Source organism: Mesorhizobium sp. B2-3-13 (genome assembly GCF_006442195.1).
GTDB classification, from domain to species: Bacteria; Pseudomonadota; Alphaproteobacteria; order Rhizobiales; family Rhizobiaceae; genus Mesorhizobium; species Mesorhizobium salmacidum.
In genome coordinates this window covers 1-57,671 of the sequence record NZ_VFVQ01000012.1, presented here as the reverse complement: position 1 = coordinate 57,671, position 57,671 = coordinate 1, and the positions used below count along the sequence as shown (strand labels likewise).

The 57,671-nt window shown below is 64.6% G+C and carries 46 protein-coding genes and 3 pseudogenes (1 of these 49 running past the window's edge); 28 read left to right on the top strand and 21 right to left on the bottom strand.

Going from position 1 to position 57,671, the window contains the following annotated elements; translation table 11 throughout:
- A protein-coding gene (locus FJ941_RS15915; RefSeq protein ID WP_140506972.1) for a glycosyltransferase crosses the window boundary here: on the bottom strand, nt 1-475 show its 5' portion. It extends 518 nt beyond the left edge of the window; 475 of the gene's 993 nt are visible here — the first part of the coding sequence; its start codon is at nt 473-475; its stop codon lies beyond the left edge, outside the window.
- Nucleotides 476-597: 122 nt separating this feature from the next.
- Here FJ941_RS15915 and FJ941_RS15910 point away from each other — a divergent pair, with 122 nt between their 5' ends.
- The gene (locus tag FJ941_RS15910; RefSeq protein ID WP_246673846.1) at nt 598-2,433 is read left to right on the top strand and encodes a GtrA family protein; all 1,836 of its coding nucleotides are present in this window, start codon (nt 598-600) and stop codon (nt 2,431-2,433) included.
- A 15-nt stretch (nt 2,434-2,448) separates the two neighbouring features.
- On the opposite strand, the pseudogene FJ941_RS15905 reads toward FJ941_RS15910, so the two are convergent.
- Nucleotides 2,449-2,773: pseudogene (locus FJ941_RS15905) on the bottom strand (Atu4866 domain-containing protein).
- Between FJ941_RS15905 and FJ941_RS15900 the strand changes: the two are divergent.
- The 7 genes and pseudogenes from FJ941_RS15900 to FJ941_RS15870 form a co-directional block, all read left to right on the top strand.
- Nucleotides 2,714-2,842 (top strand): annotated as a pseudogene (locus FJ941_RS15900) (LysR family transcriptional regulator); the annotation flags it as partial. The pseudogenes FJ941_RS15905 and FJ941_RS15900 sit on opposite strands and share 60 nt — an antisense overlap.
- Nucleotides 2,843-2,961: 119 nt before the next feature.
- Complete coding sequence (locus tag FJ941_RS15895; RefSeq protein ID WP_140506971.1) at nt 2,962-4,311, top strand: EAL domain-containing protein; 1,350 nt, start codon at nt 2,962-2,964, stop codon at nt 4,309-4,311.
- A 166-nt stretch (nt 4,312-4,477) separates the two neighbouring features.
- Nucleotides 4,478-5,245 carry an SDR family oxidoreductase gene (locus tag FJ941_RS15890; protein ID WP_140506969.1) on the top strand — a complete coding sequence of 256 codons (768 nt, stop codon included), beginning with the start codon at nt 4,478-4,480 and terminating at the stop codon, nt 5,243-5,245.
- Nucleotides 5,242-6,201, top strand: coding sequence for a 2-dehydro-3-deoxygalactonokinase (locus FJ941_RS15885; protein ID WP_140506967.1), 960 nt, complete (start codon nt 5,242-5,244; stop codon nt 6,199-6,201). The genes FJ941_RS15890 and FJ941_RS15885 overlap by 4 nt, the downstream gene beginning before the upstream one ends.
- Nucleotides 6,198-6,836, top strand: a complete 639-nt coding sequence (locus FJ941_RS15880; RefSeq protein ID WP_140506965.1) for a 2-dehydro-3-deoxy-6-phosphogalactonate aldolase — start codon at nt 6,198-6,200, stop codon at nt 6,834-6,836. The genes FJ941_RS15885 and FJ941_RS15880 overlap by 4 nt, the downstream gene beginning before the upstream one ends.
- Nucleotides 6,836-7,711 (top strand): SMP-30/gluconolactonase/LRE family protein, encoded by an 876-nt coding sequence (locus FJ941_RS15875; RefSeq protein ID WP_140506963.1) that lies wholly within the window; start codon nt 6,836-6,838, stop codon nt 7,709-7,711. The genes FJ941_RS15880 and FJ941_RS15875 overlap by 1 nt, the downstream gene beginning before the upstream one ends.
- Nucleotides 7,712-7,847: 136 nt before the next feature.
- The gene (locus FJ941_RS15870; RefSeq protein WP_140506962.1) at nt 7,848-8,906 is read left to right on the top strand and encodes a D-alanine:D-lactate ligase-like protein; all 1,059 of its coding nucleotides are present in this window, start codon (nt 7,848-7,850) and stop codon (nt 8,904-8,906) included.
- Here the strand turns inward: FJ941_RS15870 and FJ941_RS15865 are convergent.
- The 6 genes from FJ941_RS15865 to dnaK form a co-directional block, all read right to left on the bottom strand.
- Nucleotides 8,903-9,190, bottom strand: coding sequence for a DUF1330 domain-containing protein (locus FJ941_RS15865; protein ID WP_140506960.1), 288 nt, complete (start codon nt 9,188-9,190; stop codon nt 8,903-8,905). The two genes, FJ941_RS15870 and FJ941_RS15865, sit on opposite strands and share 4 nt — an antisense overlap.
- An 18-nt stretch (nt 9,191-9,208) precedes the next feature.
- Nucleotides 9,209-9,922 carry an orotidine-5'-phosphate decarboxylase gene (pyrF, locus tag FJ941_RS15860; RefSeq protein WP_181165994.1) on the bottom strand — a complete coding sequence of 238 codons (714 nt, stop codon included), beginning with the start codon at nt 9,920-9,922 and terminating at the stop codon, nt 9,209-9,211.
- Between the two features lie 11 nt (nt 9,923-9,933).
- Nucleotides 9,934-10,530, bottom strand: coding sequence for an NADPH-dependent FMN reductase (locus FJ941_RS15855; protein ID WP_140506957.1), 597 nt, complete (start codon nt 10,528-10,530; stop codon nt 9,934-9,936).
- Between the two features lie 234 nt (nt 10,531-10,764).
- Nucleotides 10,765-11,370 carry a phospholipid N-methyltransferase PmtA gene (gene pmtA / locus FJ941_RS15850; protein ID WP_140506955.1) on the bottom strand — a complete coding sequence of 202 codons (606 nt, stop codon included), beginning with the start codon at nt 11,368-11,370 and terminating at the stop codon, nt 10,765-10,767.
- A 105-nt stretch (nt 11,371-11,475) separates the two neighbouring features.
- Nucleotides 11,476-12,603: a molecular chaperone DnaJ gene (dnaJ, locus tag FJ941_RS15845; RefSeq protein WP_140507208.1), complete on the bottom strand. Its 1,128-nt coding sequence runs from the start codon at nt 12,601-12,603 to the stop codon at nt 11,476-11,478.
- A gap of 221 nt (nt 12,604-12,824) precedes the next feature.
- The gene (gene dnaK / locus FJ941_RS15840; protein ID WP_140506953.1) at nt 12,825-14,741 is read right to left on the bottom strand and encodes a molecular chaperone DnaK; all 1,917 of its coding nucleotides are present in this window, start codon (nt 14,739-14,741) and stop codon (nt 12,825-12,827) included.
- A 489-nt stretch (nt 14,742-15,230) separates the two neighbouring features.
- Between dnaK and FJ941_RS15835 the strand changes: the two genes are divergently transcribed.
- The 5 genes from FJ941_RS15835 to FJ941_RS15815 all read left to right on the top strand — a co-directional run bounded on the left by FJ941_RS15835 (nt 15,231) and on the right by FJ941_RS15815 (nt 24,815).
- Nucleotides 15,231-17,198, top strand: coding sequence for a hypothetical protein (locus FJ941_RS15835; RefSeq protein WP_140506951.1), 1,968 nt, complete (start codon nt 15,231-15,233; stop codon nt 17,196-17,198).
- A gap of 10 nt (nt 17,199-17,208) precedes the next feature.
- Complete coding sequence (locus FJ941_RS15830; protein WP_140506950.1) at nt 17,209-21,069, top strand: hypothetical protein; 3,861 nt, start codon at nt 17,209-17,211, stop codon at nt 21,067-21,069.
- A 223-nt stretch (nt 21,070-21,292) separates the two neighbouring features.
- A complete protein-coding gene (rpe, locus tag FJ941_RS15825; protein ID WP_140506948.1) occupies nt 21,293-21,970 on the top strand; it encodes a ribulose-phosphate 3-epimerase in 678 nt (225 codons plus the stop codon).
- A 389-nt stretch (nt 21,971-22,359) separates the two neighbouring features.
- Nucleotides 22,360-23,106: a GntR family transcriptional regulator gene (locus FJ941_RS15820; protein ID WP_140506946.1), complete on the top strand. Its 747-nt coding sequence runs from the start codon at nt 22,360-22,362 to the stop codon at nt 23,104-23,106.
- Nucleotides 23,107-23,288: 182 nt separating this feature from the next.
- On the top strand, nt 23,289-24,815 hold the full coding sequence (locus FJ941_RS15815) for a malonyl-CoA synthase (RefSeq protein WP_140506945.1): 1,527 nt from the start codon (nt 23,289-23,291) through the stop codon (nt 24,813-24,815).
- A gap of 37 nt (nt 24,816-24,852) precedes the next feature.
- Here the strand turns inward: FJ941_RS15815 and FJ941_RS15810 are convergent.
- The 5 genes and pseudogenes from FJ941_RS15810 to FJ941_RS15790 form a co-directional block, all read right to left on the bottom strand.
- Nucleotides 24,853-25,965: pseudogene (locus FJ941_RS15810) on the bottom strand (NAD(P)/FAD-dependent oxidoreductase).
- A gap of 10 nt (nt 25,966-25,975) precedes the next feature.
- Nucleotides 25,976-27,148, bottom strand: a complete 1,173-nt coding sequence (nagA, locus tag FJ941_RS15805) for an N-acetylglucosamine-6-phosphate deacetylase (RefSeq protein ID WP_140506943.1) — start codon at nt 27,146-27,148, stop codon at nt 25,976-25,978.
- Nucleotides 27,145-28,179, bottom strand: coding sequence for an SIS domain-containing protein (locus FJ941_RS15800; RefSeq protein ID WP_140506941.1), 1,035 nt, complete (start codon nt 28,177-28,179; stop codon nt 27,145-27,147). The genes nagA and FJ941_RS15800 overlap by 4 nt, the downstream gene beginning before the upstream one ends.
- A complete protein-coding gene (locus tag FJ941_RS15795; RefSeq protein WP_027142499.1) occupies nt 28,176-28,958 on the bottom strand; it encodes a GntR family transcriptional regulator in 783 nt (260 codons plus the stop codon). The genes FJ941_RS15800 and FJ941_RS15795 overlap by 4 nt, the downstream gene beginning before the upstream one ends.
- A complete protein-coding gene (locus FJ941_RS15790; RefSeq protein ID WP_140506939.1) occupies nt 28,955-29,833 on the bottom strand; it encodes an N-acetylglucosamine kinase in 879 nt (292 codons plus the stop codon). The genes FJ941_RS15795 and FJ941_RS15790 overlap by 4 nt, the downstream gene beginning before the upstream one ends.
- A 198-nt stretch (nt 29,834-30,031) precedes the next feature.
- Here FJ941_RS15790 and FJ941_RS15785 point away from each other — a divergent pair, with 198 nt between their 5' ends.
- The 6 genes from FJ941_RS15785 (at nt 30,032) to FJ941_RS15755 (ending at nt 36,583) form a co-directional block, all read left to right on the top strand.
- Nucleotides 30,032-30,946, top strand: a complete 915-nt coding sequence (locus tag FJ941_RS15785) for an N-acetylmuramic acid 6-phosphate etherase (RefSeq protein ID WP_140506937.1) — start codon at nt 30,032-30,034, stop codon at nt 30,944-30,946.
- A gap of 47 nt (nt 30,947-30,993) precedes the next feature.
- Nucleotides 30,994-32,253 (top strand): ABC transporter substrate-binding protein, encoded by a 1,260-nt coding sequence (locus FJ941_RS15780; protein ID WP_140506935.1) that lies wholly within the window; start codon nt 30,994-30,996, stop codon nt 32,251-32,253.
- Between the two features lie 255 nt (nt 32,254-32,508).
- Nucleotides 32,509-33,438 (top strand): sugar ABC transporter permease, encoded by a 930-nt coding sequence (locus tag FJ941_RS15775; protein ID WP_140506933.1) that lies wholly within the window; start codon nt 32,509-32,511, stop codon nt 33,436-33,438.
- Between the two features lie 10 nt (nt 33,439-33,448).
- Nucleotides 33,449-34,288, top strand: coding sequence for a carbohydrate ABC transporter permease (locus tag FJ941_RS15770; RefSeq protein WP_027142496.1), 840 nt, complete (start codon nt 33,449-33,451; stop codon nt 34,286-34,288).
- Nucleotides 34,285-35,364: a Gfo/Idh/MocA family oxidoreductase gene (locus tag FJ941_RS15765; protein WP_281405571.1), complete on the top strand. Its 1,080-nt coding sequence runs from the start codon at nt 34,285-34,287 to the stop codon at nt 35,362-35,364. Before FJ941_RS15770 ends, FJ941_RS15765 begins: the two co-directional genes overlap by 4 nt.
- A gap of 220 nt (nt 35,365-35,584) precedes the next feature.
- Nucleotides 35,585-36,583, top strand: coding sequence for an ABC transporter ATP-binding protein (locus FJ941_RS15755; protein WP_140506929.1), 999 nt, complete (start codon nt 35,585-35,587; stop codon nt 36,581-36,583).
- 59 nt (nt 36,584-36,642) lie between these two features.
- Here the strand turns inward: FJ941_RS15755 and FJ941_RS15750 are convergent, their stop codons facing one another.
- The 5 genes from FJ941_RS15750 to FJ941_RS15730 form a co-directional block, all read right to left on the bottom strand.
- On the bottom strand, nt 36,643-37,488 hold the full coding sequence (locus FJ941_RS15750) for a fumarylacetoacetate hydrolase family protein (RefSeq protein ID WP_140506928.1): 846 nt from the start codon (nt 37,486-37,488) through the stop codon (nt 36,643-36,645).
- A 211-nt stretch (nt 37,489-37,699) separates the two neighbouring features.
- The gene (locus tag FJ941_RS15745; protein WP_140506926.1) at nt 37,700-38,431 is read right to left on the bottom strand and encodes an SDR family oxidoreductase; all 732 of its coding nucleotides are present in this window, start codon (nt 38,429-38,431) and stop codon (nt 37,700-37,702) included.
- A gap of 173 nt (nt 38,432-38,604) precedes the next feature.
- Complete coding sequence (locus FJ941_RS15740; RefSeq protein ID WP_140506924.1) at nt 38,605-40,977, bottom strand: aldehyde dehydrogenase family protein; 2,373 nt, start codon at nt 40,975-40,977, stop codon at nt 38,605-38,607.
- 66 nt (nt 40,978-41,043) lie between these two features.
- Nucleotides 41,044-42,090, bottom strand: coding sequence for a deoxyribose-phosphate aldolase (gene deoC, locus FJ941_RS15735; RefSeq protein WP_140506923.1), 1,047 nt, complete (start codon nt 42,088-42,090; stop codon nt 41,044-41,046).
- Between the two features lie 203 nt (nt 42,091-42,293).
- A complete protein-coding gene (locus tag FJ941_RS15730) occupies nt 42,294-43,121 on the bottom strand; it encodes a ferredoxin--NADP reductase (protein WP_140506921.1) in 828 nt (275 codons plus the stop codon).
- A gap of 219 nt (nt 43,122-43,340) precedes the next feature.
- Here FJ941_RS15730 and FJ941_RS15725 point away from each other — a divergent pair, with 219 nt between their 5' ends.
- On the top strand, nt 43,341-45,425 hold the full coding sequence (locus tag FJ941_RS15725; protein ID WP_140506919.1) for a hydantoinase/oxoprolinase family protein: 2,085 nt from the start codon (nt 43,341-43,343) through the stop codon (nt 45,423-45,425).
- 1 nt (nt 45,426) lies between these two features.
- A complete protein-coding gene (locus FJ941_RS15720; protein ID WP_140506918.1) occupies nt 45,427-47,160 on the top strand; it encodes a hydantoinase B/oxoprolinase family protein in 1,734 nt (577 codons plus the stop codon).
- A 477-nt stretch (nt 47,161-47,637) separates the two neighbouring features.
- Here FJ941_RS15720 and FJ941_RS15710 read toward each other — a convergent pair whose 3' ends face one another.
- The 3 genes from FJ941_RS15710 to FJ941_RS15700 all read right to left on the bottom strand — a co-directional run bounded on the left by FJ941_RS15710 (nt 47,638) and on the right by FJ941_RS15700 (nt 50,296).
- Nucleotides 47,638-48,294 (bottom strand): methionine ABC transporter permease, encoded by a 657-nt coding sequence (locus FJ941_RS15710; RefSeq protein ID WP_140506916.1) that lies wholly within the window; start codon nt 48,292-48,294, stop codon nt 47,638-47,640.
- On the bottom strand, nt 48,275-49,357 hold the full coding sequence (locus tag FJ941_RS15705) for a methionine ABC transporter ATP-binding protein (RefSeq protein WP_140506914.1): 1,083 nt from the start codon (nt 49,355-49,357) through the stop codon (nt 48,275-48,277). The genes FJ941_RS15710 and FJ941_RS15705 overlap by 20 nt, the downstream gene beginning before the upstream one ends.
- Nucleotides 49,358-49,441: 84 nt before the next feature.
- Nucleotides 49,442-50,296, bottom strand: a complete 855-nt coding sequence (locus FJ941_RS15700; RefSeq protein ID WP_140506913.1) for a MetQ/NlpA family lipoprotein — start codon at nt 50,294-50,296, stop codon at nt 49,442-49,444.
- A gap of 350 nt (nt 50,297-50,646) precedes the next feature.
- Here FJ941_RS15700 and FJ941_RS15695 point away from each other — a divergent pair, with 350 nt between their 5' ends.
- The 7 genes from FJ941_RS15695 (at nt 50,647) to FJ941_RS15665 (ending at nt 57,477) form a co-directional block, all read left to right on the top strand.
- The gene (locus tag FJ941_RS15695) at nt 50,647-51,129 is read left to right on the top strand and encodes a hypothetical protein (protein WP_140506911.1); all 483 of its coding nucleotides are present in this window, start codon (nt 50,647-50,649) and stop codon (nt 51,127-51,129) included.
- 197 nt (nt 51,130-51,326) lie between these two features.
- Entirely contained in the window at nt 51,327-52,421 is a 1,095-nt protein-coding gene (locus FJ941_RS15690; RefSeq protein ID WP_140506909.1) for a transporter substrate-binding protein, read from the top strand.
- Nucleotides 52,418-53,047 (top strand): ANTAR domain-containing protein, encoded by a 630-nt coding sequence (locus FJ941_RS15685; protein ID WP_140506907.1) that lies wholly within the window; start codon nt 52,418-52,420, stop codon nt 53,045-53,047. Before FJ941_RS15690 ends, FJ941_RS15685 begins: the two co-directional genes overlap by 4 nt.
- A complete protein-coding gene (locus FJ941_RS15680; protein WP_140506905.1) occupies nt 53,025-53,930 on the top strand; it encodes an ABC transporter permease in 906 nt (301 codons plus the stop codon). The genes FJ941_RS15685 and FJ941_RS15680 overlap by 23 nt, the downstream gene beginning before the upstream one ends.
- Entirely contained in the window at nt 53,927-54,847 is a 921-nt protein-coding gene (locus tag FJ941_RS15675; RefSeq protein WP_140506903.1) for an ABC transporter permease, read from the top strand. The genes FJ941_RS15680 and FJ941_RS15675 overlap by 4 nt, the downstream gene beginning before the upstream one ends.
- A gap of 52 nt (nt 54,848-54,899) precedes the next feature.
- Entirely contained in the window at nt 54,900-56,543 is a 1,644-nt protein-coding gene (locus tag FJ941_RS15670; protein ID WP_140506901.1) for an ABC transporter substrate-binding protein, read from the top strand.
- Nucleotides 56,533-57,477: an acetamidase/formamidase family protein gene (locus tag FJ941_RS15665; RefSeq protein ID WP_140506899.1), complete on the top strand. Its 945-nt coding sequence runs from the start codon at nt 56,533-56,535 to the stop codon at nt 57,475-57,477. Before FJ941_RS15670 ends, FJ941_RS15665 begins: the two co-directional genes overlap by 11 nt.
- Nucleotides 57,478-57,671: the final 194 nt, after the last annotated feature.

The following is a 57,671-nucleotide window of genomic DNA, read 5'->3' as shown; positions in this document are numbered from 1 at the left end:
CGCGGTAGCCTGAGAAGATGTCGGTGAAATCGTCGCCGAACAGCCATTTGTAGAGGCTGTTGAAGACACGGTTGCCAAAGGCATGGCCGGCGCGGCCGGCATCGTCGTTGACGCCGCGCCTGGTGCCCACCACCATGTCGCAACGTTCGGTCAAGAGCGTGTTGATCAGTTGCGGCGCGTCTTCGGGCGCGTAGGTGCCGTCGCCATCGGCCATCAGATAGATGTCGGCGTCGATGTCGGCGAACATGCGCCGCACCACATTGCCCTTGCCCTGGCGCGGCTCGCGAACCACGATGGCGCCGGCCGCGCGGGCGCGCAGGGCGGTCAGATCCTTCGAATTGTTGTCGTAGACATAGATGGTTGCCGCAGGCAGCGTCTCGCGGAACCGCCGTACCACCTCGGCGATGGTCAGCTCCTCATTGTAGCAAGGCAGGAGCACGGCGATGGTGGGTTCACGGCTGATGTCTTGCGGCATTTTCGTCTCCGAATGCCTTGTCGACCATGCGGCCGCGCTCCGGAAACCGGCCGCGTTCAGGCGGTTTTACTATTTATTGAAGCCGTTAAGGCTAGGTTTAAGACCGACTTCACGAGTGTCGATTGGCCTGGAAAGGCCCGGCATTCACGCCAAGGGCGATCGGGATGGGCACGGCAAGGGGAACTTCCACCTGGAAGTCCGATATCGCATTTGCGTTGTTTGCAGCCTTGCTGCTGCTGGCGCTCGAGGCCCAGCAGGGATTCCCGCAACTGGCCAATCCGGCGGGCGACAATGACAGCCTGCTGCAATTGATCGAAGTCCGCGACCTGCTGGCGGGCCAGGGCTGGTTCGACCTGCACCAGTACAGGATGGGTCTCGAAGGCGGCTTCGTCATGCACTGGTCGCGGCTGCTCGACGCGCCGCTGGCACTGAGCATCCTTGCCGTTTCGGCCCTGACGGGCAGCACCGCCTTGGCCGAACAAATCGTGCAAATACTTTGGCCCGCGCTGCAGTTCTGGCTCGCGATATTCTTCATCGTCCGCGCCGCGCGCGCTTTCGCCGGCCCGCACGCGGTGCTGCCCGCCGCCGTCGTCGGCGGGGCGGCCTTGTATTACATCGGGATTTTTGCTCCCGGCGCGCTCGATCATCACAATGTCCAACTGATGCTGACGCTGGCGAGCCTCGCCTTGCTGCTCGAGGCGCCAACGCATCGGCCGGCTGCTCTCGTCGCGGGCCTCTGCGCCACGCTGACCTTGGCCATCGGCATGGAAAGCGCGCCCTATGCCGGATCCCTCGGCGCCGTCGTCGCGCTGCTGTTTCTCGGCAATCGGGAGGGTGAAAGGCTGATCGCCAGGGATTTCGGCCTCGGCGTCGCCGGCGCCTCGGCTCTCGTCTTCGCCGCAACCATCCCCGTCTCGTCCTGGGGCCAGGCCCAATGCGACACGTTCTCGGTCGTGCAGTTCGCCGTCACCGGGCTTGCCGGCGCCGGTCTGGCAATCATTGCTTCATGGAAGGCCGCCAACGCGACGGCCGCCCGGCGCCTGATGTCGCTTGGCCTGCTGGCCGTCGCTCTCGCTCTCGTCGTGGGGCTCCTGTTTCCGCAATGCCTGGCGGCCCCCTATGCTCATCTCGATCCGCGCCTGCAGCAAATGTGGCTCGGCTATATCGAGGAGGCGCAGTCGATCGTCCAGCTTGTTGCCGACGATCCGGCAAGGGCGGTGGCGCGCTTTGCCACGCCATTGGTGGCCATCGTTCTGATGGCGCTCCGCTTCAGCCATGGCGGCTGGCGGCGGCAGGACAGCCTCGTCATCGCGCTGCTGGTGGTGGCGCTTCTGGTCAGTGCCTGGGAAGTGCGCGGCTCGACCTTCTCCATCGTCTTCGCGGTGATCCCGCTTTCGGCCTGGATCGCCAAATGGCGGCAGCGGGCAGAAGCCAGCCCGTCCAGTGGTTCCGTGCTCAGGATGGCCGCGGCCTGGCTGATCTCGGTCAACGCGATCTGGTCGGGCGCAGCTCAAGCGGCATCGAGCGCCTTCGCAGCCGCTGCTCCCGCCAGGGACGCCGGCATCGATGCGCCCTGCAACAGCAAGGCTTCGTTCGCCGCGCTTGGCGCGATGGCCCCCACCACGGTGCTTGCCATCTCCAATCTTGGCTCGCCGATCCTCGCCTTTACCGGCCATCGCGTGTTCGCCGGACCCTACCATCGCAACGTCGCCGGTAACCTGCTCGTGTTCGACGCGTTGCTGGGCTCGGCCACCGACGCGAAAGCCGTCGTCGAAAGCCACCATGTCGGCCTTGTCGCGCTCTGCCGCGGCAACTCGGAAAGCCGGCTGTTCGCGGCCAGGGCGCCGGACGGTTTTCTGGCCGGTCTGATGCGCGGCAACGTGCCGGAATGGCTGGAGCCGGTGGCGGAGACCAGGGGCAGCCCCCTGGAACTCTACCGCGTCCGGCTCGGCGGCTGATCCGACCGGCAGCCGCTACTCCTTCCGACATAGGATCACGCCGCCGTGATGCAGCACTTCGTCGACGAACGTGCCATCGGCGGTGAATCCGGTATCGTCCCAATAGTCGATGTGATTGCCCCCGAACTTCGTAACGCCCCCGATACGCGCTTTCCCGGATCCCACGCGCTTCGTCGTAGCGGCCGTTTGGAAGCAGCTTGTGACGGACATGGCCATCGGCTGTCACCCACATGCCGGCATAGGGATGGCTTTGCGCTGGTTGAGCCATGATTTTCCGGCCGGTGTTCTGGTGCCTATCCTGGAGACCTACTGCCCACGCTTTGCCGGCTTCTTTCTTTATTATCCAGGCCGTCGCAACATGGCGCCGAAGCTGCGCGCACTTGTCGATCACCTGCAGCGCTTCAGATAGCGTCATGGGATCGTTCGCGAGTCTCGAAAAATCGATTCAAGCGATACGTTTCCTAAAGGGTTTACTGCCAGTCTCGAAATAAATTCCGACGACAAAAGCAGGGACGAGCAGGGACACCGATGCAAACTCCGTTTGGCACCGGTCAGGCAACCAGGGAAAGCACGGATCTGGCGTTCACCGATCCGTTGACCGGGCTTGGCAATCATCGCCGCTTCTTCGACAAGGTCGACCGCCTGATCAGCGACCGCGCCGACGATCCCGCGCCCTTCACCGTCGGCATTCTCGACCTTGACGGCTTCAAGCCGATCAACGACCTGTTCGGCCACAAGGCAGGCGACGACATCCTGGTTCAGGTCGCGATGCGGCTGCGCGCCTCGATGGACGGCCATTCGACGGTCTGCCGCATCGGCGCCGACGAATTCGCCTTCCTCTATCCCCTGGTATTCTCGGAGGAGGCGGCGGCGGAAAAATCCCGCATGCTGATCGAGATCCTGTCGGCGCCCTATGATGTCGGCGAACGCACCGCCAGACTTTCTGCCTCTGTCGGCTGCTCGCTGTTCTATTCCGGCGACGAGACCACCGAAATCCTCATCAACAAGGCCGAAACGGCGCTTTACCATGCCAAGCGCTCCGGCCGTGGCCGCGTCGTCGTCTACACCCGCGAGATGGAAGAGGCCGCCAAGCGCGTCACCCGCATCGAGCAGGCGCTGCGCCGCGCCGTCTCCGCCGGCGAGGTGGAGCCGCATTTCCAGCCGATCGTCGACCTCACCACGCGCCGCACCATCGGCTTCGAGACGCTGGCGCGCTGGACCGACCGCGACCTCGGCGCGGTGCCGCCGACCGTCTTCATTCCGATCGCCGAGGAGCGCGGCATCATCGGCCCGCTGTCGCAGCTGGTGCTGCGCAAGGCGACGGAAGCCGCCAGGAGCTGGCCGAAGGACTTGTTCCTGTCCTTCAACCTGTCGCCCTCGCAGCTCGTCGACCAGAACACCGGCCTGCACATACTGGCGATCCTCGACCGCACCGGGTTCGATCCGCGCCGGCTGGAGATCGAGATCACCGAGACCGGCCTGATGAACGACCCTGCCTCGGCCGCGCAGATCGTCGAGGATCTGCGCCGTGTCGGCATCCGCATCTCGCTCGACGATTTCGGCACCGGCCAGTCCTCGCTCGGCCGCCTGCGCGAGTTTCATTTCGACAAGCTCAAGATCGACCGCGCCTTCGTCTCCTCCATTCTCGACGACCGGCCGTCCGAACACATCATCCGCGCCATTCTCGCCATGTGCGAAGGGCTCGCCATGGACGTGGTTGCCGAAGGCATCGAAGAGGAGGCGCAGGCCGACCGGCTGGTCCAGTTCGGTTGCGCCGGCGGGCAGGGCTATCTCTTTGGCAAGCCGGCCGATGCCGACGCCACATTGGGCTACCTCCGCGATTCCTTCCGCGGCGCCTTGCGCGCCAAGGCGATCTGAGCGGCGAAATTCGGCGCTGCCGGCCATGCGGCGATGCCGCCTGGCGGTCTCGCGCCATCGCCATCGCCTTTTTGTCCGACATAAGGCCGAAATAGCGTCTTTTCGCCCTTGCCCGCCGGACGTGTCTGGCTAGGATGCGCGCCGGTTGACCCGGGAGACGAAAATCATGATGCCATCGGCGCGTTTTGCCGACCTCGAAGGCGCTTCGGTGCTGATCACCGGCGGCGGCTCCGGCATCGGCGCGGCGTTGACCGAAGGGTTCATGCGCCAGGGCGCCAAGGTCGCCTTCCTCGACATCGCCGACGCGCCGAGCACCGCGCTCGCCGGTCGCATCGAGAAGGAGCTCGGCCACCGACCGCTCTACCTCAAGACCGATCTGCGCGACGTCGAGGCACTGCGCGCCTCTGCGGCAAGGGCCGCCGACGCGCATGGCGACGTCACCGTGCTGGTCAACAATGCCGCCTGGGACGAACGCCATGCCGTCGAGGACGTTACCGTCGATTTCTGGGACAACAACCTCGCCATCAACCTGCGACCGCATTTCTTCACCGCGCAGGCCGTGGCACCAGGCATGAAGCGGGCCGGCGGCGGCTCGATCATCAATTTCACCTCGACCTCCTACCTGATCAACCATCCAGACATGCCGGCCTATACCGCCGCCAAGGCGGGCATACTCGGCCTCACCAAGGGGTTGGCCGGCAAGCTTGGTCCCGACCGCATCCGCGTCAACGCCGTCGCGCCCGGCTGGGTGATCACCGAACGGCAGCAGGAGCGCTGGGTGACGGAAGAGGCACTTGCCGCCCATGTCGCCAAGCAATGCATCAGGGACGTCATGCGGCCGGACGACATGGTCGGCACGGTGCTGTTCCTGGCCTCAGATGCCTCGCGCATGCTGACCGCGCAAATGCTGATCGTCGATGGAGGCTTCCTGTGAGCCCAGGGTTTGCCAGCAACGTTCCGGCAGTCGCCGCACTCGATTGGGGCACGACCCGGCTTCGGGCCTGGCTGGTCGACGGCGGCGGCAAGGTGCTTGCCGAACGTCGCGGCGACGATGGCCTGATCACCGCGCGCGAAAAGGGCTTCGCCAACGTCCTGGAGGGCCATCTGGCAGCGATGGGCGCGCCGGAGGCATTGCCCGTCATCATCTGCGGCATGGCCGGTTCCCGCCAGGGCTGGCTGGAGGCGCCCTATGTCAGCGTGCCGTCGCCGCTCGGCGCCATTCTTGGCGGCGCCGCCCGGGTGCCAGATCAGAAACGCGACATCCGCATCGTCCCCGGCCTTGCCCAGCGCTTGGCCGACGCGCCCGACGTCATGCGCGGCGAGGAGACGCAGCTTGCCGGCGCTGGCCTGCCTGCCAGAGGCCGCGAACTGGTCTGCATGCCCGGCACCCATTCGAAATGGGTGCTGGTCGAGGACGGCGCCGTCGCCGGCTTCGGCACCTGGCCGACGGGCGAGCTGTTTTCCGTGCTTGCCGCGCACTCGATCCTGCGCCATTCGCTGGGTGAACATCCCAGCCCGGTTGCTCCCGACAATCCGTTCTTCCGCCGCTGGTGCGAAACAGCACTGGGCGAGGGTGGTGATGTCACCTCGCGGCTGTTTGCCATCCGCGCTGCCGGCCTGCTCCAGGATCTCAAGGGCGATGATGCGGCCGCCTGCCTATCGGGCCTGCTGATCGGCGGCGAGATCGCCTCTGCCCGGCGCCGTCATGGCGCCGGCGCGACATCGGTCGTGCTGGTTGCCTCGGGCGCGCTGGCGGTGCTTTACCAGACTGCGCTCGGTCTTGCCGGGCTAGGTGTGCGGACAGTCGATGCGGACGAGGCTGTACGCGCCGGCCTGATCGAGGCCGCGCGGGAGAATGGCATGATTGCCAGAAGTGGAGCCGCCATATGAGCCAGACCGCACCCTTTCCAGAACTCAAACGCGGCCTGGTCGCTATCCTGCGCGGCCTCAAGCCGGCCGAAGCGATAGCCATGGGCCAGGCGCTGTTCGACGCCGGCATCGAGGCCATAGAGGTGCCGCTGAACTCGCCCGAACCGTTCTCGTCGATCGCCAGGATTGTCGAAGTGCTGCCGAAAACCGCCCTGGTCGGCGCCGGCACGGTGCTTACGGGGGCCGACGTCGACAATCTTCACCAGGCCGGCGGCCGGCTGCTGGTCAGCCCCAACATCGATGCCGAGGTCATGGGCCGTGCCAGGACATACGGCATGGTCACCATGCCCGGCGTGTTTACCCCCACGGAAGCCTTCCAGGCGATCCGGCTCGGCGCCTCGGCGCTGAAATTCTTTCCCGCCAGCGTGCTCGGCGCATCAGGCATTTCCGCGATCCGGGCCGTGCTGCCGGCGCAGACGCTGGTCGGCGCGGTCGGCGGCGTTTCGGACAAGGACTTTGCCGGTTACAAGGCGGTTGGTGTGACGGTCTTCGGGCTTGGCTCCAGCCTGTTCAAGCCAGGCATGAGCGTCGATGACGTGGCGGCGCGCGCTCACGCCGCCGTCGCTGCCTGGGACGTAGCATTCGGAGACGCATGATGAACAAGGTTTCGGTTTTTTCCGATCATGTCTGCGAGCTCGGCGAAGGGCCAAGCTACGATCCCGCCACCGACGCGCTGTTCTGGTTCGATATCGTCAACGGCCAGCTCCTGGAAAAGCTCGTGGCCGGTGGTGCGCTGAAGATCCATGAGCTTGGCCAGATGGCGAGCGCCATCGCCATCATCGATGACAAGCGCCAGCTGATCGCCACCGAGACCGGCCTCTTCGTCCGCGATGTCGCGACCGGCCAGATGACGCTGCATACGCCTGTCGAGGCGGACAACCCCCTTACCCGGTCCAACGATTCCCGTGTCCATCCCTGCGGCGCCTTGTGGATGGGGACGATGGGCAAGAGCGAGGCAAAGGGCGCCGGTGCGATCTACTGGTTCTTCAGGGGTGAACTGCGCAAGCTGTTCTCCGGCATCACCGTGTCGAACTCGATTTGTTTCTCCGGGGATGGCGCGCTCGCCTATTACACCGACACCTCGACCGGCCTGCTGATGCGCGTCGCCTGCGATCCGGCGAGCGGCCTGCCCTCTGGAGAACCAAAAGTGTTCGTCGATCACCGCTCGTCCAAGGGCTATGTCGACGGATCGGTCGTCGACCGCGACGGCGTGCTGTGGAACGCCGTCTGGGGCGGCAAGGCGGTCAAGGCCTATTCGCCCGACGGAACATTGCTGCGCGAAGTTACGATGCCGGTGACGCAGCCCTCGTGCCCGGCCTTTGTCGGCAGGAACGCCGACCGGCTGGCGGTGACGTCGGCGTGGAAAGGCAAGGACGACAAGCAGCGCCAGCTCGATCCGCAGGCAGGCATGACGTTCGTCCTCGATATTCCCGTCAACGGCCGCTTCGAGCCGCGCGTGCTGATCGCCTGAACAGGCCGGGCGATTGACTCCGTGCATATCTATCGTGGTGCTGTCACGCAGGCGTCCGGCTTGAGTCGGTTTCGCGAAAGCCGTTTGCGTCGGCCGTGCGATGCTAGGTGATCGCACGGCCGGGAATGTTCGTCTCATGTCGAGTCACAAGCCAAAGCTGATCCTCGTTCACGAGCCGGAGAAGGCCTGCTTCGACCGCCTGGTCGCCGACGGTCACGCACCGCAGCGCGCGGCCGAGATATCGTCCTATCTGGCGCAATCGACCGACCTCGCCCCCGAATTCGATGCGCTGGCCGCCGCCTGTGACAGGCGTGGCATTGCCTTCGCGGCGGTGGAGCTGGACCATGCCGCAAGGGCGCTTCCCAAAGCCGATCCTTCCACGACGCTGGTCTGGACGCTGACCGACGGCATCGCCTATTTCCGTGGCGGCGCCGCACCCGCGCTGGCGCGGCTCAACGGAATGAGAACGATCGGAGCGGACGATGCGCTGTTCGCTCTCTGCCAGGACAAGTTCCGTTCCGGCGCCGTGCTTGGCGCGCTCGGCCTGCCGGTGCCGTCGGCGGGTTTTGCGCGCAATGGCGAATGGCTGGTCGAGCCGCCGGCCTCCGCCGCCGGCTGGTTCGTCAAGCCCAACAGGCTCGGCGCCAAGATCGGCATCTGGCCGGATTCGCGCGTAACCGATCTCGGTCACGCGCTGGAGCTTAGCCGGCGTGTTTTCGCGGCCTATCGCGATGATGTCGTCGTCCAGCCCTATGTCGCGGGCCGCAATGTGCGCGCCAGCTTCCTCGGGCTGACGCCGCAAACCGGTGCCGAGGCGCTTGGCATCGCCTTTGTCGAGTCAGGCGCGGATTTCCAGACGATGGCCGACAGCCTGGCGCTTTATGGCGACACCGGCGAAGCCGCGAAGGCCGCCGGGCATTATGCCGAACCCGAACTCGCTCCGGTCGCAAACAGTCAGCCGGTGGCCGATGCCAGAATCCGCACGATTGCCAAACGGTTGATGGACGGGCTCGGCCTGCGCGACGTGTTTTCCGTCGACGCGCGCGTCGAGGCCGACGATACGGTTCATCTCATCGAGTTCGAGGTCTGTCCCGGCCTGCCCTGTTTCGATTTCCGCGCTTATTGCCGCCAGCAATGGGGGCTGGAACTCGTCGACGCGATGGCGGAAACCGCGGCGAACAGGCTCTTTCGCTAGACCCCTTCCACCAGCACGATCTCGCCGTCGGCCACCTTCTGGCGGATCGCCACTGCGCGTTGATATTCCGGCGAATGGTAGCAGTCATGCGCGACGGCGAGCGATTCGAACTCGATGAGCACATTGCGCGCGCGCCCTGGGCCCTCGGCTTTCTCGTGTTCGCCGCCACGGGCCAGGAATTTCGCGCCGAAGCGCTCGAAAGCCGGCTTCGCCGCCGCGACGTAATCCTTGTAGCCTTCCGCGTCGCGCACATCGACGCGGGCGATCCAGTATCCCTTGGGCATTCTTCTTCTCCCTATTCCTTATGCCGAGCGCATTTCGTCGAGGATGGCTTCAGCCGCCGCGCGTCTGTCCGCCGCAGCGACGATCGGGCGCCCGACAACCAGATGGCTGGAGCCGCTGCGAATGGCTTGCGCAGGTGTCATCACGCGCTTCTGGTCGCCATGATCGCTGCCCACGGGGCGTATGCCGGGTGTCACCACCGCCATGTCGGGGCCGACGAGGCGGCGCACCGCTTCGGCCTCCGCGGCCGAGCAGACGATGCCGCCCATGCCGGCATGCAGCGCCTGTTCCGAGCGCCTCAGCACCAGCGTGTGCGGATCATATTCATAGCCGGCATCGATCATGTCCTGCTCATCCATCGAGGTCAGGACGCTGACGGCAAGCAGGCAAAGCTCGCTGCCGCGCGCTGCCTCCACCGCCGCCTGCATCGCCTTGGGATAAGCATGTATGGTCAGCATGGTCATGCCCATCTTGACGATGTTCTCGACGCCTTTGGCCACCGTGTGGTCGATGTCGAGCAGCTTCATGTCGAGGAAGATCTTCGTTCCGCCGCTGGCCAGCTCCCTGGCGAAGTCGAGCCCGCCGGCAAAGGCCAGCTGATAGCCGATCTTGTAGAAGGAGACGACACCGTCGAGCTCGCGCACCGCCTGCTCGGCCTCCGTCACGGTCGGCACGTCGAGGCCGACGATCAATCTTTCCTGCATGGATTTGGCCTGCATGGGGTGAGCCTGCATGGTAGCGGCAGTCACGCCTCGACCCTGGTCGACAGCATGCGTGAGGTTTCGATCAGCGTGCGGCATAGGTGCTCCATCGATTTGTGCAGTCTTTCGTCACGGAAATGGCCGTCCCCGTCGAAGGCGTCGCCACCCTCCGGCACCGAGCATTCCGGCGTCACCACCTCCATCTGGCAGCGCACCAGCACGGCGCGCAGATGATTGATGCAGCGGATGCCGGCAAAATGGCCTTTGGAGGACGAGCAGAGGCCGGCGACCTTGCCGGCAAGCGGCCTGACCGACCGGCCGCCATCCCGTCGCACCCGGCTCACCCAGTCGATCGTGTTCTTGAGCAACGGCGGGATGGAGCCGTTATATTCAGGCGTCGCGATCAGCAGCCCATCATGGACGGCGATCAATCGCGCCAGCTTCTGGGCGTTTTCAGGGATGCCATTTTCCTTTTCCAGGTCCTCGTCGAGGATCGGCAAGGGATAATCGGCGAGCGAAATGCGGGTCACCTCGGCGCCTTGCACCGCAAGTTCCTTCTGCGCCACGTCGGCGGTCCTGCCGCTATAGGCGCCGCTGCGCACCGAGCCGGCGAAGACGAGGATTTTCGGGATCACTGCCATTGGCCACCCTTGTTCCCGGACAGGTACAGCCGGAGGCCGCGCAAATCAACGCGCCAGCGCGAAAATCGAAAACGACCTGGCGTAAACGCGTGATGGGTGCGTTGAAATTCAGGTCAGGGCGAGTCGAAAATGGCTGATGCCGAGAACCGGAGCGGAGCGTACTTTCGTACGTGAGCACCGGAAGCGCAGGTATCAGCCATTTGCAGGCCGGCCTCACCTGAATCTCGGCGCACCCTAATGTGCTTCGCGGCGGTAGATCCACAGCTGCGTCGGCGGGATATTGCGGAAGATGAAGTCGAAATGCTTGACCGTGTAGTCGCCGCGGCCGGCCGGGATCGGCGACATCGGACCATAGGTCAGCTGCACGATCGGCCGTCCGGCCGGGATGCGGTCGAGCAGGCTTTCGATATAGGCGATGCGCTGGGCGACCGGGAAGTTGAGCAGCGGCACTCCGGAAACGACGCTATCGAAGATCATCCCGCTTCTCTCGCCAAGCGTGGCGTTGAGGTTGAAGGCATCGCCCTCGATGACGTTGACGCCGGGATAGAGCTGGCGCAGGTGGCGCACGAAATCGGTGGAATATTCGACCGCGTAGAGGTTTTCAGGCCGCACGCCCTGGGCGAGGATGGCGCGGGTGATGACCCCGGTACCGGGACCGACCTCGAGCACCGGCAGTCCGGACTTCGGGTTGACGATCGAAGCCATCTTGCGGGCGGTGATCGAGCTGGTCGGAACAATGGAGCCGACCGTCTTCGGCTTGTCGATCCAGCCCTTGAAGAATTTGAGTTCGTCGTCGAACTTCTCGGCAAACGCCTTCCGCAGTCCGTGACCACGTGCCATGCAAGCTCTCCTCAGCGCTCCCCTTGGAAGCTACTTAACACCTGGATGACGCAAGGCAAGGCGCGGCCTTGCCTATGGCGTGGATAAGATAGTTTTCGTCGCGTCTCAACGCTCGCCGAAAGATTCGAAAAAGTCCTTCATGCGGGCGAAAAAGCCGCTCGATTGGGGCGAATTGTCCTGCGAGGACAGTTGTTCGAACTCCTCCAGCAATTCGCGCTGGCGGCGCGACAGGTTCTGCGGCGTCTCGACCGCGGTCTGGATGTAGAGGTCGCCGACATTGGGCTGGCGCAACACAGGCATGCCCTTGCCCTTGAGGCGGAACTGGCGTCCGTTCTGCGTGCCTTCGGTCACCTTCACCTTGGTCTGTGTGCCGTCGAGCGTCGTCACCTCGAACGACCCGCCAAGGGCCGCCGTCGTCATCGAGATCGGCACCTTGCAATAGAGATCGGCGCCGTCGCGCTGGAAGAATTCGTGCGGCTTGACGGCCAGGAAGATATAGAGGTCGCCCGACGGCCCGCCGCGCAGCCCGGCCTCGCCCTCATTGGCCAGGCGGATGCGGGTGCCGTCCTCGATGCCGGCCGGGATGTTGACCGACAGCGAACGCTCCTCGGTGATACGGCCCTGGCCAGCGCACTTCGGGCAGGGATCCTTGATCGTCTGGCCACGGCCCTGGCATTGCGGGCAGGTCCGCTCGATCGAGAAAAACCCTTGCGTGGCGCGCACCTTGCCGTGGCCGTTGCACATCGAGCAGGTGACCGGCTGGGTGCCCGGCTTGGCGCCGCTGCCGGAGCATTCCGTGCAGGATATCGAAGCCGGCACGCGAATCTGCGCGGTCTTGCCCGCGAAGGCTTCCTCCAGCGAGATCTCCATGTTGTAGCGCAGGTCGGCGCCGCGCTCGCGGCCACCGGAAGAGCGGCGCTGGCGGCCGCCCATCATGTCGCCGAAAATATCCTCGAAGATATCGGCAAAGCCGCCCGCACCAAAGCCCTGCGCGCCATTCATGCCGCCCTGCTCGAAGGCGGCGTGGCCGAAACGATCATAGGCGGCGCGCTTCTGCGGGTCCTTCAGCGTCTCGTAGGCTTCGTTGATTTCCTTGAACTTGTGCTCGCAGGAATGATCGCCGGGGTTGCGGTCGGGATGGAACTGCATGGCGAGCTTGCGAAAAGCGCTCTTGAGCTCCTTGTCGTCGGCGCCCTTTTGCACGCCCAGCGTTTCGTAGAAATCAGCTTTCATTTTTTCCCGCAGTTCCGGATCAACGTCTTGATGCATGATGTGCGTCGTTTGCCGGCACGTTGTTCGATTTAGGAGCGGTGCTGCCCGTATGCTAGGGCCGGCGCGAACTTGTCCGTGGTTTTCAGTGATTTTTTCGGCAGCGCTCGCATTTTTTTCAGCGAGGGTTGCAAAAAAGCCCGGCCTTGCGCCGGGCTTTTCGCATTATCTTGCCGTCAGACCGTTCAGGCCGATTTCTTCTTGTCGTCGTCCTCGTCGATTTCCTCGAAATCGGCGTCGACCACATCGGAGTCCTTGGCGGCATCCGCCTTGGCATCGGCTTCCGCCGCTTCCTTCTGCGAGGCCTCGTACATGGCCTGGCCAAGCTTCATGGAGGCTTCGGCAAGCACCTGGCTCTTGGCCTCGATGTCGGCCGGATCGTCGCCCTCGGCAGCGGTCTTCAGCGCCGCGATCGCATCGGATATAGCGGTGCGCTCGGCCTCGGAGACCTTGTCGCCATATTCCTTCAGCGACTTCTCCGACGAATGCACCAGGGCTTCGGCCTGGTTGCGGGCCTCGACCACGGCGCGACGCTTCTTGTCGGTGTCGGCGTTGGCCTCGGCGTCCTTGACCATCTTCTCGATGTCGGCGTCCGAAAGACCACCCGACGCCTGGATGCGGATCTGGTGCTCCTTGCCGGTGCCCTTGTCCTTGGCCGAGACGTTGACAATGCCGTTGGCGTCGATGTCGAAGGTGACTTCGATCTGCGGCACGCCACGCGGCGCCGGCGGAATGCCGACCAGATCGAACTGGCCGAGCGCCTTGTTGTCGGCGGCCATTTCACGCTCGCCCTGGAAGACGCGGATGGTCACGGCCGACTGCGAATCCTCGGCCGTCGAGAACACCTGGCTCTTCTTAGTCGGGATCGTCGTGTTGCGTTCGATCAGCCGCGTGAACACGCCGCCCAGCGTCTCGATGCCGAGCGACAGCGGCGTCACGTCGAGCAGCAGCACGTCCTTGACGTCGCCCTGCAGCACGCCGGCCTGAATGGCGGCGCCGAGTGCGACGACCTCATCCGGGTTGACGCCCTTGTGCGGCTCCTTGCCGAAGAACTGCTTCACGATCTCCTGGATCTTGGGCATGCGGGTCATGCCGCCGACCAGGACCACTTCGTCGATCTCAGCGGCCTTCAGGCCGGCGTCCTTGAGCGCCGCCTTGCACGGCTCGATGGTGCGCTGGACGAGATCCTCGACCAGGCTTTCGAACTTGGCGCGCGTCAGCTTCAGCGTCAGGTGCTTCGGTCCGGTCGCGTCGGCCGTGATGAAGGGCAGGTTGATTTCGGTCTGCGTCGTCGACGACAGCTCGATCTTGGCCTTCTCGGCCGCCTCCTTGAGGCGCTGCAGGGCGAGCTTGTCGTTCTTCAGGTCTATGCCCTGTTCCTTCTTGAACTCGGCCGCCAGATACTCGACCAGGCGCATGTCGAAATCCTCGCCGCCGAGGAAGGTGTCGCCATTGGTCGACTTCACCTCGAACACGCCGTCGCCGATCTCGAGCACCGAAATGTCGAACGTGCCGCCGCCAAGGTCATAGACGGCAATGGTCTTGCCTTCCTTCTTGTCGAGGCCGTAGGCAAGTGCTGCCGCGGTCGGCTCGTTGATGATGCGCAGCACTTCGAGGCCGGCGATCTTGCCGGCGTCCTTGGTCGCCTGGCGCTGGGCGTCGTTGAAATAGGCCGGAACGGTGATGACCGCCTTCTCGACCTTCTCGCCGAGATAGGCCTCCGCCGTTTCCTTCATCTTCTGCAGGATCATGGCCGAGATCTGCGAGGGCGACTGCTTCTTGCCGCCGGCCTCGACCCAGGCATCGCCATTGTCGCCCTTGACGATCTTGTAGGGGACGAGCTTCTTGTCCTTCTCCGTCACCGGATCGTCATAGCGGCGGCCGATCAGGCGCTTGACCGCGAAGATGGTGTTTTCAGGATTGGTGACCGCCTGGCGCTTGGCCGGCTGGCCGACTAGACGTTCGCCGTCGCCCGAGATGGCGACGATGGAAGGCGTCGTGCGCGCGCCTTCCGCATTCTCGATTACCTTCGGCTCCTTGCCATCCATGATGGCGATACAGGAGTTGGTGGTGCCGAGATCGATACCGATTACTTTTGCCATTTTTCTAGTCTCTCCGCTAAGCAGGCTCTCAGGACCCGGTAAGGCGTTCCGACGAAAGCCCCTGTTCACAAGAAATCCCGTCCGGCCACCGGTTCTCCGGCGCCGCACGGCTTGGCGCGTATATAAGAACAGGCGGCATCGCGCGCAAGCATTCTGCGCAAGGCTTCCATGAACCTTTCCACCTCCGCCCGCGACTGATGTCCAGGTGCCGCATGGTGCGGCCCCGGAAAGGAAGGCCCCATGACCAGCAACCCAGAGACTCCATGGTCTCCGGGACCAACAGGAGCTCGGCGCAACCACCGCCTTCGGGACGGGGTCGATGCGCTGGGCTTTCCGCTGATTCCGTTGACCCTGCGCAGGAGCAGGCGTATCGTGACTGTGAGGAAAGCAGACAATTCGATCAGGGAAGAACGTGCCGGACCACCGCGCCTTGCCCTGATTTGCGCGGCGATGCCGGGTGTTTCTCCCGTGGCTAACGGGGGTAGCTTCATGTCTCGCGTCCACGGCACGTTTGTGTCTTCTCTCCATTTTGCCGGCGGCTTGCGACGAGCTGCGCATGCAGGCAGCGGCTTGCTGGTGCTGGCACTTGCCGCCAGCCTGTGGCTTGGAGGCGCCGCCCAGGCGCAGGAAACCCAGATCATTTATCCCGGTTCGATGGCGGTCACCGGCTTTCCCGGCACCATCATCCCGAATTTCGACGAGGGCCTGCCGCCCGGCGTCGATCCGGTCGACGAGACCTTCATCGACACTTCGCGCGCCAGCTTGCGCGTGTTCGATGTTTCGCATCTGGGCGGCCCGGCCTCCGGCCAGCTCGTCTTCACGCCGCCGCCTTTCGAGGTGACATCAGGCCAGATCGGCGAGGTGTTCGGCCTCGCCTATGATGACGGCGTGCGCGACGGTGTGCCATCGGGCATTCCCAACCTCTATGCCGCCGCCACCTCGCTGCATGGCGTCGAGATCGTCACCCCGGACGCCGACAAGGACGGCAGGCCGGAGCGGCAGCGCCGCGGCACGGCGGGCGCCACTTTCATGGAGGGCCAGTTCGGCACCGAAAACGGCGGCGGACCAGGTACCATCTGGAAGATCGACGGCATCACCGGCCAGGTCGCCAAATTCGCCGACATCGAGACCAACAGCGGTCCCGGCATCGGCAACCTCACCTTCGATCCCGTCCATCGCCAGTTCTTCGCCTCCGACCTCGACACCGGCCTGATCCATCGCATCGACGCCGACGGCGGACCGATCGACACCTTCGACCATGGCGTCGCAGGGCGACCGGCGCATGGGCTGGCTCCCGTCGCCGACGATGGCGCGGTGATGGACATACAGGGCGCCGCCTTCGACACCGAAGACGCCGAGACCTGGGGCTACACCCAGGACGAGCGCCGCGTCTGGGCCGTCTCCTATCATGGCGGCCGGCTCTACTATTCGGTCGGCGAAAAGTCTGAAATCTGGTCGGTGGGCATTGCCCGCGACGGCACCTTCGCCGGCGATCCGCGTTGGGAACTGACGGTCAAGGCCGACAAGGACTACGCCGTCACCGACATTGCCTTCGACAACAGCGGCTTCATGTACCTTGCGCAACGCGGCCCGACCGAAAACCGCTACGACTACAGCCGCTTCGCCGATTCCGGCAAGGGCGAGGTCATCCGCTACTTCAGGGAAAACCCGGACGATCCCTCGACGGAATCGATCTGGGTGGAAGCGCCGCAGGAATATGCGGTCGGCTTCCCGCAAGGCAACAGGCAGTCGGCCGGCGGCCTCGACCTGCAATACGGCTACGACGCCGACGGCAATCTCGACACCTCGGTCTGCACCCAGACCTTGGTCAACACCGGCGATAAATTGCGCGACAACCCCGAGCTCGCCGAAAAGCTCGCTGCCGGCGGGCCGCTTGCCGTCCATGGCGTGCAGATCACGCCCAAGGACCTCGTCAAACCGGCCAACGTGCCGCCCTTCGGCTCCTGGTTCGTCGATTTCGACGGCTATTTCGAGGATCCTGAAGTGGAAGGCCATGTCGGCGACGTCGCCGTCTGGCGCCCCTGCGAGGGCCGTGCCGGCTACTATGAGGAAATACCGGGCGGCTATGAGCCCCCCTTGTACCCGCCGGACTTCCCACCGCCCGGCAATCTGCCTCCGTGTCTCGATGTCGAGGACGTGCGGTATTTCTGCACGCCGCATGGCCTCGAGGCCGATCTCTATCTCCATGACCATGCCGGCTTCGGCGGCGATTCGATCAAGGCCCAGTCCAGGACGCCAGGCGTCGGGGTGACCTCACCCATGTCGCATGCGCCGGGCAAGCCGTACACGATCGACATCACCGGCCACTATCCGGGCGACAGAGTAGATGTTGGACTTTGCTTCTACAGGAAGTCCGACAAGGACAAGGGTGGCTACTACCCTTGCTGCAAGATGACCTTGCCGCTCCGGACCCCAGCCGTCAGCTGCGAACGTTGAGGAGGCGAAGATGAACAGTCTTGCCCCATCCCCGCTCGCGACCCAAACGCAAAAAACCGTCATGGAGACGATCATGAACCCCCTGTCATATGCCAGGCGCGGTGCGCGCTGGCTGATGGCGGCCGGTATCGCGGTCGCCCTTGCGCCCGCACTGCCGGCATCCGCCGCCCAGACCGTCCAGGCTGTCACCAGCCCAGATGTGCAGCCGTTGCAGCTCGACAATCCGCGCATCATCAATCCGGAGCCCGGACGTGTCGTGCCGTTCTTCACCAAGACCGGCGGCCAGCGCAGCTGCGACTATGTCTTCTACACCTTGACCTTCGGCCTGCGCGGCAATCCGCAGGGCTTTGCCGATCCGGGCCTCGAGGCGGCGCTGAAGAAAGCCCAGCTCGAGTTCAAGGACCAGCTTCCGCACGGTCTTTCCATCGTCAACGTGACGGTCTCCGGCGACGGCACCGATGCGTCGGGGGGGCCTTTGCCTGCCGCCGCCATCAGCAATTCGGCCGGACCCAACGATACGGCAACGGTTTCCGATTTCCGGATGTCCGCCAGCGATCTGGATGGCTCGGGGGCACTGAACGAACGCGTCATCACCTTCCGCATCACGGCCAAGATCGACCACGCCGCGTTTCCAGCGCCGGCCAATGTCGACAATCAGGGCCTGATCAAGGTCACCGGCGGCATCGGCACGGGAACCATCATCCCCTCGCAGGATCCGGGCAAGCCGGACGATGGCAACATCGCGACCGGCGAAAAGACCTCGATCCGGATCGACCTCACCAAATGCGACAAGCAACCTCCGCCCCCAACCGACCATGAGTGCTTCAAGGTCGAGCGCGGCACGGTCGACTGCGTGCCCGGCGGTGGTGCCTTCATCTATCACATGCCTGTCGGCCCGGAGATGGGCGGCAAGTGGGCGCAGGTGTCGACGACCTCATCAGGCATCACCATCATCCCCGACACCCAGAAGGTGCCGGCAGGCGGCGGGGTGCTCAACTGGAAGATCGTCGGCGCGTCACCCGGCGACGTCATCCACCTCATCGTCACCGGCATCGAGACCTATGCCGGACCGAAGGAGGGCTGGGGCCTGTGCTGCACGCAAACCATCGACATCGTCATCCCGCGTGGCCAGAGGTGCCCACCTAGGGACAAGGAACCGGACCTCAAGGTTGAAAAGCATGCCGACGTCACACGCTGTACCATGGCCGGCGGCTGCGACTTCACCATCCGGGTCACCAATGTCGGCACGGGGCCCTACAACGGCAAGATCGTGCTCGACGAGGTGACGCTGCCGGCCGGCTCGACGCTGAGTTCAGGGCCCAATCCGCCCTGGGTCTGCGCGCCGGGAACCACCCCCATGACGTGCACCTACCCGGTGACCACGCTCAATCCGGGGGCCTTTGTCGACCTCAAGCTCGGCTTCAGGCCGGCCGGAGGCTGGCAGGGCAGCGTGCTGCGCAACTGCGCCACCTATAATTACGGCGCCAGCGGCAAGCCGCTTTTCGGCAGCCAGGCCAATGACCGGGGCTGCGCGTCGATCCCGATCTGCCGCCGCGGCGACCGCAACCCGGATTGCCAGCCGCCGGTCGAGAAGAAGGTGGACCTGATCCTCAAGAAGCGTGCCCGCACCGAAGTCTGCACCGCCGATGGCGTCTGCACCTTCATCATCGACATCATCAACAACGGCACATCGACCTATAACGGACCGCTGACGGTGATCGACAATTACCCAAGCGGCGCACCGACGTCCTCGACCTTCGGACCGAGCCCGCCCTGGACCTGCGGCCCGAACGGCCCCGGCCAGTTCCGCTGCGACCATGCCGGCATCTCGCTGCCTGCGGGCGCTTCGACGCCGATCTTCGTCAAGGCGGTGGTGCCGGCCAGCTATCGGTCGGACATGGTCGAGAACTGCGCCGAGGTGAAGGCCATCCCCGGTGAGGTCGATCTCACCAACAACAGGGCCTGCGCCAAGGAACGCATCCGCCACCCCAATGGCGGCCAGCCGACATTGCGCATCACCAAGGTGTGCAACGGCTCGCTGGCTGGTGCGGCGCTGGTTTCCTGCCGCATCACCGTCAGCAGCGTCGGCACGGCTGCCCCCACCGGTCCGGTGCGGGTCAACGATGCCGCCACTCTGGTGTCGGGCGGAGCGCCCGTGCAGATCCAGACCGTCACCCCTGACGGTGCGGAATGGGCGTGCGGACCGGTCCCGGCCAACACTCTGTCGTGCCAGATTCCCGGCGCCGTCATGACGCCCGGAACCTCCAGGCACTTCGATGTGACGGTTTCGGCCAATGGCGAGTTCCAGAACTGCGCACGGGGCTCCTATGGCCCGGCGCAGGGCGACGACGTCGTCTATCCGATCGGCCAGGCCTGCGCCAAGGGCGGCGGCTCCTCGACCATCCGTGTCGAGAAGACCGGCGACCGCGAATGCAGGCTCGGCCGGCCCTGTTCGTTCGACATCACCGTCACAAATGACGGGACGAGCCCCTTCTCGGGTCCGGTCCGCATCGGTGATGCGATCGGGGTGGAGGGGCTTGGCCGACTGGAAGGCGTTGCGATCACCTCGATCGACCCGCCCTTCGGCTGCTCGCCGGAACCGACGATCTTGCCGGCCTCCTGCATCGCCAACCTGACCCTCGGCGCCGGCGAAAGCCAGTCGCACCGTGTGACAGTGGTCATCCCCGACGACGGGCGTCTTGCCAATCAGCAGGGCAACGTCAATGGCCAGAACTGCGTTGGCGTGCTCTCTCCCGACACACGGGTACAGGGCGGCGCCGACGTCCTGTCCAAGGATGCAACCAACGTCCAGGGCGATCGCGGCAAGGCCTATGCGTGCCATCCGTTCATCATCACGCATGAGGTGAAGAATGAGTGCTCGCCGGGCTTTGTCATGAACGACGCCGGCCGCTGCGCCTGCCCGGAAGGCACCACCTTCCGCAACGGCCAGTGCACGGGCGGCGGCACCAATGTTCTGCCGTTGCCACCGCCGCCGCGCTGCGTGCTGCTCGAAGGCCAGATCCGCACCGAGGACGGACGTTGCGTCTGCCCGCGCGGCACGGAGCTGGAGAACGGAAAATGCGTCAGGACCGACAAGCCCGAGCAGTGCACCATCCGTGGTCAGGTCCACGACGCCGACGGCGACTGTGTCTGCCCGCGCGGCACCGAGGTGCGGGACGGCGCCTGCCGTCAGATCCGGCCAAAACCACAGCAGTGCCGCATCCCTGGCCAATTCCGCAATGCCGACGGCGACTGTGTCTGCCCGCAAGACACCGAGGTGCGCAACGGCGCCTGCCGCCCAACTCGGCCGAAGCCCGAGCAGTGCAGCATCCGTGGCCAGGTCCACAACGCGGACGGGGACTGCGTCTGCCCGCAAGGCACCGAGGTGCGGGACGGCGCCTGCCGTCAGATCCGGCCGCAGCCTGACCAGTGCACCATTCGTGGCCAGGTCCATGACTCCGATGGCAATTGCGTCTGCCCGAGGGGTACGGAGGTGCAAGGCAATGCCTGCCGGCGCAAGCAGCCTGACATGCAGCAGTGCGACATACGCGGCCAGGTCCACAACAAGCGCGGCGAATGCGTCTGTCCGCGTGGGACCGAGGTGATCGACGGCGCATGCCGCAAGCCCAGGCAAGAGAGCGAATGCGCGCCGGGCTCGCAGATGGTCAACGGCCAGTGCCAGCCGATCTTCAGGCGACACTGCCCGGAGGGTACGATCGGGCGGTACCCGAACTGCAGGCCGATACGCGGGCAGCCGTCGCTGGAAATCGATCCGGGTCAGCTGCTGCAATTGCTGCCGCGGCGCAGGCAGCAGATCGACCAGCAACAGGATCCGGTTCCAAACAGGGTCCTGAAACTCCAGCAGCAGTAACCATCCGCGCGACGCCAAACGAGAACCACCCGCCGGAGCAATCCGGCGGGTTTTTCTTTGTGACCAGGTCAGGCGGTGATTGACGGCAACAGGATCGGCGAGCGCCGCGACGTTACCCTCCCTGTGGAACCGCTGTACTTGCGCCCTCGACAAGTCGCCGGGAGCGCTTTAGGCAGTCGGTTCGGGGCGTCCGTACGGAAAGGGCGCCCGGAAAGGCTGCGAGATGAGCAAAAAAACCTTGATCGCACCGTCGGTGCTGGCATCGGATTTCTCGAAGCTCGGTGACGAGGTCGAGGCGGTGGCGGCGGCCGGTGCCGACTGGATCCATCTCGACGTGATGGACGGGCACTTCGTGCCGAACATCACCTTCGGCCCGCCTGTCATCAAGGCGATCCGCAACCGCACCCAAGCCTTTTTCGACTGCCACCTGATGATCGCGCCCGCCGACCCCTACCTCGCCGCCTTCGCCGAGGCCGGCTGCGACGGCATGACGGTGCATGCCGAGGCCGGACCGCATCTCGACCGCTCGCTGCAGACCATCAGGAATCTCGGCAAGAAGGCCGGCGTCTCACTCAATCCGGCGACGCCGGAAAGCGCCGTCGAATATGTGCTCGACCGGCTCGACCTGATCCTGATCATGACCGTCAATCCGGGTTTCGGCGGGCAGGCCTTCATCCCGGCAATGGTCGACAAGGTGAAAAGGGTCAAGGCATTGATCGGCGACCGGCCGATCCGCATCGAGATCGACGGCGGCGTCTCGCCGGAAACCGCGCCGCTGGTCACATCTGCCGGCGCCGACGTGCTGGTGGCCGGTGCCGCCATCTTCAGGGGCGGCAGCGTCGAAGCGTACCGCGCCAACATCGAGGCGATCAGGACCGCGGCCGACGAGGCCGCCGGCTAACGCAGCCGATCGACCGGTTTTCAATTTCGGTAGACCAAGAACGTGGTGCCGAGAGTGGCCCCTCAGCGTCCGGGCCGAATCAAATCCGTGCAGAAGGCCTGAACCGACCAAACCGCGACTGTCTTTGCGCGCGGCAGAAAAGATGCTCGCATGGGGACACAAGAAACAGATGGCCATGCGTGCATACAAAACGCTTTAAGGTTCTGCTGGTTGTAGAGATATTCGAATTCCCGCGATCGGCGCGCCGATTGGGTATATTTCTTTGTTCTAAAGTACAATAACGCGATCTTCTGCTTGAGCGGCGGAAGCGTGGCGCTGTATGGTACATGCACAGAGGGGAATTTCTGACTCGAATTGCCCAAGACGACAGTTGTGGACAAGGAGTCGCTTTGACATATGGAGCTGCCAATCTGAACGACGACGGCACGGGCGCCAAGAGTACGCTTGCCAGCACGGTCTATCATCAATTGCGTGATGATCTTCTCGGCGGCGCTCTGGAAGCCGAAAGCAAGCTGCGCGTCGAGTGGGTCGTTTCCAAATATGGCGCCGGTGCCTCTCCGGTTCGCGAAGCTCTCAATCGCCTTGCCTCCGAAGGTCTCCTCGGCCGCCATGATCAGCGCGGCTTCTTCATCATGCCGGTCAGTGCGGCCGAACTCGAGGAGCTGACGCGCACCCGCTGCTGGCTCGAGGAGCGGGCGCTGCGCGAATCGATCGCCCACCGCACCGCCGAATGGGAAGAACAATTGGTGCTGGCGCTGCATCGCCTGGGGCGCGCCTCACGGCTTTCGCCGCAAAGTACCTCGTCGCTCAATCCGGACTGGGAGAAATTGCATCGCACTTTCCATCGGGTGCTGATCTCGGCCTGCCGGTCGCACTGGCTGGTGGGCTTCTGCGACCAGCTGTCCGATCACGCCTACCGCTATCGCCAGATGGCCAATGACGGCGAGAGGATCCAGCGCGACGATTTCGCCGAACACCGGCTGATTGCTGAAAATGCGCTGGACGGAAACGCGGATGGCGCCGTCCAGGCCCTGATCGATCACTACCAGCTGACCGCCGCCATGTGCATGGAACGCTTCAAGCAAGGCGAGGCACCACAGGTCGCCGCCGGTCCGAGCCAGCGCGCCCACCGTTGACGGCTGTTTGATCGGCGCGCTCTGCTGACGGATCTCTTCGGCAGGGCCGGCAGCCGTCTGCGGCTTGACGGCCGGCCGGGAAACGCGAACGCTTCCCCGCGTGCCGACCCACAGCCGGCGTCGACATTGCCGTCACCCCAATTACCGTCACCCCCCCAATTGCCGTCACCCAGGAAGATTTCATGAGCAATCATCTGTTCGATGCGTTCCGGTCCCGGATGCCAGCGCCTGGGCATCTGTTGATGGAAACCGATGATGGACGCTCGCTCACCTATGGCGACATGCTGGCGCGGTCGGCGCAGTTCGCGCATGCGCTCCTGCAAATGGACGTCGCGCCCGGCGACCGGGTCGCCGTGCAGGTGGAGAAGAGCCCGGAGATGGTTTTGCTCTATCTCGCCTGTGTGCGCGCCGGTGCTGTCTTCCTGCCGCTCAACACCGCCTACACGCTGGCCGAGCTCGGCTATTTCTTCCACGATGCGGCACCCCGGGTCATCGTCTGCGATCCGGCACGGTCGGCGGATATCCGTGGGATGGTCGACCCGTCCGGTGCCGTGGTGGTCACGCTCGACCGCAATGGCCGGGGATCCCTTGCGGACCAGGCATCGCGCCAGTCCTCCGATTTCCACGATGTCGAGCGCGGCGGCGACGACCTTGCGGCGATCCTCTACACGTCGGGAACGACCGGCCGCTCGAAAGGCGCCATGCTCAGCCACGAGAACCTCGCCTCGAACGCGCGGGTGCTGGTCGAGCAATGGCGCTTTACCAGGGACGACGTGCTGATCCACGCGCTGCCGATCTTCCACACGCACGGCCTGTTCGTCGCCACCAACGTCGTCTTGATGGCCGGCGCCTCGATGCTGTTCGAGCAGAAATTCGACGCGGGCCGCATCGTCTCGCTGCTGCCGCGCGCCACCGCACTGATGGGCGTACCGACCTTCTACACCAGGCTGCTGCAGCAGGAAGGGCTGGATCGCGAGGCGGCGAAAAACATCCGCCTGTTCGTATCCGGTTCCGCGCCGCTGCTGGCCGAAACGCACAAGGCCTGGAGCGAGCGTACCGGCCACGCCATCCTCGAGCGCTATGGCATGACCGAGACCAACATGAACACTTCCAACCCCTATGAGGGCGAGCGGCGCGCCGGCACGGTCGGCTTCCCCTTGCCTGGCGTATCGCTGCGCATTGCCGATCCCGATTCCGGCAAGCCTCTTGGCCAGGGCGAGGTCGGCATGATCGAGGTCAAGGGTCCCAACGTGTTCGGCGGCTACTGGCGCATGCCGGAAAAGACCAAGGCGGAATTCCGCGCCGACGGCTTCTTCATCACCGGTGATCTCGGCATGATCGATGCCGACGGCTATGTCCACATCGTCGGTCGCGGCAAGGACCTGATTATCTCAGGCGGTTACAACGTCTATCCGAAGGAGCTCGAAAGCGAGATCGACGCGCTCGACGGCGTCCTGGAAAGCGCCGTCATTGGCCTTGCCCATCCGGACTTCGGCGAAGGCGTCACCGCTGTCGTCGTGCGCTCGCCCGCGTCGCGGATCACCGCGGCCGAAATCCTCGACGCCATCACCGGCCGTATGGCGAAGTACAAGCACCCCAAACGGGTGATCTTCGTCGACGAACTGCCGCGCAACACGATGGGCAAGGTGCAGAAGAACTTGCTTCGCGACAGCTACAAGGATCTCTACGCCTCAACCAAAGTCGGCTAAGCAGATGTCCCGCTCCGGCCCGGCGCGACGTGCCGGTTCAGGTCGGGTACAAGAGTTCGACGACATGGTCGGCGATCGCCAGGCTCGCCGTCAGGCCGGGGCTCTCGATGCCGAACAGATTGACGATCTGGCTCGCCCCATGATCGGCTGGACCCTGGATCATGAAATCGGCTGAAGCTTGACCCGGGCCGGACAGCTTCGGCCTGATGCCGGCATAGGCCGGCTGCAGCGCGTCACCCGCAAGATCAGGCCAATAGCGGCGGATCGCCTCGTGGAAGACAGCGCTTCGGCCGGGGTCGACCGTGTAATCCACGCTGTCGATCCATTCGACGTCGGGGCCAAAGCGCGCATTGCCGGCGAGGTCGAGCGTCAGGTGGATGCCGAGGCCGCCTTCGACCGGAACCGGATAGATCAGGCGCGAAAACGGCGACCGCCCCGGAAGCGCGAAATAATTGCCGCGCGCCAGCCACTGCCGGGGGACGAGCCTCCTTGGGAAACCGTCGATCCGGCTGGCCACCGCTGCGCGTCGAGGCCTGTGGCGTTGACGAAAGCGCCGGCCTCCAAGGCGAAGGTCTCGCCATTGGCATCGCGCGTGTCGATCCGGATCGCGTCGGCTTCGATCGCCGCTCCGGCAACGCAAGTGAGGAACGCAAAGGACGCGCCGGCCGCTTCGGCGTCGCCGCGCAGCGACAACATCAGCGTATGGCTGTCTATGATGCCGGTCGATGGCGACAGCAGCGCGGAGGCACAGGTCAGCGCCGGTTCCAGGCGCTCGGCCTCGCCGCGCGTCAAAAGCTGGAGATCGTCGACCCCGCAGCGCTTCGCATTGGCCTCGATCGCCCGCAACCTGTCCGCCTGGCCGGGCTCGCTGGCGACGATCAGCTTGCCGGCGCGGCGATGGGCGATATCGTGTTCGGCGCAGTAGGCGTAGAGAAGCCGGCGGCCTTCGACGCACAGCCGGGCCTTCAGGCTGCCAGGCGCATAATGGAGCCCGGCATGGATGACTTCCGAATTGCGTGAACTGGTGACCGTACCGATCGCGTCGGCCTTTTTCGATCACCACCACCTCGCGGCCCGGCAAGGCAAGCGCCCTGGCAATGGCCAGCCCGACGACGCCTGCTCCGGCGACGACACAATCGATTGTCCGCATGGCCTCGCTCTCAGCGGGGAGCGACAGCCTCGAACACCTTGTCGCCGCCGATCCAGACGCTTCCTATGCCAAGATCGTCCGACAGCGCAACGATGTCCGCCGCCGTGCCCTTGGCGAAGCGGCCAAGCCGGTGCGACTGGTCGATCGCCTGCGCCGGATAGAGCGAGGCCATGCGCAGGGCTTCGGACAGCTCGAGCCCAACGGTGCGGTGCATGAACCGGATTGCAGAGATCATGTCGAGGTCGGCGCCAGCCAGCGTGCCGTCGGCAAGCCTGAGGCTCCCGTCCTTGCGGTAGATGGTGCGGCCGTTGAGCGTGAACGAGCTCATATCGGTGCCGATGGTCGCCATCGCGTCGGTGACCAGCACGATCCTGCCCGGTCCCTGCTTGGCATCGAGCGCGATCCTGATCGTGGCCGGATGGACATGGATGCCGTCGGCGATCAGCCCGGCCGACAAGGTACCGATGTCGATGGCCGCGCCCGCCAGTCCGGGCTCGCGATTGCCGATCTGGCTCATCGCGTTGAAGAGGTGGGTAACGACGCTGGCGCCGGCCTCGGCGAAGGCTTTTGCCGTGGCATGGCCCGTGTCCGAATGGCCGAGGCTGACGATGATCCCGGCCTTGGCCAACGCCCTGACGCGGGTCGCGTCGACGGATTCCGGCGCGATCGTGGTGAGCAGCACCGGCAGCTTCTGGCGTGCCGCGATCAGCATGGCCTGGTCGGCGTCCGTCATCGGCCGGATCAGCGCCGGATCGTGAGCGCCCTTGCGGGCGATCGACAGATGCGGACCTTCCAGATGCAGGCCGAGAAAACCCGGCACTTTCTGCAGCGCCGCCGCTTCGCCGGCGGCGATCGCAGCGGCGGTGATTGCGGGCGTGTCGGTGATCAGCGTCGGCAGCAGCGCCGTCGTGCCGAACGGTGCATGCGCGCGGCAGATGGTTTCAATCGAGGCGACGTCGGGATGGTCGTTGAGCATCACCCCGCCGCCGCCATTGACCTGGATATCGACAAAGCCCGGCACCAGCATGCCGCCACCGGTATCGATGGCGCGGAGATCCCCGGGAAGGGCGCCTTGCGGCAGCATGGCTTCGACGAGGCCGTCGCGCACGACAAGGGCTGCGCCTTCATGCCAGTCGTCGCCGTCGAAGATGCGGGCGCCGGTCAGGGCAAAACGGTCGCTCATACGGTCTCCGTCACCTTGCGAAGGTTGCGTGGTGCGTCCGGATCGAGGCCGCGATGCCTGGCAAAGGCCTCGACGAACATGTAGAAGGAGACGATCAGCGTCAGCGGATCGGTCAGCGGGTGACCGGTGGCGACATGCGGCAGGCGCGTGGCACGATTGGCGAGTGCCGAGGTGACGAACACCGGCGCGCCCTTGGCCGCCAGGCTGTCGGCGGCTTCGGCGACGGATGGCTCGGACGCGTCGCGCGCGGCCAGCGCCAGCACCGGAAAGTCGGGGCCGATCAGCGCCAGCGGGCCGTGCATGACTTCGGCCGCGCTGTAGGCTTCGGCATGCATGCCGCAGGTCTCCTTGAACTTCAGCGCCGCTTCGTTGGCCATTGCCGCCGACGGCCCTCGGCCAAGGATGAACAGCGACTTCTGCTTCTCGATCGTTTCGGCCAGAATGCTCATCCAGCCGCAAGCGATCGCCTTGCCGAAATGCTCGGGCAGGCGGGCAAGTGCCGCGAGAAGCGCTTCGTCGCCGGTCGAATGCGCCATCAGGGCGAGCCCGGCAACGGCGGAGTTGATGAAGGTCTTGGTTGCCGCGACGCTGCGCTCGGGGCCGGCCAGGATGTCGATGGCGAAATCCGAGGCCCGTGCGAGCGGCGAATCAGCGGTGTTGGTTACCGCGATGGTCAGCGCGCCGCCGGCCCGGGCGGTTTCGGCCATGGCGACGATGTCGGGACTCTTGCCCGATTGCGAGATCGCCAGGCAAGCCGAGCCGTCAAGCCGGAGCTTGCGGCCGTAGATCGAGGCGATGGAGGGCCCGACCGAGGCGACGGCAAGGCCCGCGGTCAGCTCGACGGCATATTTCATGAAGGTGGCGGCATGGTCGGACGAGCCACGTGCCACGGTGACGACGAAATGCGGATCGCGTTCCCTGATGCCGCGCCCGGCTTCGGCCAGCACCGCTCCCGAGCCGTCGAGCAGGCGGGCAACCGCCTGCGGGATCTCCTCGATCTCGCGCTGCATATGAGTGGTGTTGGCAATCATGGTCGGCCCTCTTCGCTTGGCCCTGTCAGCCGCAGCTCGGCGACGAAATCATAGGCGTCGCCCCGGTAGATGGAGCGGGTGAACTCGATCACCTTGCCGCTCGCCAGATAAGAAATACGCTCGATGTGCAGGCCGGCAATGCCTGGCGGCACTTCGAGCAGGCGCGCATCGCCATCGCCGAGATTGGCGGCGGAGATGCGCTGCACGGCGCGCACCGGCCGGTTGCCGGTCAGTTCCAGTGCCGCGTAGAGCGAGGAGCCAATGCCGGCCGGGTCGGGCAGCACGCTGGCCGAGAGCGAGGCGCGTTCGATCGCCAGCGGCGTGTCGTTGGCGATGCGCAGGCGCGCCACGCGTGCCACCAGCTCGTTCGACGACAGGCCGAGCACCATCATCTCGTCGGGCGACGGCGCGTAGAGGCCGCGGTCGAGCCAGGCCGAGCGCACCGCCATGCCGCGCCGCGCCATGTCCTCGGTGAAGGAGGTCAGCCGCGACAGCGACTGCTCGACGCGTTCCATGCGCGGCGCCACGAAGGTGCCGGAGCCGTGCCGCTGCACCAATATGCCGCCCTTGACCAGGTCCTGCACCGCCTTGCGCACGGTGACGCGCGAAATGTCGGCCTTGGTGGCGATGTCGCGCTCGGAAGGCAGCGCGTCGCCCGGGCCGATCAGCCCGCGATTGACGGCGTCCTCGATGCTTTTGCGCAGCTGCAGATAAAGCGGCGCACCGCTTTGCGAGGATTGTTTGAGCGCGGCGAAGATCTGGTCGGCGGCATCGCTCATCGTGCGGCCTCTGTCCTGGCGAACAGACGCGCCGCCATCTGCACCGCACCGCCTAGCGCATCGTCGAGCGGTTCCTTCAGCAGGGCGCGGTAGCGCGCCGACAGGCGCGGCGCGTAGAGCGGTGCCAGTCCGCCGAGCAGGCAGAGCGGCGCTCCGGCCGCGAGCTCGAGCGCGCCGAGCGAGGCCTCGACATCGGCGACCGCCTTGTCGAGGATCCAGTTGGCGACGATGTCGCCTTTTTGCGCGTGTTCGAACACTTTCGGCGCGAAGCCGCCGAAATCGCCTGGTTTGGCGTTGGTGGTGAATTCGACCACGTCCTCGGGATTGTTGCGGAAAACGGCCATCATGCTGTCGGTCAGCGGCGAGGCCTGGCGCACGCCATCATGCGCGAGCAATGTCTGTTCCAGGAGGTCGCGGCCGATGCGGGCGCCGCTGCCCTGGTCGCCGACCTGGAATCCCCAGCCGCCGATGGCACGAGATTTGCCATCCTTGCGCGCCATATAGGCTGTGCCGGTGCCAAGAATCGCCATCGCGCCGTCACCCGAACCGACCGCGCCTTCGAGCGCGATTTCCGCATCGGTCTCGACGCGGCTGGTGCTGAACGGCAGGATCGCCTCGAGCTGCTGCCGGTAAGTGCCGACATTGGCGCCGGCAAGGCCGAGAATGGCCGGTGTTTGCGGGATGAGCTCGGGATCTTGCCCGGCGGCGATAAAAGCCTGCCGCGCCGCATCGACGATGTTCGAACGGGCGCCGGTGAGGTCGGTGCGGATATTGGCGGCGCCGCTTTTGCCGCGGCCGACGACAACGCCCTCCGCTGTAGCCAGTGCGGCCCTGCAGCTGGTGCCGCCGCCATCGATGCCGAGCACGAATTTCACGCGATTTCTCCTCCGGGCGAATAATACCAATAAAATACCAATAGCCAAGGGGTAATTTCCGCTTCAAAAAGATTAAGCGCATTTGATTGAGAAAACTGGGCAATTCGTCGGCTCAGCGATTTCCTGTCCACGAATTCGTTAATGCGTGTGGACAAGTGGTATTTTTTTGGTATTGTTTTGTGGATTGGAGGAACTGGGATGGCCGAAACGCGCACCGAAGCGCTGCATGGGAATGCCGAGGGGCTGGATATCCAGGCTCCCGAAGCGATCCTCGGCTCGCTGGCCGATGCCCAGGTCGAGGCCGCGAAGGCCGTCCGCAACGCCATTCCCTCCATCGCCAGGGCAGCCGAGATCATCGCCGGCTGCCTGAGCAGCGGCGGCAAGCTTGCCTATGCCGCGGCCGGCAGCTCCGGCCTGATGGCGCTGGCCGACGCGCTGGAACTGCCCGGCACGTTCGGCATCCAGCGCGACCGCATCGCCATTCTGATGGCCGGCGGCGACGAAGCCTTCAGGACACTGGCCGGTGGGCCCGAGGATGATACCGAGGAGGCGTCGACCGCGGTCGCCAATGCCGGCATCGGCGCGGGCGATTGCCTGATCGCTCTTTCCGCCAGCGGCACGACGCCCTATGCGGTGCGCGCCATCGAGGACGCGCGGCGCCGGGGTGCCGCCACCATCGGCATCGCCAACAACAGGGACTCGGCTCTGCTCCGGCAGGCCGACACCGCCATCCTGCTCGAAACGCCGCCGGAAGTCATCGCCGGCTCGACCCGCATGGGCGCCGGCACGGCGCAGAAGATCGCTCTCAACATGCTGTCGACGCTGACCGCCATTCATCTCGGCCATGTCCATGACGGCTACATGGTCAACCTCATGGCCGACAACATGAAGCTGCGCGACCGGGCGGCGCGCATCGTTGCCGCCGTCAGCGGCCGCGGCCACGAAGAGGCCGCCAGCCTGCTCGAAAAGAGCGGCGGCGCGGTCAAGACCGCCATTCTGCTCGCCGCCGGCGCCGACAGCGCCGACGCGGCGCAGAAGATACTGGAACGGACAGGCCATAAGCTGCGGCCAGCCCTTTCCGCGATCGAGGGGAACAAGGGCTCCAAAGCCTAGGTTCTCATCAAAACCGAACCTGAAAAAGGTCAACAGGGAGAATGAGCATGACAACGAAACTACTGACGGCACTGCTTCTGGGCACAAGCATTCTCGGCTCGGCCGGATTGGCTCACGCCGAGGACGTAACGCTCAACATCGAAAGCTGGCGCGGCGACGACCTTGCCATCTGGAAGGACAAGCTGATCCCGGCCTTCGAAGCCAAGAACCCCGGCATCAAGGTGGTGTTCGCCCCCTCGGCTCCGACCGAATATGACGCCGCGCTCGGCGCCAAGCTCGCCGCCGGTTCGGCGGGCGACCTGATCACCTGCCGCCCGTTCGACAAATCGCTCGAACTGTTCAAGAAGGGCAACCTTGCCGATCTCTCGGCGCTGCCCGGCATGGAAAACTTCTCGCCCGTCGCCAAGTCCGCCTGGCAGACCGATGACGGCAAGGCGAGCTTCTGCGTGCCGATGGCGTCGGTCATCCACGGCTTCATCTACAACAAGGACGCGTTCGACAAGCTCGGCATCAAGGTGCCGCAGACCCGCGACGAGTTCTTCGCCGCGCTCGACAAGATCAAGGCCGACGGCACCTACATCCCGATGGCGATGGGCACCAAGGACCTCTGGGAAGCCGCGACCATGGGCTACCAGAACATCGGCCCCAACTACTGGAAGGGCGAGGACGGCCGCAAGGCGCTGATCAAGGGCGATCAGAAGCTGACCGACAAGGATTGGGTCGCTCCCTTTGAGGAACTGGCCAAGTGGAAGCCTTATCTCGGCGACGGCTTCGAAGCCCAGACCTATCCGGACAGCCAGAACCTGTTCACGCTCGGCCGCGCCGCCATCTACCCGGCCGGCTCGTGGGAAATCGGCCTGTTCAACACGCAGGCCCAGTTCAAGATGGGCGCCTTCCCGCCGCCGGTCGAGAAGGCCGGCGACACCTGCTACATCTCCGACCATACCGATATCGGCATGGGCTTGAATGCGGCTTCCAAGCATGCGGACGCGGCCAAGACCTTCCTGTCCTGGGTGGCCTCGCCTGACTTCGCCACCATCTACGCCAACGCGCTGCCGGGCTTCTTCAGCCTGAACTCCGCACCGGTGAAGATGCAGGACCCGCTGGCACAGGAATTCGTCTCCTGGCGCGGCAAGTGCAAGTCGACGATCCGCTCGACCTACCAGATCCTGTCGCGCGGCACGCCGAACCTCGAAAACGAGACCTGGGTTGAATCGGCCAACGTCATCAACGGCACCGATACGCCCGAAACCGCGGCCAAGAAGCTGCAGACCGGCCTCGACAGCTGGTATAAGCCGGCCAAGTAAGAGCTCAGGCAACGGAGCCGGCTGGGCGCGTGCCCGGCCGGTTCCGGATTATCCTGTTCCATCCGGTTCCGGATTATCCTGTTCCATATTGCGATTGTCGGCTCTGCCTCACGGCCTTACCCTTGCTCTTGTTGGGGAAGGCTAGCTGATCAGTCGCAGGCCTTGTCTTGCCGAGCCGGGCAAGGTTGGGTCAAGTATCGAGGCATCATCTAGCATCACATCGTCTGGAACCGAGAGACGGCGGGGACCGAACTCATGGCCGCACAAACACGACCGAAAAGACCGTTCCGCTGGCATATCGCCGTCTTCCTGGCGCCGGCGGTGCTGGTCTATACGGCAATCATGATCCTGCCGCTGGCCGGCACGCTGCAGCTTTCGCTGTTCCGCAACGTCGACCAGTCCCAGATCTTCGTCGGCCTGGACAATTTCCGCACTTTGTTCGGCGACCCGAACTGGTCGGTGAATTTCTGGAACGCGCTGCGCAACAACGTCTGGTTCTTCATCATCCACATGCTGGTGCAAAACCCGGTCGGCGTGCTTTTGGCCGCGCTCCTGTCCAGCCCGAAGCTCCGGTTCTCGGCCTTCTATCGAACCGCGATCTTCGTGCCGACCATCCTGTCCTTCGTCATCGTCGGCTTCGCCTGGAAGCTGATCCTGTCGCCGCTGTGGGGCGTGGCGCCGCATCTGCTCGACTTCGTCGGCCTGAAGAGCCTGTTCACGCCGTGGCTCGGCAAGGAGCAGTACGCGCTGACCGCGCTCAGCCTGATCTCGGTGTGGCAGTTCATCGGCATCCCGATGATGCTGATCTATGCAGCGCTGCTGTCGATCCCCGAAGAGGTGATCGAGGCCGCCGAATGTGATGGCATCACCGGCCTGTCGCAGTTCTGGAAGATCAAGTTGCCGCTGATCCTGCCCTCGATCGGGATCATCTCGATCCTCACCTTCGTCGGCAATTTCAACGCCTTCGACCTGATCTACACCGCGCAAGGCGCGCTCGCCGGGCCGAACTATTCGACCGATATCCTCGGCACCTTCCTCTACCGCGCCTTCTTCGGCTTCCAGCTGCAGGTCGGCGACCCCAACATGGGCGCGACCATCGCCACGATCATGTTCCTGATCATCCTCGGCGGTGTCTGCGTCTACCTCTTCCTCATCCAGACGCGCCTGCGTCGCTACCAGTTCTGAGGGGCAAGAGATGAGCATCGCCACCCGTTCACTCCCGCGCACCATCGGCGCCCACGCGATTCTGCTGACCTACACGGCTATCGCGCTTTTCCCGGTGGTTCTGGTCATCATGAATTCGTTCAAGTCGCGCGCCGGCATCTTCGGCGCGCCGCTGACGCCGCCGACGCCGAAAACCTTCGACATGATCGGCTACACCACGGTGATCGGCCAGGGTGACTTCATCCATTATTTCCAGAACAGTCTCGTCGTCACCGTCGGCTCGCTGTTCTTCGTACTGCTGTTCGGCGCCATGGCTGCCTTCGCGCTGTCGGAGTACCGCTTTCGCGGCAACACGCTGATGGGGCTTTACCTGGCGCTCGGCATCATGATCCCGATCCGCCTCGCCACCGTCGCCATCCTGCAATTGATGGTGGCGAGCGGGCTGGTCAACACGCTGACGGCGCTGATCCTGGTCTACACCGCGCAAGGCCTGCCGCTGGCCGTCTTCATCCTGTCCGAATTCATGAAGCAGGTCTCCGACGACCTGAAGAACGCCGGCCGCATCGACGGCCTGTCCGAATACACCATCTTCTTCCGCCTGGTGGTGCCGCTGGTGCGGCCGTCGATGGCGACGGTCGCCGTCTTCACCATGATTCCGATCTGGAACGATCTGTGGTTCCCGCTGATCCTGGCGCCGTCGGAAGAGACCAAGACGGTGACGCTCGGCGCCCAGCTTTTCCTCGGCCAATTCGTCACCAACTGGAACGCCATCCTAGCCGCGCTCTCGCTGGCGATCCTGCCGGTGCTGATCCTCTACGTCATCTTCTCGCGGCAGCTGATCCGCGGCATTACTTCCGGAGCCGTCAAGTGAGTTCAGAATCACCCCTTCGCGTCCCAAATCCCCTCCGAGTAATCGTCGCCGGCCTCGGCAATATGGGCCGCAGCCATGCGCTGGCCTATCACACCAATCCGGGTTTTCAGATCGCGGCGCTGGTCAATCGCTCCGACGTGCCGTTGCCTGGAGGGCTGTCCGGCTATGGCATCAGGCGCTCATTCGACGACGCCCTGCGCGAGGAAAAACCCGACGTCGCCTGCGTCGCCACCTATTCGGACAGCCATGCCGATTATGCGGTAAAGGCGTTCGAGGCCGGCTGCCATGTCTTCGTCGAAAAGCCGCTGGCAACGACGGTGGCGGACGCCAAGCGCGTCGTCGCCGCAGCCAAGGCCAATGGCAAGAAACTGGTGATCGGCTACATCCTGCGCCATCACCCGTCCTGGATCAGGCTGATCGCCGAGGCGCGCAAGCTCGGCGGTCCTTACGTGTTCCGCATGAACCTCAATCAGCAATCCTCGGGGCATACCTGGGAGACGCACAAGCAGTTGATGCGGACGACATCGCCGATCGTCGATTGCGGCGTGCACTATCTCGACGTCATGCTGCAGATCACCGACGCCAAACCGGTCGAGGTGCGTGGCATGGGCGTGCGGCTGACCGACGAGGTGGCGCCCTCCATGTACAATTACGGCCATCTGCAGGTGCTGTTCGATGACGGCTCGGTCGGCTGGTACGAGGCCGGCTGGGGTCCGATGATTTCCGAGACAGCCTTCTTCGTGAAGGATGTCATGTCGCCCAAGGGCTGCGTGTCGATCGTCATGAAGGAGGGCGTGAGGTCCGACGATATCGACACCCACACCAAGACTTCGACCATCCGTCTGCACAGCGCCGCGACCGGGCCGGACGGCAAATTCGCCAGGCCGGACGAGATGCTGTCGATGGAAGGCGAACCCGGTCATCAGGATCTCTGCGATCTCGAACAGGCTTTTGTCCTCAAGGCAATCCGCGAGGACATCGATCTCACCAGACACATGGACGACGCGGTGCGGTCGCTCGCCGTCTGCCTTGCCGCCGACGAGAGCGTGCGCAGCGGCAAGGCGGTGCGACTGTGACCAGGCTGTCGTCGTCAGCGCCCTACGGCGCCCCCCTCTGTCCTACCGGACATCTTCCCCTCAAGGGGGGAGATCGACTGTCTCGGTTGCCTTCGCCAATCACCAACATTGCAAGAAGAAAGCCTGGGTCGATGCTGCCAACCTCCTTCCTTGAGGGGGAGATGGCCGGCAGGCCAGAGGGGGGTGCTTTCGCGCCCACGCATCAATTTGGAGGACTGCCGTGGGCTCGTTGAAGATCGAGAACGTGAAGAAGGCCTTTGGGCCGGTCGAGGTGCTGAAGGGCATCGACCTCGAAGTGACGGACGGCGAGTTCGTTGTCTTTGTCGGGCCTTCGGGCTGCGGCAAGTCGACCTTGCTCCGCGTCATCGCCGGGCTGGAGGATTCGACCTCGGGCCGGGTGCTGATCGATGGCGACGACGTCTCCGTCACGCCGCCGGCAAAACGCGGCATCGCCATGGTGTTCCAGACCTATGCGCTTTATCCGCATCTGACGGTGAAGAACAATATGGGCCTCGGCCTCAAGCAGGCGAACACGCCGGCGGCGGAAATCGATCGCCGCATCGGTGTTGCCTCGTCCATGCTGTCGCTGGAACCTTATCTCGAAAGACGGCCGGCGGAACTCTCCGGCGGCCAGCGCCAGCGCGTCGCCATCGGCCGCGCCGTGGTGCGCGAGCCAAAACTGTTCCTGTTCGACGAGCCCTTGTCGAACCTCGATGCGGCGTTGCGCGTCAACACACGGCTGGAAATAGCGCAGCTGCATCGCCGGCTCAAGGCGACGATGATCTATGTCACCCACGACCAGGTCGAGGCGATGACGCTCGCCGACAAAATCGTTGTGCTCAATGCGGGCCGAATCGAGCAGATCGGCGGCCCGATGGAGCTCTACAATTCGCCGGCAAACGAGTTTGTCGCCGGCTTCATAGGCTCGCCGAAGATGAATTTCGTCGACGGCGCCCGGCTCGGCGAGACAGCCAAGACCATCGGCGTGCGGCCCGAGCACCTGACCGTCGATCCGAAATCCGGCGCCTGGAAGGGCACTGTCGTCCATGCCGAGCATCTCGGCGCCGACACCAATCTTTATCTGGATTGCGAGAAGGCCGGCCTGATCACCGTGCGGATTTTCGGTGTCTACGACGCCGAACCCGGCGCCACGCTTTATACGACGCCCGATCCGGCGAAGACGTATCGGTTTGGGCCGGATGGGAAGGTGCTGAAGTAGGACGCGCCAACGCTTCTTGCCTTCTCCCCTTGTTGTTGTGGGAGAAGGGAAGGGCGCGCTTAAACGTCAGCCCTGAACGTCTGCTTCTGCTGTCCCAGCCCCTCGATACCCAGCTCCACCACATCGCCGGCCTTCAAGAACACTGGCGGCTTCATGCCGAGGCCGACGCCGGGCGGGGTGCCTGTCGAAATAATGTCGCCGGGGTGCAGCGACATGAACTGGCTAAGATAGGAGACGAGATAGGCAACGCCATAGACCATGGTCCTGGTCGAGCCGTTCTGCATCGTCTTGCCGTTGACCGTCAGCCACATTTTGAGGTTGTGCGGGTCGGCCACTTCGTCCTTGGTCACCAGCCACGGGCCGGTCGGGCCGAACGTGTCGCAGCTCTTGCCTTTCGTCCACTGGCCCTGGCGCTCGGCCTGGAAGGCGCGTTCCGACACGTCGTGCGCGACGCAATAGCCGGCGACGTAGTCGAGCGCATCGGCTTCGCTGACATATTTGGCTTTTCTGCCGATGATCACGCCGAGCTCGACTTCCCAGTCGGTCTTCTCGGAACCACGCGGGATCAGCACGTCGTCGTCCGGGCCGACGATGGCCGAGCTTGCCTTCATGAAGATGATCGGCTCAGGCGGCACGGTGGCGCCGGTTTCTGCGGCATGGTCGGAATAGTTGAGGCCGACGCAGATGAACTTGCCGGTGCCGGCAACGCAGGCGCCAAGGCGCGGCTTGCCGGAAACCACCGGCAGCGACTTCGCGTCGAGCTTCGACAGCATATCCAGCGAGGCCGGATGAAGCGTGGTGCCGGCAATATCGGCGACATGTGCGGAGAGATCGCGGATCGTTCCATCCGCATCGAGCAGGCCGGGACGTTCGCTCCCCATCTCGCCATAGCGCAGCAGTTTCATGCATCTTCTCCTGATTGCGGCCTCGTGGCCGTTCTACAAACTCTCCGCCGAGGCATCAGCCCCTCTGGAACCGGGCGGACCGTAGCCACCGGCCTGCTTCACGACAAGCGTGGACAGCGTGTTTTGACAGCCGGCGAGCGGGATTTTCAGACTTCGCGATCCCTCGTCAAGTCGGATCGTCCGGTTACCCGCGATTGTCTCCAGACGGCGCTCAGATCGACCAGCCGCCGTCGATATTGTAGGCCTGCCCCGATGTGTAAGTGGCGCCGGCCAGGTAGACGGCGAGATCGGCGATTTCCTCCGGCGTGCCGAGCCGGCCCATCGGCTGGCGGGCGATGAAGGCGGCGCGGGCGGCGTCGTAATCGCCCTGGGCGTGCATGCGGTCCTGCAGCGACGGGCTTTCGACGGTGCCGGGGCAAATGGCGTTGCAGCGTATGCCCTTGCCGACATAGTCGGCGGCGACCGCCTTGGTCAGGCCGATGACCGCCGCCTTGGTGACGCCATAGGCGAAGCGGTTCGGCACGCCCTTGGTCGAACTCGCGAGCGAAGCCATGTTGATGATCGATCCGTCGCCGCGCTCCAGCATGCCGGGCAGTACCGCCCGGATGGTGCGGATCATGGCGCGTACATTGAGATTGAAGGCGAAATCGAGATCGGTGTCCTTCATCTCCAGGATCGAGCCCGAATGGACGAAACCGGCGCAGTTGAACAGCACATCGACGGCGCCGATCTCGGCAAAGGCGGCATTGACCGCCTCGTCGTTGAGCACGTCGACCTTGCGGGTCTTGATGCCGGAGGCCTTGCCGAGTTCCGCCAGCAGCGTCTCGTTGATGTCGGTGGCATGGACGGTGGCGCCGGCCTTGGCGAAGGCCAGCGCGCTTGCCTTGCCGATGCCTTGCGCCGCCGCCGTGATGACAACGACCTTGCCTGCCAGATCCGCCATATCTTTTCCTCGCCTGCTTGGGTCAATTGCCTTTATCGGCGGCCGGCGAAGGCGTCATGTGCCAGTCAGGCGCGATCGTCCGGCCTGTGCCAGTTCACTGATAAAGATGTTTTTTCTCGTTAAAGAACATATGTTCGGTCGTCAAGCCCGAACGCGATCACCAACCGCAAACATCAGTCACCGTAAGGCACCCAGACATTCTTCACCTCGATGGCGCGGCGCAGCAAGGCATCGCCGGCGGCTTCTTCCGAGGCCCAGTCGAGGCTGCGGCCATTGCCGCTCCAGACGCGCTTGAGATTGCCGATGGAGTCGGCTTCCGCCTTGGCGCAGGTCTCGGCGTCAGTGAACAGCCAGAGCCCGTCGACGTCGTCGTGCTTGGCCAGCACGCCGGCAAGTTCGGCGCTGCGGCCGGTTACGATGTTGATGGCGCCGGCCGGCACGTCGGAATATTCGATGACCTGATAGAGATCGGTGGCGAGCAGCGGATAGCGCTCGGATGGCACGGCGATCACCGTGTTGCCCATGGCCAGCGCCGGCGCGACCAGCGAGACGAAGCCGAGCAGGGGCTGATTGTCCGGCGCGACGATGCCGACGACACCGACCGGCTCATGCAGCGCCAGCGTCACGGCTCGGGCCGGCGGCTGGTGGACACGGCCCTCGAACTTGTCGGCGAGGCCGGCATAGAGAAACAGCCGTTCGATCGAGAGCTCCACCTCGTCGCGCGCGGCCTTGGCATTGGCCCCGGTCAGTTCGGTGAGGCGGGCGGCAAACTCGCTTGCGCGGCCGGAAAGGTTCTCGGCCAGGTAATAAAGCACCTGGGATCTGTTATAAGCGGTCGCCTCCGGCCAGCTCTTGCAGGCGCGGGCGGCCGAAACCGCATCCCGGATATCCTTGCGGCTGCCGAGCCCGACTTCGCCGGCGAGTTTGCCCTTGGCCGTCGCGACGGCAATCGAGTAATTGCCGTCGGGGCGCACTTGCTTGCCGCCGATGAACAGCTTTGCCGTGCGGTCGATTGCCACGCCACCGGCCTGCTCGACGGGCTGCGCGGAGGATGTCGCCGGTTTGATGACCGGGCCGAGCGGCAGTTTCGCCGCGAGATATTCGAACATGCCCTCGCGCCCGCCTTCGCGGCCGAAGCCGCTTTCGCGATAGCCGCCGAAGCCGCAGGCGGCGTCGAACATGTTGGTGCCGTTGATCCAGACCACGCCGGCCTTCAGCTGCGGTGCGACATGGAGGGCAAGATTGACGTTCTCGCTCCACACCGAGGCCGCCAGGCCATAGCGCGTGTTGTTGGCGAGCTCGATCGCTTCCTCGGTGTTGCGGAAGGTCATGGTGGCGAGCACAGGCCCGAAGACTTCTTCCTGCGCCAGGATATTAGCCGGCGAAACGCCAGTAGCGAGCGTCGGCAGATGATAGTAACCCGACGACGGCAGCGTTGCATCGGGCTGCCAGCAGACGGCGCCCTGCCTGGCGCCCTCGGCGATCAGTCCCTTGACGCGGTCGAGCTGGGTCAGGTCGACCAGCGGGCCGATATCGGTGTTCTTGTCGAGCGGGCTGCCGACACGCAGTCGGCTCATCCTGACCTTGACCTTGGCGATCAAGGCGTCGGCGATGCCTTCCTGCACCAGCAGGCGCGAACCGGCGCAGCAGACCTGGCCCTGATTGAACCAGATGCCGTCGACCAGCCCTTCCACGGCGCTGTCGAGATCGGCGTCCTCGAAGACGATGAAGGCCGACTTGCCGCCGAGCTCCAGCGACAGTTTTTTCCCTGACCCCGCCGTGGCCTTGCGGATGATCTTGCCGACCTCGGACGAGCCGGTGAAGGCGATCTTCTGGATGCCGGGGTGATTGACGATCGCAGCACCGGCTTCCGGACCGCCCTGGACTATATTGACGACGCCCTTCGGCACACCGGCGCGTTCGCATATCTCGGCGAACAAGATGGCGGTGAGTGGTGTGAATTCGGCGGGCTTCAGCACCACGGTACAGCCCGCCGCAAGCGCCGGCGCGATCTTCCAGGCCAGCATCAGCAGCGGAAAGTTCCACGGGATGATCTGGCCGACGACGCCGACACCCTTGTGGCCGGGAAAATCCCGGTCCAGCGCCTGCGCCCAGCCGGCATGATGAATGAAATGGCGGATCGCCAGCGGCACGTCGATGTCGCGGCTTTCGCGGATCGGCTTGCCGTTGTCGATTGTCTCCAGCACCGCGAACAGGCGCTGGTGGCGCTGCATGGCGCGGCCGATGGCGTAGAGCGCTTTCGCGCGCTGGTAGCCGGTGCTGGCGCTCCATTTCGGCAGCGCCTTGGCTGCTGCGGAAACCGCGGCGTCAATATCGGCGGCATTGGCGTCGGAGACTTTGGCCAGCAGCTTGCCGGAAGATGGCTCGCTGGTGTCGAAGGTCTTGCCGCCGCTCGCCGCCTTCCAATCGCCGCCGATGAACAGCGCCTTGCCGAAATCGCGCGCCGCGAACCAGGCGTCCGCCTCATTACGAGCTTCCGGCGCCGGGCCGTATTCCATGGCGTGATAGCGTTCGAGAATGTTCATGAAGCGCTCCAGATAGTTGTCAGGGCAGGCGTTGCGTATGGCTCCGCGTTCAAAGCCTCGCTTGCCTCAGGCCATCGCGTGGCGATGATTGGCCGAATAATGCCCAGTCAGATGATGCTCGAGCTGGCGCTCGATGTCGGTCAGCAGGCTCGAGGCGCCGAAGCGGAACAGCTCCGGTTCCAGCCACGGCCGGCCGAGCTCCTCCTTCATCAGCACCAGCCAGTCGAGCGACACTTTCGCGGTGGAAATGCCGCCGGCCGGCTTGAAGCCGATGAGATAGCCGGTCTCCTCGAAATAGGCCCTGATGGCGCGCACCATGGCAAGCCCGACGGGCAATGTGGCGTTGACACTTTCCTTGCCGGTCGAGGTCTTGATGAAATCGGCGCCCGCCATCATCGCCACCATCGAGGCAAGCATGACGTTGCGCAGCGTGGCGAGATCGCCGGTTCCCAAAATGACCTTCAGATGCGCGTCACCGCAGGCGGCGCGCATCGAAACGATTTCGTTGTAAAGCTCGCGCCACTTGGCGCCGAACACCAGGCCGCGCGGAATGACGACATCGATCTCGTCGGCTCCGTCCTTCACCGAGGCCTCGATCTCCTGCAGCCGGGTCGACAGCGGCGCCAGACCATGCGGGAACGCGGTGGAGACGGCGGCGACGTGGATGCCGGTGCCGCGCACGGCGTCGACCGCCGTGGCGACGAAGGGATGGTAGACGCACACGGCGGCCGGCCGGATGGATTCGCCCGCAATGCCGAGGCCTTCCATGATGTCGCGGCGCAGCGGGTTGATCGCCTTGGCGCAGAGCCGGCGCACCCGCTCCTCGGTGTCGTTGGAGTTGAGCGTCGTCAGGTCCATGCAGGCGATCGCCCGCAGCAGCCAGGCGGCCTGGTTGTCGGCCTTGATCGAGCGCCGCTTGGTCAGGCTGGCGACGCGGCGCTCCAGCGCCGAGCGGTTGACGCTACGCACCGATTCCAGAAAACCGAGGTCGAGTTTCAGGCCCGGATTGCGCGCGATGTGATGGTCCAGCGGCACCGGCGTATTGGCGGCTGCGCGTGCCGGCAGCGGCGTCACCTTGGTGCCAAGATCGGCTTCGCGGATTGTGCTGCTCATCTCCTGCCCTTTCGTTCAGCGGCGTGCGCTCTTGGTGCGCATCGTTCTCCCAAAACCTAGACACTTTTGGGCGACACGCACGACGATAACCCGCGAAGCCGCGCTTCACGAGTCCTCAGGCGAGGGATAGCTGAAAAAGGCCGCGAAAGCAGCTGATTTTTGACCGGAAGGTCAAAATCAGGTTTCCGGGAGACGCGCTGGTCTCAGCCGACGAAGGCCCGCTCGACGACGAAGCTCGCGGGGTGGCTGAGCGAACCTTCCTGGAAGCCGAGGCTTTCGGCCAGCTCCTTGACATCCTTCAACATGTGCATCGAGCCGCAGATCATGATGCGGTCGGTCTCGGGATCGAGTTTCTCGATGCCGAGATCACTGTAGAATTTGCCGGAGCCGATCAGCGCGGTGATGCGGCCCATGCATGCCGACTCCTCGCGGGTCGTTGAATTGTACAGCGTGACGCGGCCGGCGGTCAGCTCGCCGATCAGCGGGTCGCTTTCCAGTGCCGCCACCAACTCCTGGCCGTAGATCAGCTCGGCATTGTCGCGGCAGGTGTGGGTCAGGATCAGCTGATCGAATTTCTCATAGGTGTCGGGGTCGCGCAGCAGGCTGGCAAAGGGCGCGATGCCGGTGCCGGTCGAGATCATGAACAGGCGCTTGGCCGGCGTCAGCGCGTCGACAACCAGCGTGCCGGTCGACTTCTGGCGCATGATGACCGTGTCGCCGACCTGGATCTTCTGCAGTTCCGAGGTCAGCGGGCCGTCCGGCACCTTGATCGAGAAGAATTCCAGCTCTTCGTCCCAGGCCGGGCTGGCGACGGAGTAGGCGCGATATACCGGCTTCTCGGCATTGGGCAGGCCGATCATCACGAACTCGCCCGAGCGGAAGCGCAGCGACTGCGGGCGCGTGATGCGGAACGAGAACAGCCGGTCGGTGTAGTGCTTCACCGAGACGACCGTCTCGGCATAGACATTGGCCGGAATCGGAAACTGCAGCGGGCGGGCTTCAGCGGTATTGAACGCGGGCGTGGTGTTCATCAATTCCAACCTTCTCGCCCAGTTACAGACGGGGGCGCCAAACTTTCCCGTGCGCGCCCGAACCATTCAGGTTCCGGCGTGCCATGCACGCTACCGAAGCGGTAAGCTCTTGTGTCCGGAATTTATTAGTATACAAACGATATTTGCGTCAAGATGCCGCCGTAAAACACCTTTCCAAACTGTGGCATATCCGTAGTCCCAGCATTTCGGGTTTCGACAATGAAAGAGAATTTTTCGGTGCAGCCGCCGGATTCCCTGGGCAGCGTCGTCGCCGGCATCGATGTCGGCGGAACTTTCACCGACCTGCTCCTGATCGACGGCAAGGACGGTGGCAAGGTGTATCTGGCCAAGACCCCGACCACGGTCGACAACCAGGCCTTTGGCGTGGTTTCGGCGCTCGGCGCCACCGGCTTTCCGATCGACGGCATCGACCTCATCGTGCATGGCACGACCACCACCACCAATGCGGTGCTGGAGCGCCGGCTGGCCAAAACCGGCATGATCACCACGCGCGGTTTTCGCGACGTGATCGAGCTTGGGCGGCGCACGCGGCCGCAACCCTACGGCATGACGGGCACGTTCGTTCCGGTCATCCCGCGCAATCTGCGCCTGGAGGTGTCCGAACGCGTCGAGGCATCAGGCGCCGTCCGCACGCCGCTTGATGAGGCCGAGATGCGCGAGGCGGTAAAGGCGCTGATCGCGGCCGGCTGCGAATCCCTCGTCATCCATTTTCTGCATTCCTACGCCAACCCGTCGCATGAGCGCCGCGCCGCCGAAATCGCCGCCGAATTCTGGCCGAACGGCTACATCACCACGGGCCACGCGCTGTTGTCCGAAGCGCGCGAATTCGAGCGCGGCGTCACCGCCTCGGTCAACGCCTCGGTGCAGCCGATCCTGGAGCGCTATGTCGAGCGTCTGCGCACGGAATTGGCCGACAAGGGCTATGCCCGCGATTTTCTCATCATGAATGGCAATGGCGGCATGATCTCGGCGCGCTTCGTCACACGTGAATCGGCCAAGACGGTCATGTCGGGCCCCGCCTCCGGCGTCATCGCCGCCGCCTATACGGGCAAGCGCGCCGGCTTCGAAAATCTCGTCACCTACGACATGGGCGGCACCTCGACCGACGTGGCGCTGATCCGCAACGCCGAACCGGCTGTCTCGAACGAGATCGAGATCGAATATGCCATGCCGATCCATGTGCCGATGGTGGCGGTGCACACGGTCGGCGCCGGCGGCGGCTCGATCGCCCGCGTCGACGCGGCCGGCCTAATCCAGGTCGGTCCGGAAAGTGCGGGCGCCAATCCCGGCCCGATCTGCTACGGGCGCGGCGGGACCGAGCCGACGATCACCGACGCCAATCTGGTGCTCGGCAGGCTGGCGCCGAAGAAGCTGCTCGCCGTCGACAATCCGGTCACATCAGAGCGCGTCACCGGCATCTTCGAGGACAGGATCGGCAAGGCGACGGGCCTGTCGGGTGTCGAGGCGGCGGGCGCGGTGCTCAGGCTCGGCAATATGAAGATGGCCGGCGCCATCCGCATGGTCTCGGTATCGCGCGGCCATGATCCCCGCGATTTCGCGCTGTTCGCCTTCGGCGGCGCCGGGCCGCTGCATGCGACGGCGCTCGCGCGCGAACTCGGCCTGCCCAAAGTGCTGGTGCCAGCGCGTCCCGGCATCACCAATGCGCTCGGCTGCGTCGTCGCCGATCTGCGCCATGACTTCGTCAACACCATCAACCAACCCGTGGCCGTGCTTGATGAAAGCCAGCTCCACCAAGTATTGGAAAGGCACCGTAACGAAGGCGAGGCGCTGATTGCCAAGGAAGCGGTGAGGCCGGAAACGATCCGCGTCACCCACTCCACCGACATGCAATTCGTCGGCCAGACCCACATCATCAACGTGCCCTTGCCGTCCTCGTCGGTTACCCGGCACGAATTGCAGTCCCTGTTCGAAAAAGCCTATTTCGCCCGCTTCAAGGTGGAGCTGCCGGAAATCCGCGCCAATCTCGTCAACCTCAACACCTCGGTCACCGGCGTGCGTCCGGCGATCGACTTGTCACGCCTGATCGATCCGGCCGGGCGGGCAAAGACGCTCGACGAGGCGCGGCGCGAGATCAGGCCGGTCTGGTATGGCGGGCGCTGGCATGACACGCCGGTGTATATCAGGGAAAAGCTGCCGCTCGACGCGGTCATCGAAGGCCCGGCGATCCTCGAACAGATGGACGCGACGACCGTGCTCGAACCCGGCGACCGCGCGCGATCGGACGCCGACGGCAACATCATCATCGACATTGGCGAGGCCTGAAATGAAGCTCGACGCCATTACCCTTTCGGTTCTCCAGGCCGCGTTGCAGCAGGTCTGCGACGAGATGGACCTGACCTTTTCCCGCGCCGCTTTCTCGCCGGTGATCGCCGAGGCCAATGACCGCTCGGACGGCATCTATTCGGCCGTCGATGGCTCGCTGATCGCACAAGGCAGCCAGGGCCTGCCGGTGTTTGTCGGCGTCATGCAATATTCGACCAGGACGGTGATCGAGATGATCGCCGATGGCCGCTGCCTGCCGCCTGAGCCGGGCGACATCTATATCGTCAACGACCCCTATCTCGGCGGCACGCATCTAATGGATGTGCGCTTCGTCATGCCGGTCTATCGGGGTGAAAAGATCTTCTGCTGGTTGTCGAACACAGGCCATTGGCCCGACATTGGCGGCTCGGTGCCGGGCGGCTTTTCGGCCTCGGCCACCGCGGTCGAGCAGGAGGGCCTGCGGCTGCCGCCGGTAAAGCTGTTCAAGAAGGGCGTGCTCGATCCCGAAATCTACGCCATCATCTGCTCCAACATCCGGGTTGCCGACCAGCGCATCGGCGACATCCGGGCCCAGGCCGCCGCGCTGCTGATCGGCCAGGACAGGCTCAATGGAATCCTGGATCGTTACAGGGATGAAACGGTTGTCGAAGCGATCGCTGAACTGCGCCGCCGTGCCGCCGAACAGATGCGCGCCAACATAGCGGCCATTCCCGACGGCACCTATCGCTCCAAGGCCTTTGTCGATTCCGACGGGGTGGTCAACGAACCGCTGACCATCGCGCTCGCCGTCGACAAGAAGGGCGACACGCTGACTTTCGACTTTTCAGGGTCGTCAAAGCCCTGTGCGGGGCCGATGAACAGCGTGCTGGCGACGACCCTGTCCTCGGTCTATCTCGCCATGCGCCACATCTTCCCCGATGTGCCGATCAGCGCCGGCGCTTTCGAGCCCCTGATCGTCAAGCGGCCGGAAGGCACCTTCCTCGACGCGAAGTATCCGCGCCCCGTATCGGGCTGTGCGGCCGAGGTGTCGCAGCGCATCGCCGAGGCGGTGTTCGCGGCCATGGTGCAGGCGTTGCCGGACAAGGTGACGGCGGCTCCAGCCGGCTCCAGCGGCAATTTCGCGCTCGGCGGCAACGATCCCGCGCGCGGCCGCGACTACGTCATGTACCAGATTTCCGGCGGCGGCTATGGCGGCAATTCAGGCCATGACGGCCTCACCAATGGCTGCTCGACCATCGGCATCTCCAAGTCGCCGCCGGTCGAGATCATGGAGCAGGCCTTTCCGGTGCTTTACCGGCACTATGCCTTGCGCGAAGGCTCGGGCGGCGCCGGCAAGCATCGCGGCGGTTTTGGCCTCGCCTACGAGGTCGAGATCCTGCGCGGCGAGGCGCGTGCCTCCTTCGTCATGGACCATGGCCGCTTCGGCCCGCAGGGCGCCCTTGGCGGTGGGGATGGCGAGCCCAACAGGGTGATCGTCTTCCGCAATGGCGAACAGCACATACCGCCGCACCTCTCCAAGGAGCAGGACATTCCGCTCAAGGCCGGGGACCGCGTGCGCGTCGGCACGCCGGGCGGTGGCGGCTATGGCGATCCGCGTGAGCGCGATGCCGATCAGGTGCTGCGCGATGTGGCCCTGGGGTACTATACTCCACGGCAAGCCTGGGAAAAATTCGGCGTCGTGCTGTCGGCAGGGGCCGTTGATCGCGAAGCAACGGAAAAGCAACGCGCCGGCTAAAACTGTCGATCCTTGTGCCGTTTCTCACCGCGCCGTGATCGCCGCAGCACATGTCGTTTCCGTCTCCGACGACGATCGGAAAGACAGCGCATTTGCGGTTGCCGTTCACCTCGGTCGGAACCGGACTCAGCATCGACATAGACGGCAAGCCAGTACGCGCGGTCGTCGCGCCGATGCCATTCTTCGACCCGGAAGGGATAAGATTGAGAGGCTAGCCCGGTTGCGTCGATGGATTGCCTTGGCGATTAGCCGAAACGTCTTCGTCATCCGCGGGCCGAGCAAGGAGCGTAGCGACGCGGCGCAGACCCGAGATACATGCCGCGACCTCAGAGCGTTGCGACGGCGCAGAACCTGATCCGCTGCATTTTCGGTCGAGGTCCCGGCATGGATACCAGGGTCTCCGCGACGCCGCTTCGCGGCTGCTCCGCCCTGGTATGACGAAAATTGGGGAGGCTCCGGTCACGTTCAGCCGGCTCATCACTCCCGCCGATCCAGTCTCGCCACCAGCCGGTCACCCACCCACTGGATGCCGCAGACCAGGATGATCAGCACGATCACCACGGCGATCATCACCGACGTCTCGAACCTCTGATAGCCGTAGCGGATGGCGAGGTCGCCCAGCCCGCCGGCGCCGATGGCGCCCGCCATCGCCGAGGCGCCGATGAGTGTGACCAGCGTCACCGTGAAGCCGGCGACGATGCCAGGCAGCGCTTCCGGCACCAGCACCTCGCGGATGATCGTCCAGCGGTTGCCGCCCATGGCGCGCGCCGCCTCGATCAGGCCGTGGTCGACCTCGCGCAGCGACACTTCGGCGATGCGCGCATAGTAGGGCGTAGCGGCGATCGACAGCGGCACGATCGCCGCCCATGTGCCGATCGACGTGCCGACGATCAGCCGTGTCACCGGGATCAGCGCCACCAGAAGGATTATGAAGGGCACCGAGCGGAAGCCGTTGATGACGGCGCCGAGCACGCGGTTCACCCACGGGCTTTCGGCAATGCCGCCGCGTTCGGTGGCAATCAGCGCCAGCCCGAGCGGCAGGCCGCAGACCAGGGAAATCAGGCCGGAGGCGGCCGTCATCAGCACCGTCTCCCAGATCGATCGCAACAGAAGCTCAAACAGGATCGGCGACATGGCCAAGTACCTCCACCCGCGCCTGGCGGGACTTCAGGAATGTGATCACTTCTGCGAGGTGGCTTGCGTGATTGCCGGGGATGGAGAGGAACAGCGTTCCCACCGGCTGTTGCTGGATATGGTCGATGCCGCCATGGATGAGGCGAAAAGCACCGGGCACGGCGGCGGCGAGGTCGGACAGCAGCGGCGCCCGCGCGGCCTCGCCTGCCACGTCGACGCGCAAGATCGTTTCGGTGCCGCCCGCCGGCAGCAGCCGCGCCGCCAGCTCCGGCGGAAGCTGCGGGCGGATGGCGCCGAGCAGGCTGCGGGTGATCTCGGAACGTGGATCGGCGAACACCGACCAGACTGGCCCTTCCTCGACAATGCGCCCGGCGTCGATCACCGCCACGCGGTCGGCGATCGAGCGGATCACCTCCATCTCATGGGTGATCAGCAGGATGGTCAGGCCGAGCCGCCGGTTGATATCTTTCAGCAAGGCAAGGATGGAGCGGGTCGTCTCCGGGTCGAGCGCCGAGGTCGCCTCGTCCGACAGAAGTAGCGCTGGCCGCGCGGCAAGCGCCCTGGCAATGCCGACACGCTGCTTCTGGCCACCGGACAGCGACGCCGGATAGGCTTTTGCCTTCTCCGACAGGCCGACGAGATCGAGCAGTTCTGCCGCTCGCTTCAGCCGCACCGCCTTCGGCCGGCCCTCGATCTTGAGCGGCAGCGCCACATTGTCCTCGACCGTCTTGGCCGATAGCAGGTTGAAATGCTGGAAGATCATGCCGATGCGCCGCCGCAGCGGCTGCAGGTCGCGCTCGCCAAGCCGGCTGATCTCGCGGCCTTCGATGAAGACCTCGCCGGAATCGGGACGCTCCAGCCCGTTCAGGCAGCGGATCAGCGTCGATTTGCCGGCGCCGCTGCGGCCGATAATGCCGAGGATCTCCCCCTTGCGCACCGTCAAGGAAATGCCGTCGAGCGCCGCCGTCGCGCCGAAACGGCGCTTCAGGTCGACAAGCCGCACCACGTCCTGTGTAGCGGCCTGATCCTCGGGCTCTGTGGTTGCGGTGAAATGCTGGTTCATAGGCGGATCCTGAAAATACGATCGCGGCCCGCGCATTGCGCGGACCGCTGTCCCGGTCAAAGGCACATCAGTGCCCGGATGGTCTTAATAGGCGCTGAGGCCTGTGCCTTTGTAGACCTTGTCGAACTCGGCCTTGACCGCGTCGTTCTGGTAGGACGCCACCAGCGTCTTCACCCAGGCCTCGTTTTCGAGGCCGGCCTTCACCGCGATGAAGTTACGGTAGGGATTGTCTGCGATAGGCTCCTGGGCGATGCGGTTTTCCGGCGTCAGGCCGCTTTTCAGCGCCCAGTCGGTGTTGACCACGGCGGCGTCGAGGTCCTCGACCGAACGGCCGACGATGCCGGCGTCGAGTTCCTTGATCTCGACCTTCTTGGGATTTTCGGCGATGTCGGCGGTGGTGGCGAGAATGCCGGTGCCGTCCTTCAACTTGATCACGCCCTCATTCTGCAGCACGCGCAGCGCCCGGCCTTCGTTGGACGGGTCGTTCGGCAGGCCGATCACCGCGCCCTCCGGCAGGTCCGCGACCTTTTTGTACTTCTTTGAGTAGAGGCCGATTGGCCACACGCCGGTATAGCCGACGCGTACGATATGGTAGCCCTGCGTCTTGATCTGGTTATCGAGATAAGGCTGGTGCTGGAAGGCGTTGGCGTCGATCTCGCCGCGCTCCAGCGCCTCGTTGGGCTGGGTGTAGTCGTTGAACACCACGGTCTCGATGCTCAGGCCCTTCTCGGCGGCTTTGGCGACCACGACGCGCCAGACATCCTCGTCCTCGCCGCTGATGATGCCGACCTTGATTGCCTTCTTGTCCTCGGCGAACGACGCATGCGGTGCCATCAGGCTGCCGATCGCGACAGCCGAGGCGAACAGCAGAGCCAGGCCGCTGCGGCGGTTCAGGGTTGACCTGGGGGAAAAAGACGAAGTGGTGTTGAAGTCGGACATGATTGATCTCTGCGGTTGTGAAGTCATGGCAGCAAGGCGGATTGCCCAGCCTTGATCGCATCGTCAGAAATTCTATCGATTTTATCAAAGAACACATTTCGCCATTCTCGGCGAAGCCGGAAATATTCTCTCAAAAATTCCGGGGAAGGGAGCACAGGACGCGCTTCGAGGACATCGCCCGGAAATGATGGACGTCCTTCGTCCGGCGGGTTCATCCGTGGCGAGCGGAAGTGCAAAAAGCTCCGCGGTTTGCTCAGCCACCTTTTCGTGAAGGCGTGCGGGTTGATCCGGCGGTCTGCTTGCCTAGGTAGAGAGGGCGGTCGGGCGCCACGCGATCTCAACTAATCGGTATGACATTTCCCTGTATTCGAAAGCTTGCCCTTTCTGGCCTCATCGTCGTCGTCCAGTCTTCCTGCGTTGTTCCCGACGACACGTCGCGCATAACCAAGGTCGATCCCACCGCGGCGGCGGCTCGCAAGGAGATGGTCGGCCTCAGCGAAGCCGACGTTCGAATGTGCGCGGGGTTTCCGACCGCCACCGCGGATGTCGGCCAGTCCGGGCAGATCTGGACCTATAAGCGTGTCGTCCAGCGCGGCAATCTCAGCGTCGTCGTTCCTGCCTTGGCCGTGGGGGCGATCCCGACGGTCGGCGGTTCCGTCAATGTCGCTCCCGGCGGTTACTGCGACACGCAGGTCCGCATGGTCGACGGCCGCGTCGCCGAAGTTGCCTACGCCGGCGACAACAACCTGCCGAACAAGCGCGACGCGCTTTGTGTCAGCACCGTGGATGCTTGCGTGGCCTATGCCCGCCAACACAGGCCGGCGGCCAAATAGCGACAGCGGATTTCGCGGGAACCAGCGATGGCCGGACACTCGGTGTTTGACGCGGATGGCGTTGAGGGCTTGACTGAGCCGCCGGACCGAATACGCTAAGGCAAATACCGGCTCTGATCGCCGGGCGGCAAACATGCCTCGTATGCCTCGCCTTTCCCGGCGCTGGCTGCGGGGCATTGTCATTTCTGGGGTTCTGTTTGAAACGGCGCATCGAGATCGGCATCCTCTATTCCCGCTCCGGGAGCTATCAGCTCGTTTCCGATGCGTGCCGCATCGGCGCCATGCGCGCCATCGCCGACATCAATGCCGATAGGAGCTCGGGCATCGAGTTGGTGCCGGTTGAGCGCGACCCGCAAAGCAATGCCGATCGCTACGCGACGCTGTGCGAGGACATTTTCAGGACCAGCAGCGCGCGCCACGTCGTCGGCTGCGTCACCTCCTGGAGCCGCAAGGAGACGATTCCGGTGCTGGAAAAGGCCGGCGGCATGCTCTGGTACGCCTGCCCCTATGAAGGCTTCGAGGCCAACGAGCATGTCGTCTACATGCATGCCTGCCCCAACCAGCATCTGGTGCCGCTGCTGGCCCATGTCGTGCCGCGCTTCGGCGCCAACGGTTTTCTGCTCGGCTCGAACTATATCTGGGGCTGGGAGATGAACCGCGTGGCGCGCGACCTGATCGCCGACGCCGGCGGCAAGGTTTTGGGCGAGCGCTATCTGCGCATCGGCGAGACCGACGTGTCGCGGCTGATCGCCGAGATCCGGGCGACGCGCCCCAATTTCATCCTCAACAATCTGATCGGCACCTCGTCCTATGCCTTCCTGGCGGCCTATCGTGATCTGGCGGGCGAGGATGCGGCTTTCAGTCCTGAGTCTTGCCCGGTGATCTCCTGCAATCTCACCGAGGGTGAACTGCCGGCGATCGGGGAAACGGGCAAGGGCCATCTGTCGGTCGGGCCTTATTTCGCGCCAAGGCCGGCCGCCTTCGCGTCCTCATTCGAAGCCTCCGCCTATGCCTCGGTGCAAGTGATGGCCGATGTGCTGTCGCGTAATCCCGACGCCGGTCCGGCGGAATTTTCAAAAACCTTCGCCGAGCGGCGCTTCTCCACCCGGCTCGGCCCGATCGCCATCGACGCGCATTCCCAGCACGCCACGCTGCCTGTCATCATCGGCCGGATCGCGGACGGGTTCTTCGAAGTCGTCAGCCGCGAGGACGAGGTCGCGCCGGACCCCTATCTGTCGCGCTACGACCCCGCAAAAACATTCGGGCGGCCGCGCCTGCGGGTGGTGTCGTGACCCGGACCCCGCGCATCCCCAACCTTGGCGGCGCCAGGGCCTTCGTCCTGCATCGCCCGCACCCGACGGTACAGGCGATCACCAGGCAATTGTCGGCTATCGGCCTGGTCACCGTCGACTGCTGGCCGGAACTGGCGCCGGAGGCGCTGGCTGCCGACTTCGTCTTCTTCGACGCCGATCTCGGTTTCGACGAGCAATTCCCCTGGAAGCCGGGCGAGGCGCCGATGCCACTGGTGGCGTTGATCGGCTCCGAGGCGCCCGGCCGCATAGAATGGGCGCTGTCGCACAAGGCCGACGCCCAGCTCCTGAAGCCGGTCGGCAATGCCGGCGTCTACAGCGCGCTGCTCATCGCGCGCCAGGGGTTCGAGGCGAGAAAACATTTAGCCGGCGAGATCGCCGCGCTGCGCCAGCGCGTCGCCGAACGCCAGACCATCGTGCGGGCTGTCTCGGCCTTGTCGAAAGGCAGCGACGACGACCGCGCCTATGCGCAGCTGCGCTCGCTGGCGATGAGCTGGCAGATCAGCGTCGAGGACGCCGCACGACGTATCGTGGCGATGACCGAAGAAGTAACGGGAGAGGCCAAGATCGGGGAAGAGAGCGGCGATGACCAGTCCCATCGCGCCTGATCTCATGGCCGGGCGCATGCCGGCCAAGCCGCGCGCCGGCATCTGGCGCCGGCTGGTCAAGCGCCGCCTTGCGCTGCTCGGCCTGGTCATCGTCGCCGTCGTCGTCGCGGGCGCGATCCTGGCGCCGTGGCTGACCGGCTATGATCCCAACGAGCAAATGTTCGACGGCCTGACCATCGAGGGCTCGCCCTTGCCGCCGAGCGCAAAATTCTGGCTGGGCACCGACCTGCTCGGGCGCGACCTGTTGACCCGCATCCTCTATGGCGCGCGCACCTCGCTGATCATTGGCATCGTCGCCAATGGCGTGGCGCTGTTCATCGGCACGCTTGTCGGCGTCACCGCGGGCTATTTCCGCGGCTGGATGGGCAGCGCGCTGATGCGCTTCACCGATTTGATGATGGCCTTTCCCGCGCTTCTGCTCGCCATCTGCCTGGCGGCGGTATTCCAGCCCAGCCTGTGGATCGTTGCGATGGTCATCGCCCTGGTCAACTGGGTGCAGACCGCCCGCGTCATCTACACCGAAACGTCTTCGCTCGCCGAACGAGAGTTCATCGATGCCGAGCGCACCATCGGGGCGAGCGCGCCGCGCATCCTGTTTCGCCACATACTGCCGCATCTCCTGCCGACCATCATCGTCTGGGGCACGCTCGGCATCTCGACCACCGTGCTGCTCGAAGCCACGCTCTCCTTCCTCGGCATCGGCGTGCAGCCGCCGACGGCGTCCTGGGGCAACATCATCTTCGAGAACCAGACCTACTTTCAGGTCGCACCCTGGCTGGTGTTCTTCCCCGGCGCCGCGATCCTGGCGCTGGCGCTGGCCTTCAACCTGATCGGCGATGCGCTGCGCGACATCCTCGACCCGACACAGAGGGGCCGGGCATGATCGCCTATCTCGGCCGCCGCCTGATCCAGTCGCTGCTGATCCTGCTCGGCGTCTCGCTGATCACCTTCGCGCTGCTCTATCTCCTGCCCGCCGATCCGGTGCGCCAGATCGCCGGCCGCAGCGCCACGCCGCAGACGGTCGAGAACATCCGCCAGCAGCTCGGCCTCGACCAGCCCTTCATCGTCCAGTACTGGCACTACCTGACCAGACTCGTCAGCGGCGATCTCGGCCGCTCCTACATCCAACGCTCGGAAGTCACCGAACTCATCGTCTCGCGGCTGCCGGCAAGCCTGCTTCTGATGGTCGGCGCCATCCTGTGCGAGCTGCTGATCGGCCTCTCCATGGGCCTGGTCGCCGCCGTCAAGCGCGGCACCGCGACCGACCAGACATTGATGGTCGCCTCCTTCATCGGCGTCTCGGCGCCGCAATTCGTCGTCGGCCTGCTGCTGCTCTATGTCTTCGCGGTCAGATTGAGCTGGTTCCCGATCGGCGGCTATGGCACCTGGCGCCACCTCGTGCTGCCCTCGCTGACCATGGGCATTCTCGGCGCCGGCTGGTACGCGCGCATGATGCGCTCGTCGATGATCGACGTGCTGCGCCAGGACTATGTGCGCACCGCGCGTGCGAAAGGCATCGCGCGCGGCGCCATCATCTTCCGCCATGCTCTGCCCAACGCCATCCTGCCGGTCATCGCCATGATCGGCATCGACATCGGCATTTTCATGGGCGGCATCGTCGTCGTCGAAAGCGTGTTCGGTTGGCCCGGCATCGGTCAGCTGGCGTGGCAAGCCATCCAGCGCGTCGACATCCCGATCATCATGGGCGTCACCCTGGTCTCGGCCTTCGCCATCGTGCTCGGCAACCTCCTGGCCGACATCATCGCGCCCTTCATCGATCCCCGTATCAAACTGAGATGAGCATCAGGCTCGGATGAAACCAAGAACACAAACAGAGAAAGGGAACATAACAATGAAAAAGTTTCTCGCATCGACCGTGGCCGCATCGGCGCTGGCGCTGATGCTTGGCATGACGAGCGCCCGGGCCGAGGACACGATCGATCCCAACGCCAAGCAGGGCGGCGCCATCACCATCACCTACAAGGACGACGTCGCGACCCTCGATCCGGCGATCGGCTATGACTGGCAGAACTGGTCGATGATCAAGAGCCTGTTCGACGGGCTGATGGACTACGAGCCCGGCACCACCAACCTCAAGCCCGACCTCGCCGAGGGCTACGAGATTTCGCCCGACGGCAAGACCTTCACCTTCAAGCTGCGCCATGGCGTGAAGTTCCACAACGGCCGCGAGATGACCGCCGACGACGTCAAATATTCGCTCGACCGCGTCACCAATCCGAAGACGCAGAGCCCCGGCGCCGGCTTCTTCGGCTCGATCAAGGGCTATGAGGATGTCGCCGCCGGCAAGGCCGGGACGTTGTCCGGCGTCACCGTCGTCGATCCCTACACGGTGAAGTTCGAACTGACCCGCCCGGACGCCACCTTCCTGCACGTCATGGCCATCAACTTCTCGCATGTCGTGCCGAAGGAGGAGGTCGAGAAATACGGCGCCGATTTCGGCAAGCACCCTGTCGGCACCGGCGCCTTCAAGCTGGCCGAGTGGACGCTCGGCCAGCGCATCGTCTTCGAGCGCAACCCGGACTACTGGCACAAGGGCCTGCCGCATCTCGACAAGATCACCTTCGAGATCGGCCAGGAGCCGATCGTGGCGCTGCTGCGCCTGCAGAAGGGCGAGATCGACGTGCCCGGCGACGGCATTCCGCCGGCAAAATTCCAGGAGGTTATGGCCGATCCCGAGCAGAAGGCGCGCGTCGTCGAAGGCGGCCAGCTGCACACCGGCTACGTCACCATGAACACCACCATGGCACCGTTCGACAATGTGAAGGTGCGCCAGGCCGTCAACATGGCGCTCAACAAGGCGCGCATCATCCAGATAATCAACGGTCGCGCCGTGCCGGCCAACCAGCCGCTGCCGCCGTCGATGCCGGGCTACGACAAGGAGTACAAAGGCTATCCCTATGACGTCGCCAAGGCCAAGGCGCTGCTGGCCGAGGCCGGCCATCCCGATGGCTTCGACACGCAATTGTTCGCCATGAACACCGACCCCAACCCGCGCATCGCCCAGGCGATCCAGCAGGACCTGGCGGCGATCGGCATCAAGGCCAGCATCCAGTCGCTGGCGCAGGCCAATGTCATTGCCGCCGGCGGCGACAAGGCCGGCGCGCCTATGATCTGGTCGGGCGGCATGGCCTGGATCGCCGACTTCCCCGATCCGTCCAACTTCTACGGCCCGATCCTCGGTTGCGCCGGCGCGGTTCCCGGCGGCTGGAACTGGTCGTGGTATTGCAACAAGGATCTCGATGCCAAGGCGGCCGAGGCCGACTCGGTGGTCGACCCGGCCAAGGCCCCCGAGCGCGACAAGATGTGGAGCGCCATCTACGACAAGGTGATGGAGGACGCGCCCTGGGCGCCGGTCTTCAACGAGCAGCGCTTCACCATGAAATCGGCCCGCATGGGCGGCGCCGACAATCTCTATGTCGACCCGGTCCATATCCCGATCAATTACGACAATGTGTACGTAAAAGATGTGCAATAACTGCGACTACACCATCCATGGGCGCCATCACCATTTCGGCTGGGACAATTCGTTTGTCCCGGCTGAGCGTGTGGCGCCCGGCTCGACCATCGAGTTCCGGTGCCTGGATGCCGGCGGTGGCCAGCTGAAGCCGGATAGCACCGCCGCCGACATTGCCAAGCTCGACTTTGGCCAGATCAATCCGGTCACCGGGCCGATCTTCGTCGAGGGTGCCGAGCCGGGCGACGCGCTGAAGGTGACGATCGACATGTTCAAGCCGTCCGGCTTCGGCTGGACGGCGAACATTCCGGGTTTTGGCCTGCTCGCCGACGACTTCAAGGAGCCGGCGCTGAACATCTGGAAATACGACGCCGTCTCGCTCGAACCGGCGCTGTTCGGCAAAAACGCGCGCGTGCCGCTGAAACCATTCGCCGGCACGATCGGCAATGCGTTGGCCGAGATGGGCCACCACTCGGTGGTGCCGCCGCGCCGCGTCGGCGGCAATCTCGACATTCGCGATCTCGCCGCCGGCACCACGCTCTATCTGCCGGTGGAGGTGGCGGGCGCGCTGTTCTCGGTCGGCGACACCCATGCCGCGCAAGGCGACGGCGAGGTCTGCGGCACGGCGATCGAAAGCCCGATGGATGTCGTGCTGAAACTCGATTTGGTGAAAGATGCGCGGCTGAAGACGCCGCGCTTCACCACGCCGGGGCCGGTGACCAGGCATCTCGATGCCAAGGGTTATGAGGTGACGACGGGGATCGGTCCGGACCTGATGAGTGGCGCGAAGGAAGCGGTTACCCAGATGGTCGACCTGCTCGCCGGCCACTACCAGATCGACCCGGTCGAAGCCTACATGCTGGCCTCGGTCTGCGGCGATCTCCGCATCAGCGAGATTGTCGACATTCCGAACTGGGTGGTGTCGTTCTATTTTCCCCGTTGCGTGTTTGAATGAGGTTGGGTCAGCGCCGCACCCCCCTCTGCCCTGCCGGGCATCTCCCCCTCAAGGGGCCCGTTGCGCAATATTGCGGGAGGCTTGTTGTGAGGATTGCGGGCGGCCATTTTCGTTGCCTTGGAGGCTTTTCGGGGTTTGGGAGCCGCGCTTTTGCGGCGTTTTGCGGATTTCGGGCGCAGCTATGGCGTGATCGC

Coding starts and splice junctions, on each gene's coding strand:
- FJ941_RS15895 (WP_140506971.1), top strand. CDS start 2,962: ATGCAAACTCCGTTTGGCACCGGTCAGGCAACCAGGGAAAGCACGGAT.
- FJ941_RS15890 (WP_140506969.1), top strand. CDS start 4,478: ATGATGCCATCGGCGCGTTTTGCCGACCTCGAAGGCGCTTCGGTGCTG.
- FJ941_RS15880 (WP_140506965.1), top strand. CDS start 6,198: ATGAGCCAGACCGCACCCTTTCCAGAACTCAAACGCGGCCTGGTCGCT.
- FJ941_RS15875 (WP_140506963.1), top strand. CDS start 6,836: ATGAACAAGGTTTCGGTTTTTTCCGATCATGTCTGCGAGCTCGGCGAA.
- FJ941_RS15870 (WP_140506962.1), top strand. CDS start 7,848: ATGTCGAGTCACAAGCCAAAGCTGATCCTCGTTCACGAGCCGGAGAAG.
- FJ941_RS15865 (WP_140506960.1), bottom strand. CDS start 9,190: ATGCCCAAGGGATACTGGATCGCCCGCGTCGATGTGCGCGACGCGGAA.
- pyrF (WP_181165994.1), bottom strand. CDS start 9,922: ATGCAGGCTCACCCCATGCAGGCCAAATCCATGCAGGAAAGATTGATC.
- FJ941_RS15855 (WP_140506957.1), bottom strand. CDS start 10,530: ATGGCAGTGATCCCGAAAATCCTCGTCTTCGCCGGCTCGGTGCGCAGC.
- pmtA (WP_140506955.1), bottom strand. CDS start 11,370: ATGGCACGTGGTCACGGACTGCGGAAGGCGTTTGCCGAGAAGTTCGAC.
- dnaJ (WP_140507208.1), bottom strand. CDS start 12,603: ATGAAAGCTGATTTCTACGAAACGCTGGGCGTGCAAAAGGGCGCCGAC.
- dnaK (WP_140506953.1), bottom strand. CDS start 14,741: ATGGCAAAAGTAATCGGTATCGATCTCGGCACCACCAACTCCTGTATC.
- FJ941_RS15835 (WP_140506951.1), top strand. CDS start 15,231: ATGTCTCGCGTCCACGGCACGTTTGTGTCTTCTCTCCATTTTGCCGGC.
- FJ941_RS15830 (WP_140506950.1), top strand. CDS start 17,209: ATGAACAGTCTTGCCCCATCCCCGCTCGCGACCCAAACGCAAAAAACC.
- rpe (WP_140506948.1), top strand. CDS start 21,293: ATGAGCAAAAAAACCTTGATCGCACCGTCGGTGCTGGCATCGGATTTC.
- FJ941_RS15815 (WP_140506945.1), top strand. CDS start 23,289: ATGAGCAATCATCTGTTCGATGCGTTCCGGTCCCGGATGCCAGCGCCT.
- nagA (WP_140506943.1), bottom strand. CDS start 27,148: ATGAGCGACCGTTTTGCCCTGACCGGCGCCCGCATCTTCGACGGCGAC.
- FJ941_RS15800 (WP_140506941.1), bottom strand. CDS start 28,179: ATGATTGCCAACACCACTCATATGCAGCGCGAGATCGAGGAGATCCCG.
- FJ941_RS15795 (WP_027142499.1), bottom strand. CDS start 28,958: ATGAGCGATGCCGCCGACCAGATCTTCGCCGCGCTCAAACAATCCTCG.
- FJ941_RS15785 (WP_140506937.1), top strand. CDS start 30,032: ATGGCCGAAACGCGCACCGAAGCGCTGCATGGGAATGCCGAGGGGCTG.
- FJ941_RS15780 (WP_140506935.1), top strand. CDS start 30,994: ATGACAACGAAACTACTGACGGCACTGCTTCTGGGCACAAGCATTCTC.
- FJ941_RS15775 (WP_140506933.1), top strand. CDS start 32,509: ATGGCCGCACAAACACGACCGAAAAGACCGTTCCGCTGGCATATCGCC.
- FJ941_RS15770 (WP_027142496.1), top strand. CDS start 33,449: ATGAGCATCGCCACCCGTTCACTCCCGCGCACCATCGGCGCCCACGCG.
- FJ941_RS15750 (WP_140506928.1), bottom strand. CDS start 37,488: ATGAAACTGCTGCGCTATGGCGAGATGGGGAGCGAACGTCCCGGCCTG.
- FJ941_RS15745 (WP_140506926.1), bottom strand. CDS start 38,431: ATGGCGGATCTGGCAGGCAAGGTCGTTGTCATCACGGCGGCGGCGCAA.
- FJ941_RS15740 (WP_140506924.1), bottom strand. CDS start 40,977: ATGAACATTCTCGAACGCTATCACGCCATGGAATACGGCCCGGCGCCG.
- deoC (WP_140506923.1), bottom strand. CDS start 42,090: ATGAGCAGCACAATCCGCGAAGCCGATCTTGGCACCAAGGTGACGCCG.
- FJ941_RS15730 (WP_140506921.1), bottom strand. CDS start 43,121: ATGAACACCACGCCCGCGTTCAATACCGCTGAAGCCCGCCCGCTGCAG.
- FJ941_RS15725 (WP_140506919.1), top strand. CDS start 43,341: ATGAAAGAGAATTTTTCGGTGCAGCCGCCGGATTCCCTGGGCAGCGTC.
- FJ941_RS15720 (WP_140506918.1), top strand. CDS start 45,427: ATGAAGCTCGACGCCATTACCCTTTCGGTTCTCCAGGCCGCGTTGCAG.
- FJ941_RS15710 (WP_140506916.1), bottom strand. CDS start 48,294: ATGTCGCCGATCCTGTTTGAGCTTCTGTTGCGATCGATCTGGGAGACG.
- FJ941_RS15705 (WP_140506914.1), bottom strand. CDS start 49,357: ATGAACCAGCATTTCACCGCAACCACAGAGCCCGAGGATCAGGCCGCT.
- FJ941_RS15700 (WP_140506913.1), bottom strand. CDS start 50,296: ATGTCCGACTTCAACACCACTTCGTCTTTTTCCCCCAGGTCAACCCTG.
- FJ941_RS15695 (WP_140506911.1), top strand. CDS start 50,647: ATGACATTTCCCTGTATTCGAAAGCTTGCCCTTTCTGGCCTCATCGTC.
- FJ941_RS15680 (WP_140506905.1), top strand. CDS start 53,025: ATGACCAGTCCCATCGCGCCTGATCTCATGGCCGGGCGCATGCCGGCC.
- FJ941_RS15675 (WP_140506903.1), top strand. CDS start 53,927: ATGATCGCCTATCTCGGCCGCCGCCTGATCCAGTCGCTGCTGATCCTG.
- FJ941_RS15670 (WP_140506901.1), top strand. CDS start 54,900: ATGAAAAAGTTTCTCGCATCGACCGTGGCCGCATCGGCGCTGGCGCTG.
- FJ941_RS15665 (WP_140506899.1), top strand. CDS start 56,533: ATGTGCAATAACTGCGACTACACCATCCATGGGCGCCATCACCATTTC.